47 protein-coding genes (1 of these 47 running past the window's edge) are annotated in these 57,671 nt (G+C 53.0%); 30 read left to right on the plus strand and 17 right to left on the minus strand.

What is annotated here, in order from left to right; translation table 11 throughout:
• The first annotated feature begins 149 nt into the window (after positions 1-149).
• From AC3WT9_RS26875 to AC3WT9_RS26895, 5 genes are all read left to right on the plus strand, one after another.
• Positions 150-1,580, plus strand: coding sequence for a DNA-binding protein (locus AC3WT9_RS26875; RefSeq protein ID WP_341096937.1), 1,431 nt, complete (start codon positions 150-152; stop codon positions 1,578-1,580).
• 243 nt (positions 1,581-1,823) lie between these two features.
• Entirely contained in the window at positions 1,824-2,270 is a 447-nt protein-coding gene (locus AC3WT9_RS26880) for a MarR family winged helix-turn-helix transcriptional regulator (protein ID WP_492408222.1), read from the plus strand.
• Positions 2,263-4,023, plus strand: a complete 1,761-nt coding sequence (locus tag AC3WT9_RS26885; protein WP_341096934.1) for an ABC transporter ATP-binding protein — start codon at positions 2,263-2,265, stop codon at positions 4,021-4,023. Before AC3WT9_RS26880 ends, AC3WT9_RS26885 begins: the two co-directional genes overlap by 8 nt.
• Entirely contained in the window at positions 4,020-5,918 is a 1,899-nt protein-coding gene (locus AC3WT9_RS26890; RefSeq protein WP_341096932.1) for an ABC transporter ATP-binding protein, read from the plus strand. Before AC3WT9_RS26885 ends, AC3WT9_RS26890 begins: the two co-directional genes overlap by 4 nt.
• Before the next feature lie 241 nt (positions 5,919-6,159).
• Entirely contained in the window at positions 6,160-8,379 is a 2,220-nt protein-coding gene (locus AC3WT9_RS26895) for an MMPL family transporter (RefSeq protein WP_341096929.1), read from the plus strand.
• A 161-nt stretch (positions 8,380-8,540) separates the two neighbouring features.
• Here the strand turns inward: AC3WT9_RS26895 and AC3WT9_RS26900 are convergent, their stop codons facing one another.
• The 3 genes from AC3WT9_RS26900 to AC3WT9_RS26910 form a co-directional block, all read right to left on the minus strand.
• Positions 8,541-8,852 carry an antibiotic biosynthesis monooxygenase gene (locus AC3WT9_RS26900; protein ID WP_341380047.1) on the minus strand — a complete coding sequence of 104 codons (312 nt, stop codon included), beginning with the start codon at positions 8,850-8,852 and terminating at the stop codon, positions 8,541-8,543.
• 30 nt (positions 8,853-8,882) lie between these two features.
• Complete coding sequence (locus AC3WT9_RS26905) at positions 8,883-9,602, minus strand: 3-ketoacyl-ACP reductase (protein WP_341096925.1); 720 nt, start codon at positions 9,600-9,602, stop codon at positions 8,883-8,885.
• A 111-nt stretch (positions 9,603-9,713) separates the two neighbouring features.
• The gene (locus tag AC3WT9_RS26910) at positions 9,714-11,270 is read right to left on the minus strand and encodes an FAD-dependent oxidoreductase (protein WP_341380046.1); all 1,557 of its coding nucleotides are present in this window, start codon (positions 11,268-11,270) and stop codon (positions 9,714-9,716) included.
• 199 nt (positions 11,271-11,469) lie between these two features.
• On the opposite strand from AC3WT9_RS26910, the gene AC3WT9_RS26915 reads away from it, so the two are divergent.
• The 18 genes from AC3WT9_RS26915 (at position 11,470) to AC3WT9_RS27000 (ending at position 31,711) form a co-directional block, all read left to right on the plus strand.
• Positions 11,470-11,865 (plus strand): Fur family transcriptional regulator, encoded by a 396-nt coding sequence (locus tag AC3WT9_RS26915; protein WP_341096921.1) that lies wholly within the window; start codon positions 11,470-11,472, stop codon positions 11,863-11,865.
• Positions 11,866-12,314: 449 nt separating this feature from the next.
• The gene (locus AC3WT9_RS26920) at positions 12,315-14,372 is read left to right on the plus strand and encodes a methyl-accepting chemotaxis protein (RefSeq protein ID WP_341380045.1); all 2,058 of its coding nucleotides are present in this window, start codon (positions 12,315-12,317) and stop codon (positions 14,370-14,372) included.
• 77 nt (positions 14,373-14,449) lie between these two features.
• On the plus strand, positions 14,450-15,262 hold the full coding sequence (locus AC3WT9_RS26925; RefSeq protein WP_341096917.1) for a uroporphyrinogen-III synthase: 813 nt from the start codon (positions 14,450-14,452) through the stop codon (positions 15,260-15,262).
• 281 nt (positions 15,263-15,543) lie between these two features.
• Entirely contained in the window at positions 15,544-16,176 is a 633-nt protein-coding gene (locus AC3WT9_RS26930; RefSeq protein WP_038597565.1) for a ThuA domain-containing protein, read from the plus strand.
• Between the two features lie 106 nt (positions 16,177-16,282).
• Positions 16,283-16,630 (plus strand): phasin family protein, encoded by a 348-nt coding sequence (locus AC3WT9_RS26935; protein ID WP_341096914.1) that lies wholly within the window; start codon positions 16,283-16,285, stop codon positions 16,628-16,630.
• The gene (locus AC3WT9_RS26940; protein WP_341380044.1) at positions 16,631-18,301 is read left to right on the plus strand and encodes an ABC1 kinase family protein; all 1,671 of its coding nucleotides are present in this window, start codon (positions 16,631-16,633) and stop codon (positions 18,299-18,301) included. It abuts the gene before it with no gap.
• 159 nt (positions 18,302-18,460) lie between these two features.
• On the plus strand, positions 18,461-18,664 hold the full coding sequence (locus tag AC3WT9_RS26945; RefSeq protein ID WP_341096910.1) for a hypothetical protein: 204 nt from the start codon (positions 18,461-18,463) through the stop codon (positions 18,662-18,664).
• A gap of 54 nt (positions 18,665-18,718) precedes the next feature.
• On the plus strand, positions 18,719-20,599 hold the full coding sequence (locus AC3WT9_RS26950; protein ID WP_445745004.1) for a DEAD/DEAH box helicase: 1,881 nt from the start codon (positions 18,719-18,721) through the stop codon (positions 20,597-20,599).
• A 230-nt stretch (positions 20,600-20,829) separates the two neighbouring features.
• On the plus strand, positions 20,830-21,774 hold the full coding sequence (locus tag AC3WT9_RS26955; RefSeq protein WP_492408228.1) for a M15 family metallopeptidase: 945 nt from the start codon (positions 20,830-20,832) through the stop codon (positions 21,772-21,774).
• Between the two features lie 164 nt (positions 21,775-21,938).
• Entirely contained in the window at positions 21,939-22,277 is a 339-nt protein-coding gene (locus AC3WT9_RS26960) for a DUF3243 domain-containing protein (RefSeq protein ID WP_341096904.1), read from the plus strand.
• A 201-nt stretch (positions 22,278-22,478) separates the two neighbouring features.
• Entirely contained in the window at positions 22,479-23,501 is a 1,023-nt protein-coding gene (locus AC3WT9_RS26965) for an LLM class flavin-dependent oxidoreductase (protein ID WP_341096901.1), read from the plus strand.
• A 129-nt stretch (positions 23,502-23,630) separates the two neighbouring features.
• Positions 23,631-24,107 (plus strand): glutathione peroxidase, encoded by a 477-nt coding sequence (locus AC3WT9_RS26970; protein WP_341096899.1) that lies wholly within the window; start codon positions 23,631-23,633, stop codon positions 24,105-24,107.
• A gap of 309 nt (positions 24,108-24,416) precedes the next feature.
• Positions 24,417-26,051 carry a formate--tetrahydrofolate ligase gene (locus tag AC3WT9_RS26975; RefSeq protein ID WP_341380040.1) on the plus strand — a complete coding sequence of 545 codons (1,635 nt, stop codon included), beginning with the start codon at positions 24,417-24,419 and terminating at the stop codon, positions 26,049-26,051.
• Positions 26,052-26,418: 367 nt separating this feature from the next.
• The gene (locus tag AC3WT9_RS26980; protein ID WP_341380039.1) at positions 26,419-27,783 is read left to right on the plus strand and encodes an FAD-dependent oxidoreductase; all 1,365 of its coding nucleotides are present in this window, start codon (positions 26,419-26,421) and stop codon (positions 27,781-27,783) included.
• A gap of 203 nt (positions 27,784-27,986) precedes the next feature.
• The gene (locus AC3WT9_RS26985) at positions 27,987-28,814 is read left to right on the plus strand and encodes a formate/nitrite transporter family protein (RefSeq protein WP_492408232.1); all 828 of its coding nucleotides are present in this window, start codon (positions 27,987-27,989) and stop codon (positions 28,812-28,814) included.
• A gap of 474 nt (positions 28,815-29,288) precedes the next feature.
• Positions 29,289-30,506, plus strand: coding sequence for an MFS transporter (locus tag AC3WT9_RS26990; protein ID WP_341096892.1), 1,218 nt, complete (start codon positions 29,289-29,291; stop codon positions 30,504-30,506).
• Positions 30,507-30,555: 49 nt separating this feature from the next.
• Positions 30,556-31,086 (plus strand): GNAT family N-acetyltransferase, encoded by a 531-nt coding sequence (locus tag AC3WT9_RS26995; protein WP_341096890.1) that lies wholly within the window; start codon positions 30,556-30,558, stop codon positions 31,084-31,086.
• Positions 31,067-31,711, plus strand: coding sequence for an MOSC domain-containing protein (locus tag AC3WT9_RS27000; protein ID WP_341096889.1), 645 nt, complete (start codon positions 31,067-31,069; stop codon positions 31,709-31,711). The genes AC3WT9_RS26995 and AC3WT9_RS27000 overlap by 20 nt, the downstream gene beginning before the upstream one ends.
• A 133-nt stretch (positions 31,712-31,844) precedes the next feature.
• On the opposite strand, the gene AC3WT9_RS27005 is transcribed toward AC3WT9_RS27000, so the two are convergent.
• Both AC3WT9_RS27005 and AC3WT9_RS27010 read right to left on the minus strand, forming a co-directional pair.
• The gene (locus AC3WT9_RS27005; protein ID WP_341097808.1) at positions 31,845-32,393 is read right to left on the minus strand and encodes a GNAT family N-acetyltransferase; all 549 of its coding nucleotides are present in this window, start codon (positions 32,391-32,393) and stop codon (positions 31,845-31,847) included.
• 41 nt (positions 32,394-32,434) lie between these two features.
• A complete protein-coding gene (locus tag AC3WT9_RS27010) occupies positions 32,435-32,680 on the minus strand; it encodes a DUF2164 domain-containing protein (protein ID WP_038597516.1) in 246 nt (81 codons plus the stop codon).
• Between the two features lie 203 nt (positions 32,681-32,883).
• Here AC3WT9_RS27010 and AC3WT9_RS27015 point away from each other — a divergent pair, with 203 nt between their 5' ends.
• The gene (locus tag AC3WT9_RS27015; protein WP_492408235.1) at positions 32,884-34,590 is read left to right on the plus strand and encodes a glutamine--tRNA ligase/YqeY domain fusion protein; all 1,707 of its coding nucleotides are present in this window, start codon (positions 32,884-32,886) and stop codon (positions 34,588-34,590) included.
• A 117-nt stretch (positions 34,591-34,707) separates the two neighbouring features.
• Here the strand turns inward: AC3WT9_RS27015 and AC3WT9_RS27020 are convergent, their stop codons facing one another.
• From AC3WT9_RS27020 to AC3WT9_RS27050, 7 genes are all read right to left on the minus strand, one after another.
• On the minus strand, positions 34,708-35,928 hold the full coding sequence (locus tag AC3WT9_RS27020) for an MFS transporter (protein WP_492408237.1): 1,221 nt from the start codon (positions 35,926-35,928) through the stop codon (positions 34,708-34,710).
• A 202-nt stretch (positions 35,929-36,130) separates the two neighbouring features.
• On the minus strand, positions 36,131-37,699 hold the full coding sequence (locus tag AC3WT9_RS27025; RefSeq protein ID WP_341380035.1) for a glycoside hydrolase family 43 protein: 1,569 nt from the start codon (positions 37,697-37,699) through the stop codon (positions 36,131-36,133).
• Between the two features lie 27 nt (positions 37,700-37,726).
• Positions 37,727-39,076, minus strand: coding sequence for an ABC transporter substrate-binding protein (locus tag AC3WT9_RS27030; protein ID WP_341096880.1), 1,350 nt, complete (start codon positions 39,074-39,076; stop codon positions 37,727-37,729).
• A 97-nt stretch (positions 39,077-39,173) separates the two neighbouring features.
• The gene (locus AC3WT9_RS27035) at positions 39,174-40,013 is read right to left on the minus strand and encodes a carbohydrate ABC transporter permease (RefSeq protein ID WP_038597501.1); all 840 of its coding nucleotides are present in this window, start codon (positions 40,011-40,013) and stop codon (positions 39,174-39,176) included.
• Entirely contained in the window at positions 40,006-40,950 is a 945-nt protein-coding gene (locus AC3WT9_RS27040) for a carbohydrate ABC transporter permease (RefSeq protein ID WP_341096877.1), read from the minus strand. Before AC3WT9_RS27040 ends, AC3WT9_RS27035 begins: the two co-directional genes overlap by 8 nt.
• A 112-nt stretch (positions 40,951-41,062) precedes the next feature.
• A complete protein-coding gene (locus tag AC3WT9_RS27045) occupies positions 41,063-42,328 on the minus strand; it encodes a response regulator (protein WP_076109680.1) in 1,266 nt (421 codons plus the stop codon).
• A complete protein-coding gene (locus tag AC3WT9_RS27050; RefSeq protein ID WP_492408241.1) occupies positions 42,328-44,124 on the minus strand; it encodes a sensor histidine kinase in 1,797 nt (598 codons plus the stop codon). Before AC3WT9_RS27050 ends, AC3WT9_RS27045 begins: the two co-directional genes overlap by 1 nt.
• A gap of 316 nt (positions 44,125-44,440) precedes the next feature.
• On the opposite strand from AC3WT9_RS27050, the gene mobA reads away from it, so the two are divergent.
• From mobA to AC3WT9_RS27070, 4 genes are all read left to right on the plus strand, one after another.
• Positions 44,441-45,094, plus strand: coding sequence for a molybdenum cofactor guanylyltransferase (mobA, locus tag AC3WT9_RS27055; protein WP_492408243.1), 654 nt, complete (start codon positions 44,441-44,443; stop codon positions 45,092-45,094).
• Between the two features lie 116 nt (positions 45,095-45,210).
• The gene (locus AC3WT9_RS27060) at positions 45,211-47,076 is read left to right on the plus strand and encodes an ABC transporter ATP-binding protein (RefSeq protein ID WP_492408245.1); all 1,866 of its coding nucleotides are present in this window, start codon (positions 45,211-45,213) and stop codon (positions 47,074-47,076) included.
• Positions 47,006-47,686, plus strand: coding sequence for a response regulator transcription factor (locus AC3WT9_RS27065; RefSeq protein ID WP_492408247.1), 681 nt, complete (start codon positions 47,006-47,008; stop codon positions 47,684-47,686). Before AC3WT9_RS27060 ends, AC3WT9_RS27065 begins: the two co-directional genes overlap by 71 nt.
• On the plus strand, positions 47,683-48,741 hold the full coding sequence (locus tag AC3WT9_RS27070) for a sensor histidine kinase (RefSeq protein ID WP_341096867.1): 1,059 nt from the start codon (positions 47,683-47,685) through the stop codon (positions 48,739-48,741). The genes AC3WT9_RS27065 and AC3WT9_RS27070 overlap by 4 nt, the downstream gene beginning before the upstream one ends.
• Here the strand turns inward: AC3WT9_RS27070 and AC3WT9_RS27075 are convergent.
• The 3 genes from AC3WT9_RS27075 to AC3WT9_RS27085 form a co-directional block, all read right to left on the minus strand.
• Positions 48,734-49,477, minus strand: a complete 744-nt coding sequence (locus AC3WT9_RS27075) for an SDR family oxidoreductase (RefSeq protein ID WP_492408249.1) — start codon at positions 49,475-49,477, stop codon at positions 48,734-48,736. The two genes, AC3WT9_RS27070 and AC3WT9_RS27075, sit on opposite strands and share 8 nt — an antisense overlap.
• A gap of 104 nt (positions 49,478-49,581) precedes the next feature.
• Positions 49,582-50,190: a TetR/AcrR family transcriptional regulator gene (locus tag AC3WT9_RS27080; RefSeq protein WP_492408252.1), complete on the minus strand. Its 609-nt coding sequence runs from the start codon at positions 50,188-50,190 to the stop codon at positions 49,582-49,584.
• A gap of 63 nt (positions 50,191-50,253) precedes the next feature.
• Entirely contained in the window at positions 50,254-51,834 is a 1,581-nt protein-coding gene (locus AC3WT9_RS27085) for an aminotransferase-like domain-containing protein (RefSeq protein ID WP_341096862.1), read from the minus strand.
• 227 nt (positions 51,835-52,061) lie between these two features.
• On the opposite strand from AC3WT9_RS27085, the gene AC3WT9_RS27090 reads away from it, so the two are divergent.
• Positions 52,062-52,673, plus strand: coding sequence for a LysE/ArgO family amino acid transporter (locus AC3WT9_RS27090; RefSeq protein ID WP_341096861.1), 612 nt, complete (start codon positions 52,062-52,064; stop codon positions 52,671-52,673).
• Between the two features lie 92 nt (positions 52,674-52,765).
• Here the strand turns inward: AC3WT9_RS27090 and moaA are convergent, their stop codons facing one another.
• On the minus strand, positions 52,766-53,767 hold the full coding sequence (gene moaA / locus AC3WT9_RS27095; RefSeq protein WP_341096860.1) for a GTP 3',8-cyclase MoaA: 1,002 nt from the start codon (positions 53,765-53,767) through the stop codon (positions 52,766-52,768).
• Between the two features lie 327 nt (positions 53,768-54,094).
• Here moaA and AC3WT9_RS27100 point away from each other — a divergent pair, with 327 nt between their 5' ends.
• Positions 54,095-54,772, plus strand: a complete 678-nt coding sequence (locus tag AC3WT9_RS27100) for a TorD/DmsD family molecular chaperone (protein WP_341096858.1) — start codon at positions 54,095-54,097, stop codon at positions 54,770-54,772.
• 133 nt (positions 54,773-54,905) lie between these two features.
• Here AC3WT9_RS27100 and AC3WT9_RS27105 read toward each other — a convergent pair whose 3' ends face one another.
• Positions 54,906-57,671: the 3' portion of an efflux RND transporter permease subunit gene (locus AC3WT9_RS27105; protein ID WP_492408256.1), read on the minus strand. Its footprint extends 456 nt past the window's final position; 2,766 of the gene's 3,222 nt are visible here — the last part of the coding sequence; its start codon lies off the right edge, out of view; its stop codon occupies positions 54,906-54,908.

Here is a 57,671-nt window from a genome sequence, read left to right on the forward strand (position 1 = left end):
CGTCTTTAGGCGCAGTTTGGCAACGAGGGGTTATACCCCTAGAGCAAACCACCCGTTGGACGGGTGGTCCTGATTGTGCTTTCCACAGGCTTCACCTATAATGTCAATTAATAGCAGCACTAGTTCAACATGACCGGGGGAGGTGCCGAGTGGAGGCGAAACTGACAACATTACGCTCTGAAATTGAGGACAATCTGTCCCGCTCGGGTCATAATCTAGCCTCGTTCGCGAAAGTTTCCGGCCTGAACCGCGGCAGTCTCAGTGCCATTCTTCATGGCAATCCGCCTAAGCCGATTTCTTTGAGGCAGCTGGATGCGTTCAACCGAGCCTTTGGATTTCCGGAAGGATGTTTATATTCGCTTTATGTGGATGAATGCTTTAGTGAAGAGAAGGTCTCGCGCCGCAGGGTGGAGCCTTTTTTAATTCGCTGCGCCGAAACTGGCAAGCAGCATTGTATTGATGAAGTGTTAAGCAGAATGATGGAATACCCCAAACCGCTCGATATTGTCTATTCAGTAGCGGAGAAACTGTTCACCGCCGGCAAGATGCAGGAGGCGACGGTTTTTTATAAAATTGTAGTGGACAATGAACAGGATAGTTACTCCGAACGGCTGGCGATCAGTCAGTACCGTATTTTCAAATCGCTGATGTCCGTTGTGAATTGGGAGGAGAAGCTGCGGGCAGTGATCACCTTTGAACCGTTCCGCGGACGCCTTCCCGAGAATCTGCAGCTAGATGGTCTGCTGAAGCTGGCCCAGGTCACCTTTACCCTGCATAAGTACAAAGAAATGGAGAAGTACACTGATGAACTGAGGGCGCTGGCCAGTGCGATGTACCGGGAACAGCTGCAAAAGAAGGCAGGCAGGCGAGGTGAAGAATTGAAACTGGAGCGCCCGCTTGTTTTTTATTATGCCCATGGCTATTTGCTCAAGGCGACCTCTCTTACGAAACAGGGGAGATATGAAGAAGCCAAGAAATATACTGCCGGCTATGCCGATTTAAGCTGGTTTCAATTTCTTGATGATGAGGGCCGGTCTGAGGTTGAAGCCTTTCGTTTATTTGCCATAGCGAACAGCTTTACCCTGGAAATGCTGGTGGGCAATTACGCAGTACTGCCGGCATATACAGCTTTTCTGGTGGAACATCCCGGGGAGATTCTGCCTGGTCTGGTCATTATCATAGAGGCGGCCAACCGGTTCGGATTCGCTGTAGACGATGTGCTGGAACAGTTTTCAGTGGAGATGGCTCATTGTGTGCTGTATCAGGACCCGATGAATATAGACCGTGTATACAGGCTCAGCTATCAGCTGGCCATCTACCATATAGACCGGGAACGGTATATGTCTGGAGTCGACTGCATTCTGCAATGTCTCACGCTCGCTGTTGAGCTGAACAGTGCGAAGGACTTGATTGATTGTGTGACTTTATTCGAGACAAGCAGGGATTACGCTACCGATGACCAGCAGAAGAAGTATAGAGAACTCATACAAGAGTTAAGGAAAAATGATGAAAACGCAGTAAACGTTGATCAGCAATCCGGTATTGCCCAGTTACCTCATCTTACATATCCTATACTATGAATATTCCTCCTCCGCCTTCGGGCGGGGGAGTTTTGGTTTCGCAGCAGTTGCAGCGCTGATGTTCTTCATTCCGTAATAATTGATAACGCCTTCAATGTTTGACAAACAATTACGGTGAAAATATAATTAGGTAGCCTAATTAATATAGTGTTTAATTATTAGCAAACCTAACTAACGACAGAGGTGAACAGCATTGGGATAAACCATGAAGAAAATCCAGTCGCGCACAGGCTGTTTGCCGCATTGCGGCAGCTGCGAAAAGTTCATTGGCAGCAAACTGTGGAAGGCCACAAGCCAAGTGAGATGACTTTATTGATATGTCTTGCCAAGCGGTCCCATCCCCTGGATGAAGGACTTAAGGTTTCGGAGCTGAGCCGGTTCCTGGGGCTGATGCCGCCAACCGTTACCCAGCTGATCAACAGTCTTGAAGCCAAAGACATGGTTCTCAGGGTGGCTGATCCCTCCGACCGGAGAGTTGTCCGTATTAAGCTGACGGAGCAGGGGAAAGTAATCACACGCAAAGCCAAACATCATATGGATGCAGCGCTGAACAAACTGGCGGAACATTTGGGCGAAGAAGAGTGCAACCATCTGGCAGATCTTCTGCTGAAGGTCCACGCATTCGTAGAAGATAATCCGCCGCCTAATCTAGACCTGCTACAAATGAACGGAGATGAGAAACTTGATTAAACTATTAAAAAACCTGAGCCCTTTTAAGCTGGCTGTCGCCGCTGTGTTAATCCTTATCTTTCTGCAGTCTCTGGGCGACTTGTACCTCCCTACGCTGATGTCCGATATCGTGGATAAAGGGATCGTGCAGGGCGACCGCAATTATATATGGAAAATCGGCGGATTTATGCTGCTGGTGGCGGGCGGAGGAGCCATATGCTCTATCGTTGCCAGTTATTTATCGGCAAAGGTTGCTGCCGGATTCGGTAAAAATGTCCGCTCGCGGATGTTCAATCATGTGGAGAACTTTACGCTGCATGAATTCGACAAGCTGGGCACTGCCTCGCTGATTACGCGTACTACTAATGATATTACACAAGTACAAACCGTACTTACTATGATGCTGCGCATGATGGTCGGCGCTCCGATGATGATGATCGGCGGGATTATCATGGCGGTATCAGAAGATGCCAAGCTTTCCCTTATTTTTGTAGTCGTGATCCCTGTGCTTGTAGGAGCAATATTCTTCATCGGAATGAAGGGCCTGCCGCTGTTCAAGGCGATTCAGGTCAAGCTGGACAAATTAAACCGCGTACTGCGTGAGCATTTGACCGGTATCCGTGTCATTCGGTCCTTTAACCGGATTGATCATGAGAACAGAAGGTTTACTGAAGCGAACAAGGATCTTACGGAAACGGCGATCAAAGTCAACAAGGTGATGGCCGGCCTGATGCCGATTATGATGCTCGTGATGAACTTTTCGATGATTGCTATTCTGTATTACGGCGGAATCCGGATTGGCGATGGTGATCTGCAGGTAGGTTCATTGATGGCATTTATTCAATATGCAATGCAGATAATGTTCTCCTTAATCATGGTGTCGATGATGTTCGTGCTTATTCCCCGGGCCTCTGCCTCCGCACTGCGTATCAATGAAGTGCTGGATATGCAGCCTGAGATTACAGATCCTACGGCATCCGAGCTTCAGAACACGGCTGCAGTAACGAAGAAGGATGGCCGGGATGCTATGCATGGGTTTGTTGAATTTGACAATGTTTCCTTCTCCTATCCCGGTGCGGAGCAGCCTGCACTGTCCGGAATCAGCTTCAGCGCGCGGCCCGGTGAGATTACAGCGATCATTGGCGGTACAGGCTCGGGTAAATCGACCCTGCTGAGCCTGATCCCGAGATTCTATGACGCCATTGAAGGCGCTGTGCGTGTGGATGGCGTAGATGTGCGCGAGATGACGCAGGAAGAGCTGCGGAGCAAGATCGGATATATTCCGCAGAAGGCGGTGTTATTCTCCGGCACGATCAACGAGAATATCCGCTACGGTAAAGAAGATGCAACGGATGAGGAGATCATTCATGCGGCCAAGGTAGCACAGGCCTATGATTTCGTCTCTGCGATGAAAGAAGGCTTCAACTCCGAAATTGCCCAGGGCGGGAACAACGTGTCCGGCGGACAGAAGCAGCGGCTGTCGATTGCCCGTGCACTGGTTAGAAGACCGGAAGTGTACCTGTTCGATGACAGCTTCTCGGCGCTTGATTTCAAGACCGATGCCAAGCTGCGCGCTGCGCTCAAAGACGAAACAACGAAATCAACGGTTCTGATCGTCGCCCAGCGGGTCAGCACGGTTATGGATGCTGACCGGATTATTGTGCTGGATGACGGCGTGATTGCCGGCATCGGCAACCATCGTGAGCTGATGGAGAACAGCGAAGTGTACCGCGAGATCGTATCCTCGCAGTTGTCAGAGGAGGAAATAGCATGAGTGAAGCGAATAAAGGAACCCAAATGCCCAAACCACCGCGGGGACATGGCGGTGGACCCGGCGGACCGCCCGGAATGAGCATGCCGGTGGAGAAGGCCAAGGATTTTAAAGGTACGCTCAAACGGCTGATCCGCTACCTGCGTCCGCGGCAGATGCAGTTGCTGATTGTATTTATTATGGCTATTGCCAGCACCGTATTCAGTATTTTCAGCCCGAAGGTGATGGGGAAGGCGACAACCAAGCTGTTCGAGGGCGCATACGGCATACTGAAGGGTGTTCCGGGAGCCGCGATTGATTTTGATTATGTGAACAAAATTCTGCTTATCCTGGCGGGTCTGTACCTGTTCAGCTCCTTGTTCAGCTATGTGCAGCAATATGTAATGGCCGGCGTGGCCCAGAAAGTTGTTTTCGATATGCGCGAGCAGATCAATAACAAGCTGGAGCGTCTGCCGCTGAAATATTTCGACTCCCGGACGCATGGGGAAATTCTTAGCCGTGCGACCAATGATGTAGACAATATCAGTACGACCCTGCAGCAGAGCTTAACTCAATTGATTACGTCCATCGTAACTATCATTGGTGTCATTATCATGATGCTCACCATCAGCCCATGGCTGACCTTAATTACAGTTATCACCCTGCCGCTAAGCTTTGTCGTGATTATTGCGATCTCTAAGCGTTCACAAAGATATTTCATTGGCCAGCAGAAATCACTGGGTCAGCTGAACGGCCATGTAGAGGAGATGTACACGGGTCACCGCATTATCAAGGCCTTTGGCCGCGAGAAGCAATCGCTTAAAGAGTTCAACAGTATTAATGACGATCTGTACAATTCCGGCTGGCGCTCCCAATTTATCTCCGGGATCATTATGCCGCTGATGATGTTCATCGGTAACCTGGGGTATGTGCTGGTCTGTGTGGTCGGCGGGATCTTCGTGACCAAGAAAACGATTGAGGTCGGTGATATTCAGGCGTTTATCCAGTATTCCCGCCAGTTCACCATGCCAATTACACAAACGGCCAATATCGCCAACATCATTCAATCCACCATAGCTTCCGCTGAGCGCGTGTTCGAGCTGCTGGATGAAGAAGAGGAAATTCCGGAAGTTACTGCTGCTCAGGCTAAGCGTGCTGTAGTTGCCGAAGAAGGCTCAGTCGAATTCCGTCATGTGAAATTCGGCTACAAAGAGGATGCTATTCTTATTGAAGATATGAACATTGAAGTCAGCCCGGGTCAGACCATAGCGATTGTAGGACCAACCGGTGCCGGCAAAACCACGCTGATCAACCTTCTGATGCGCTTCTATGAGATCAGCGGCGGCGAGATTGTAATTGACGGAGTCAACATCACCGACATGAAGCGCAGCGAGCTGCGGAGTAAATTCGGTATGGTGCTTCAGGATACCTGGCTCTTTAACGGGACGATCCGCGACAACATTGCTTACGGCCGCGAAGGTGCAACAGAGGCGGATGTGGTACGTGCAGCCAAGGCGGCGCATGCCGATCACTTTATCCGCACGCTTCCGCTTGGCTACGACACAGTCCTGAACGAAGAGGCCTCGAATATCTCGCAGGGGCAGAAGCAGCTGCTGACTATTGCCCGGGCAATTCTGGCCGATCCTTCGATCCTGATTCTTGATGAAGCGACCAGCAGTGTCGATACACGGACCGAAGTGCAGATTCAGAAGGCGATGAATACGCTGATGAACGGCAGAACAAGCTTTGTAATTGCGCACCGCCTGTCAACGATTCGTGACGCAGATCTGATCCTGGTGATGAACCAAGGCAGCGTTATTGAAAAAGGCACCCATGTGGAGCTGCTGGAGCAAGGCGGATTCTATGCCGACCTGTACAACAGCCAATTTTCCGGTGACGATCTGCCGGATGTGGGCTAAACCGCAAGCAGAAGCAGCAAATATCATCTGAATATATCCATCAAATATCACCCCTCTATCTACAGCATACCTACTATTGCTGTGAGCAGAGGGGTGTTTTGCATGAAGGGGATAGCTTATGGCAAAGAATAAAATATAAAAAAGATTTGATTAAAAATTATAGGGTATATATGATAAGGTTAATAAAATGACCCGCGGCTCATTTTTTAGGGAAGCCGGGGTTGAAGAGAGGGTGAAAGGAATGTCAGGTTACGGAAAATGGGTGGCTGGCCGTAAAACAAAGTGGATAACTCTTGCGGTCTGGATCGTAATTGTGGGTGCTCTTACACTTCTTTGGCCTTCCGTAAACTCACAGGTAGTGAATAATGCGCAGAATCTGCCTGATGATTCGCAGTCGGTCCGGGCGGCGGCGGTTGCGGAACAGGAGTTTCCAGCAGGGAGTGGCGTGCCGGCACTGCTTGTATGGCATAGGGAGGGCGGGCTGTCCGATGAGGATTTGATACATATCATTGCTGTATACGGCAAGCTTGAGCAGCAGCCGTTGCCGCATCAGAACTATGTTCCGCCGCTGGGAAAGCTGCCGCCGCAGGCGCTGCAAGCTTCTCTGTCCGAGGACCGCAGCACACTGGTCACACCGGTGCTCTTCGACAAGTCCGCGGACAGTGATCAGCTCGGTGAGGCCGTAACGCAAATGAAGGAATTGATCTCTGCGGAAACCGGCGGTGATCCTGCTGCGGCCAAGGTGGACGGCAGTGAGTTGAGCCTGCGGGTTACCGGTCCTGTGGGTATCTCCATTGATGCGACAGGGCTGTTCAAGGATGCGGACGTTTCCTTGCTCATCGCGACCGTAATTCTTGTGCTGGTATTCCTGCTGCTGATTTACCGTTCGCCGATTCTGGCTTTGATTCCGCTCGTGGCGGTAGGATTTGCTTATGGGGTTACCAGTCCGGTGATTGGGAAGATGGCCCAGGAGGGCTGGATTACAGTGGATTCACAGGCCATCTCCATCATGACCGTGCTGCTGTTCGGCGCAGGCACGGACTACTGCCTGTTCCTGATCTCCCGGTTCCGTCAGATGCTGAAGGTGGAGGAGAGTAAAGGCCGTGCCCTGCTGAGCGCAATTACCCATTCCTCCGGGGCTATTGCAATGAGCGGATTTACAGTAGTGCTGGCGCTGTTCGCGTTGCTGCTGGCGAAATATGGAGCGTACCACCGTTTTGCGGTTCCTTTCAGCGTCTCCATTCTTATTATGGGCATCGCCAGTCTGACTCTGGTGCCGGCGCTGCTGGCCATCTTCGGGCGGACTTCATTCTTCCCGTTTGTTCCACGCACTCCGCTGATGGAGGCGGATCGGGCCAGAGCCAAAGGCAAGCCGGCTCCGCAGCCAAAACCTGCCCGCAACAAAGGAATCGGCAACTTTGTCGTTTCCCGTCCTTGGGCAATTGTAGGAGTAACCGTGGTGCTTCTGGGTGTGCTGGCTTCCTTCTCCGGGGGCATCAAGTTCACTTATGATATCCTATCGTCCTTTCCGGAGGATATGGAGTCGCGCGAAGGTTTTGACCTGATAGGCAATCAGTTCTCCCCCGGGGAGCTGGCTCCCGCCAAGCTGATGATAGATACCGAGGGCAAAGCGGATGGTGAGGATCTTAAGGTAATCCTGGGCGGCCTTTCATACGTGGATGTTGTATCGGACCCCCAGGAAGGTGCGGTCAATAAGAATATTCTCGGTTATGATATCGAATTTAAGAATAACCCGTATTCCCTGGAGGCGATGAGCCACATACCGGCGCTTCAGGATACTGCGGAGCAGGCGCTGATTGATGTAGGAGTGGCTGAGCCCGGCGATAAGGTATGGGTCAGCGGACAGACGGCAATCCAGCATGATACGAAAGAGCTGGGTGAGCGGGATACCGATTTGATTATACCGGTAGTCATTGGGCTTATTACTTTGCTGCTGCTGATCTACTTGCGTTCTGTAGTGGCAACTTTCTATTTGGTGGCTACAGTCATTCTGTCCTTTTTCTCAGCCCTTGGTTTAGGGTGGATTATTATTCATTACGTGCTGGGCGCAGATGCCATTCAGGGCTCGATTCCGCTGTATTCCTTCGTCTTCCTGGTGGCGCTGGGCGAGGACTACAACATCTTTATGATTTCGAACATTTGGAAAAAGCGCAAGCGGATGCCGCTGAAGCAGGCCGTAGCAGAGGGTGTGAACGAGACTGGATCGGTGATTACGTCGGCCGGACTCATTCTGGCCGGAACCTTTGCCGTACTCGCGAGCCTGCCGATACAGGTGCTGGTGCAGTTCGGGATCATTACCGCGATAGGCGTGCTGCTGGATACCTTCATCGTCCGGCCGTTTCTGGTGCCGGCAATCACAGTGCTGCTGGGCCGCTGGTCGTTCTGGCCCGGCAAACATCAGGAGCTGGAGCAGGCATTGCCGGCAGTTGATGAGCATTAAGCCAGAGCTTGCTACAGGCAGATAATAAACAGGGACGCCCTCTAAGCCATGATAGCTTAGTAGGGCGTCCCTTTATTTTGCAGTCATTTGCGCCGCCAGACGGGATTGACACGCCCTAGCGCAGCCGTATGAGCAGTATGGGGCCTGCGCCCTCTACCGGATCATTCCCCCGGTGTACGGCTGATCAGCAGCTCATACTTGTCGAGCGACGCACCCAGGATGGCTTCATTTCCGCCTGACCCCCGGTGCGATTCGCGGAAGGAAGGACTGGCAGTCCACCCTTTAAAGGCCTCTTCGTTCTCCCACACGGTACAGATTTTCAGCTCTTCCACGCCCTCTTTAGCGACGCTGTGCCATACCTCCATACGTACAAAGCCGGGCATATCCTGCACGCCGCCCGCTCCGCCAAAACGCTGGGCAAGGGTTTCTCCATGCCCTTCCTTAACCTTAATGGTGTTTGTTACTACCAGCATGCTGATTCCTCCCTCGAAAGACTCTGCAATTTATTGTGGATTGGTAGTCCAGATTCCCGCAGTCTTCAAGAAGACGCGGTCCGGCAGCTTCAGGGCCGCCAGGGTCAGCTCAGCCACATCCTCCGGCTGCATCATCCGGTCTTCATCGCCGATCTTCAGGCCGGCATTCTCGGCAAGTCCGGTATTGACGGTGCTTGGTGTCAGGGCCACTACGCGGATATTATGCTTGCGCACTTCTTGGGCCAGCGCTTCCGTCATGCCCATCAGGGCGAATTTGGAGGCGCAGTAGGCCGAGCCGGTGGCGAAGCCGCGCTCACCGGCTGTAGAGGAAATATTGATGATATTTCCGCCGCTGCGTTCAATCATTGCCGGCAGTGCTGCCCGGGTTACATAATAGGTGCCGAACAGATTGATCTGCATGTGGCGCTCCCAATCTGCCGGGTCCATTTCCAGGAAGGTGCCGAATTTGGCAATTCCGGCGTTGTTGATCAGCGCGTCGAAGGTGCCGAGATCATTCTGAAGCGCAACAACGGCCCGCTCCGCTTCTTCGCGGACAGCGATATCAGCTACAGCAATGCTGACCTTTACATCATAGACCTCTGTCAAAGCCGATTTCAGTGCCTCCAGATCACCTGAAGTTCTGGAGATCAGGCCCAGATTAGCGCCTTCTTTCGCCACTGCCATTGCTAAGGCTTTGCCGATCCCTTTGCCGGCACCTGTAATCACAATGCTTTTTCCTCTCAAATCCATAACCTGCCGTCACGCTCCTTCTGAATTTATTAATAATAAAAACATTCAGTTCCTATTATACCTGAGCGTGGGCGGACAATCACGCCGGAGCCACTTGGAGATGTCACAGCTTTAATTCGTCTCCGCTTCCAGCCTCGTCAGCGGCACCGTAGCGGGACCCTCCAGTACAGCTCCCTCATAGGAGTAACGTGAGCCATGGCACGGACAGTCCCAGGTGCGTTCCCCATCATTCCATTCACACTCGCAGCCCATATGGGTGCAGGTTCTGTCGACCAGATGCAGCTTGCCCCCAGTGTCACGGTAGGCCCCAACACGTTTGCCGTCATGAAAAACAACCGCGCCTTCATCAGGCTCCAGATCACGGGTTTTTTTGTGGACAATCTCCACCTTGCCGGCAATCAGCTCCTTGGCGACATTGGTATTCTGCACGATGAAATTTTTGATGGATGGGTTGGCTTTAAAGCGCGAGGGATCATAGAGATCACTGTAGGGAGTATGCTTGCGCAAAATCTGATCCGTGATCATACGCGCTGCCAATGTTCCGCTGGTCATGCCCCATTTGCGATAGCCGGTGGCAATATAGATTTCCTCTTCCCCGGAAACCTTGCCGATATAAGGCACTCTGTCCAGGGTAATGAGGTCCTGGGCAGACCAGCGGTACGGGATGCTCTTGATGCCCAGCAATTCACCAGCGAACAGCTCCAGATTCTCATAATGGCCAAAGGTGCAGATGCCCTGGCCTGTCTTATGATTGTCCCCGCCGACAATGACCAGCCTCTGGCCGCCCCATTCGACAGCGCGCAGAGAGCGTGTAGGATCTCCGGCGCTCAAATACATGCCGCCCTCATAATCGGTCTCCGGCTGAATCGCCAGACAGTAGGAACGTTCTGCATGCAGGCGCGAGAAGTAGAGGGCTCCGCCGTCATAGAAAGGAAAGTGGGAGGCCGAGATGGCATGGCGGCACTTAATTTTCAGCTTCTCTCCCTCAGTGTAAAGCGTGAGGCCGCCGTCCTTGTCTACCTTTTCTCCAATCATCGTATGCTCGTAAACAGTTCCGCCCTTGTCCAGAATCACCTGAAGCAAGCCTTGCAGGTATTGAAGCGGGTGGAAGCGGGCCTGTCCCGGCAGCTTGATGGCACCTCCTGCCATCAGCGGCAAGGAGACATTGTCCAGCCATTGCCCGGGGAGTCCCAGTTTTTCGTAAGCATTAAACTCCGCCTCCAGTTGTTTGAGCGTCTTATCGTCGCTGTTATCGGCATAGAGGAAGGCGTCTTCACGTGTTATTCCGCAGGACAGGTTCAGTTCCTCTGCAGTGGAGATAATCCATTCCATCGCCTCAGTGTTTGAACTGTAATAGAGCCTGGCCTGTTCTTCCCCGAAATGCTTCAGCAAATCATCGTAGATCATCCCGTGCTGGGCGGAAATTTTGGCGCTTGTGAATCCAGTGGTGCCGGCAAAAATTTCTCCCGCCTCCAGTAAAGTGACTTTATACCCTGCGTTTGCCAGCAAATAACCTGCAGTAATGCCGGTAATACCGGCCCCGACAATTGCGACATCTGTAACTAGATCCTCCGTTAGCTTCGGAAACGAAGGCAGGTCGATGCTGTCTCTCCATAACGATTGCGGAAATTGCGGAAGACCCTGAGATACATCGTGCGTTGAACTCATCTTAACATCCCTCCATCGGTACCATATTCATCTCATTTATTACCACAGTCCCGCCAAAAGAAACTCCTCAAAGGTCCAGGTGCATGAAATCGGGGATATAATGCCAAAATAAGTTGGATTCGACAGTCAGACGATTAGATTGACGCTGGAGTAATCAAGACTTATACTTGATCTAAAAATAAGTTAAAGGATGATAAAGATGAGGAACCTGAATTTGACCTCCCAGCGTCAAGCCGTTTATGATATCGTCCGCCAGTCACATGATCATCCTACCGCCGCAGAAGTGATGAACCGGCTGGTAGAGCAGGGACATAACCTGGCCTATGGCACCGTGTATAATTCACTGCGTTATCTTGCCGATAAACAAATGATCCGCGAGCTGAAGCTTGGGGAAGCTGCCAGCAGATATGATGCGCGTATGGACGATCACCAGCATATTATTTGTGAGGTGTGCGGTGCGGTGGATGAGGTAATGAGCCATGTGCCCCAGGAGTGGATGGATACGGTGGCTAAGGATACCGGATATTCCATTTCACATGCCCATGTCGTATTCGGCGGAGTATGCCCGGCTTGCAGGAACAAAGTTATGAATTAGCTTAATAAGGGCCTAAATCCCGGCCAAGGTCTCACATATGAATAGATATATAATAAAAGACCGTTTTCAAATAAACGGTCTTTTTGCTGTTTTATCAGCAAATTTATTAAGAAAGTCTTGAAATTCATAGCAAATTTCAGAATAAAAGAGGGATTCCATACCCGGTATATAATTATATACCTATATAGATTGAACTTGAGAATTACATGTAGGGAAAAGTGCGGAGGGGAATTTTGGAACTGTAGGAGCGACAGTGTCCGCCTTTAGATTTTTGATTTCTACCGCGATTCGCGGCTATTTCAGGAAATCCAAACCTAACAGCGGCCGGAAGTCCAAACATTCTCTGTAGTCACGGCCAATCCCAAAATAGAAGAATTATAAGTTCAATCTATATATGCCATAAATGATCATACTTAAGACCTGATAAGAAGGAGAGATGGATTTCACCCATGAATAAAAGCAGTCGCTTAACCATCCGTATGAAGCTTATTCTTACATATCTGCTTGTACTTCTGGCCCCCAGTCTTATCATCGGCTGGCAGACCTATCAATCGGCCAGCCATAAGGTGGAGGAACAGCTGATGACTAACGCCACAGAAAGTGTGATGGCGGCCAACGAGATCATAAATGCAAACATTCAGTCCAAAATCGACGCGGTTAGCTATTTTGCCGGGCAAATTTCCTCCGGGTCAGTGAATGCTGTAGGGGAAAGTGCGGCTGATGTAAAGGCCAGATTGCAGGAATATGCCGCGCTGCATCCCGATATTCTGGATATTTACGTCGGAACCAGCGGGGCAAAGTCTGTTCATGCTTCCGATGGCCAGCAGCCGGACGGCTATGACCCGCGCAAGCAGAGCTTTTATGTGAATGCGCTGAAGCAAGGGAAAGGGACAGTAATCTCCCCTGCTTTTAAAACGGCAAATAATGAAACGGCCATCGCTATTTCGGGAGTGCTTGCAGATGGCAGCGGAGTCTTAGGGCTCGACCTAAACTTGTCTGCCCTGGCTGATCTTACGAACATTAAGCTGGGCAAGGAAGGATACATAATGATTCTGGACAGCAGCAAAAAGTTTCTGGTTCATCCCACGGAGACGATAGCCGAGGAATCCTCGCTGGATTTTGTGAAGCAGATGTTCGAGGGAGAAGCAGGTTCTTTTGATTATGTGTATAAGGATACTCCCAGAAAGCTGACCTTCATGGTCAATGAGCTTACCGGCTGGAGAATCGGGGGCACCATCAGCAAGCAAGAGGTTGCTGATGCTACAGCTGGCATCCGTGATAAAGCGGTTGTAGTGATTGCTGTTTCTGTATTGCTAGCGCTCGTATTGATCTATTTCAATGTCTCCTCCGTCGTCCGTCCGCTGATCCGTCTGCGCAAAGCTACAGCGGCTATAGCGAAAGGCGACCTGTCTGAAGATATCGGGGTGTTCCGCAGGGACGAAATTGGCCTATTGGCCGACAATTTCCGCACGATGGTGGCTGATTTGCGCGGCATGATTCTCGGTGTTCAGCAGATGACGGGTAATCTGTCCGCTTCGGCCAAAGAGCTGACAAGCGGGGCTGAGCAGTCAACTACGGCGATCAGGCATGTAACCGAAGCGATTCAGGAAGTCGCGGCAGGCTCAGAACGGCAGGTAGGCAGTGTGCAAAAAGGGCTGGAGAGCGCCGCGGCAACAACCCATGAAGTCCAGCATATTTCCGGGTTCATGGAGCAGGTGTCAGCCATGATGGACAAGACCTCACTGTCTGCAGCCGAGGGGAATGATTCGGTCATCAGTGTGGTTGACAAAATTAACGGAATTCATGAGACGGTGGAAGAGCTTGGCAACATGATTGACAAGCTGAATGAGCGCACCGGACAAATTCAGGGCATTGTCGGTGTGATCACAGGTATTGCGAGGCAGACCAATCTGCTGGCCCTGAATGCTTCCATTGAAGCAGCCAGAGCGGGCGAGCAGGGGCGCGGCTTTGCCGTTGTCGCCTCGGAGGTCCGCAAGCTGGCCGAGGAATCAGAGAAATCGGCGCGGATGATCTCGGAGCAGATTTCCTCCATCAACGGGGAGATGCAGCAGGCAACAGTGACGATGGAGGATGCCAAAGAGAAGGTGTCGGCAGGCATCCTGGCAGTAGATACTACAGGACGCTCCTTATCGCGGATCCGCAGGGCGGTCAAAGGCGCGGCAGAGAAAATTGAAGCGATGGGCGGAGCCGTACACACCCTGTCGGCAGAAGCTGCCAGTATGGAGAAGGCAATCGGGGAGCTGCAGGGCATTTCCAAGGAGGCTGCAGGCAATACGGAGACGATTTCAGCTGCTGCACAGGAGCAGCTTGCTTCCGTTGAAGAAATCGCCTCTTCCACGGCTGGCTTAAGCCAGCTTGCCGGAGAGCTGCAGAAGCTGGCAGGCCGCTTCAAGCTTCATCCGGGGCAGCAGGTTTCCTTTGAACCTTCTGTTCCGCAGGAAGCGGATCTTCAGAAGGGACCGGAAAATTCCCGATTACGGATTTGATCACGCTACTTTTCTTTTCCAGGGCTTTGCAAGTATACTGATAAGCAATAATGCAGGGCTAACTAGGAGGAATATTTATGGCAGAGCAGTTAAAGGGGATTACCGTAGCCCTTGCCGGTCCGCGAAAATCGGAGGAAATGGCCAAACTGGTGCAGAATATGGGGGGGACGGCGCTGCATCGGCCTGCCCAGGGAACGGTATTTCTCGACGGTGAGGCCCTTCGTGAAGCGCTCGTAGCCTGGACCCAGCATCCGCCGGATATGGCCATTCTGACTACAGGCATGGGGCTTGATGCACTGTTCGAAATGGCCGGGGAAATAGGGCTTGCCGAACGGTTTCAGGAGGTCCTCTCGTCCTCTCCGATTGCTGCCCGGGGCTATAAAACAGTGAACGCCCTGAAGAAGCGGGGACTGGTGCCGGAGGTGCGCGATGACGATGGCAGTACTACAGGACTGATCCGCGGGCTTGCGGATTGGGACTTGCGGGGCAAGGAGGCCGTGCTGCAGCTGCATGGCGATCGCTCCCCCCGTCTCGTTGCCTGGCTTACGGAAGCCGGAGCTGTTGTCCGCGAAGTGCAGCCATACCTTCACACCCCGCCCGAGCCGGGTTCGCTTGCCAGGCTGCTGGCGGAAATCACGGAGGGCTTGGTGGATGCCGTAGCATTTACGAGCGGACCGCAATTCCGCTTCCTGGCAGGGTACGCCCGGGAACAAGGCAAGCTTGGGGAACTGGTGCAAGCCTTTGAAACTAAAGTGCTGGCGGTTTCCGTGGGCAAGATTACCTCTGAGTCCCTGAAGGAGGAAGGCGTCAAGCGGATTGTGATGCCGGAGCATGAACGGATGGGCAGCATGTTTGTTGAGCTTGGGCGTTATGTCGCGGCAAACCGCTGATTTTTCGGCCGGGTTCCGCTGCGGTTTTCTGCGGGGGATCTGTAAAGACGGTTATCCTGCTCCGTTCGTGGGCAGGATTTGTTTTTTTAAAAGATAATTTATATGCTTCACGCTATTAATTATCCTTCTATTTCTTACTTAGCAACGCAGTCCTGAACTAGCCTGATGCAAGGCTCCGGTAACAGACATTTATCCTGCCGGTAATAGACATCTGCTGCACTTTTACTTAGAATAAAAGCAACGTGCCATAATCCAAGATAGAGACAAGGAGGAGGATACCTATGGACAAGAGAAAATGTTTGCTGCTGGGCGATTACACTCATCCCCGGTTCCATCCGCTGCAGGGTGTAGACAAACAAATCAGCGAAATTCTGAATGATCTGCTGATCGTTCAGTGCTCGGAGAATAAAAAGCTGCTGCTTAGCGAGCATCTGGCCGGTTACGATTTGTGCATCGCCTATAATGAACTATGGAACGAAACGGTTTCCCCCCAGCAGACAGCGGGTCTGCTCAGCTATGTGAGCGGAGGGGGAGGACTGATCGTGCTGCATACGGGGGTTTCCCTGGCCAAGCGCTATGAATTAGCCCATCTAATCGGCGGCAGATTCACCGGACATCCGCCCTATGCTCCGCTGAACTTCAAAGTGATGGAGCATGATATTACAGAGGGTATGGAAGACTTCCAGCTCGATGAAGAGCCATACCGGTTTGAATTCGATCCTTTTACCGAGAAGACCATTCTGCTGGAGTATGAATATGAGGGCGAAAGATTGCCGGCAGCCTGGTGCCACAGCTACGGACTGGGACGGGTTGTCTATATTATGCCCGGACATCATGAGCCTTCGTTCCGGCATCCGGCGGTCCGTGAATTGATTCTGCGGGCGGCGACCTGGGCGGCACGTATTCCCAGATAATTTGAGATTGCAATAAAATGATACCCCTTGCGGCTGCTTCCTTTGTGAAATGCTCTGACAAGGGGTATACTTTATCCATAACTGGAATCTTGGGGAGGAAAGTACTATGAGTGATTTGTTCAAAAAAGCAATCTCTTTAGGAGTGGGCCTCACCATTGTCAGCAAGGAAAAGGTGGAAAAGGTAGTTGAGGAGCTGGTAAAACGGGGAGAGCTTGCGCCCTCGGAATCCAAAGCGCTTGTCGACCGGCTCGTGGAGCGGGGCGACGAGGAACGCGGGGCCTTCAAGAATGCCGTACAGGAGCAGGTTCAGCGTGTGCTGAAGGATCTTAAAGTTCCCGTACAAAGCGATATCGCTACACTGGAAACTCGAATTGCCGTTTTGGAGCGCCGTGTGGCTGAGCTGGAGGGTGCCTCTGCCCAGAAGGAAGCTCTGCCGGAAACGCGTACGGAATAAATGGCTGTACGCATCAGACATGCCGGACGGTACCGGACCATTGCCATGGCGCTAATGCGCCATGGCTTCGGTTATATGGTGGAGGAACTGGGTCTCTACCATATTCTTTCCCTTCCGCGCCGGATGTTGACACAGGAGACTCACGCAAGCCTTACACTCGGGGAACGGATTCGCCAGGTACTGGAGGATTTGGGGCCAACCTTTGTCAAATTGGGTCAGCTGGCCAGTACCCGTTCCGATCTGCTGCCTGATTCGATCATTCAGGAACTGGTGAAGCTGCAGGATAGTGTGCCGCCATTCTCGGCGGAAACTGCACGCAATATTGTCGAGCAGGAGCTTGACCAGCATCTGGGTGAAACCTTCGAATATTTCGAGAATACACCGCTTGCTGCGGCTTCGATCGGCCAAGTGCACCGCGCTGTACTGCATGGAGGCAAGCAGGTTGCGGTTAAGATACAGCGTCCCGGTGTCATGCGGACCATGACCCGTGATTTGGAAATTCTTCAGGACCTAAGCGCGCTTGCCGAAAGAAGATTGGACTGGGCAAAGCAATACGGGCTGATCCGGATGGTGGAGGAGTTCTCCCGGGCGCTGCTGGCTGAACTGGACTACGGCCAGGAAGGCCGCAACGCCGAGCGTATTGCCAGCCAGCAGACGGCACATGATAAAGTATATATTCCGGCGATCTATTGGGACTACAGCTCGGCGCGTGTGCTGACGATGGAATATGTGGAGGGCATTACACTCAACCACCGGGATGAGCTTCTGGAGCGGGGCGTCAAGCTAAAAACTGTAGCCCAGCAGCTTGTGGAGATGATGCTGGATCAGATCTTTATCCACGGCTTCTTTCATGCCGATCCCCATCCGGGCAATGTGATGCTGCTGGACAACAACAAGCTGGCGCTGATTGATTTTGGCATGGTCGGGCGGCTCAGTGAGGAGATGAAGGACAGTCTGTCCGCGCTCGTCATCGCGCTGATGCGCAGAAATACCGATTCTATGGTGCGGGCAATTCTGCGGTTGGGAGTAATTCCCGAAGAAGCTGACCGTGCTGCGCTTCATGATGATATGGACCGGCTCCGGGAGTCCTATTATGATATCCCGTTCCATCAGATCAGCATCGGTAAGGCGCTGAACGATCTGTTCGGCATCGCCCGTAAGCACCGGCTGGTCATTCCGCCGGATCTGGCGATGCTGGGCAAAACGATGCTGACGCTGGAGGGGGTTGTTGCCAACCTTGACCCTTCCTTTAGCATTGTGCAGATGGCCGAGCCCTTCGGCAGGCAGCTGGTGAAGCAGCGCTTCAGCGGCACCCGCATGCGGCGCAAGCTTATCGGGGGAGTCGCCGATCTGGCGGAAAGTCTGTTCGAGCTTCCCTCTCAGGCCCGGCAGCTGTCGGCGCTAATCAGCAGAGGCAAGCTTAAGGTGGAGGTCGGGCTGCCCGAACTGAAAAATTTAGAGCATAAGTTTAGCCGCGTCGGCAACCGCCTTTCCTTCAGCATTGTACTGCTGGCCTTCAGCATTATTATGGCAGGGCTGATTATCGGCTCATCGCTGCGCGGCGAACCTTCACTGCTGTGGGATTTTCCTACGGTGGAGATTGGCTCGGTGATTGCGCTGCTGATGATTCTGTGGCTGCTCTTCTCGATTTTTAAATCGGGCCGCTTCTAGCCTTGCAGGGAACACAATAATTATTCTTCGCCACTTGCACACAAACGCCCCAGGATCAAGTACAATATAAAGATAACTTTCTTAGGTCACTGTTCGGCCCTTAAGGCAGGACAGGCTATCGTATAGTATGTAATGGAACGCAAATGGAGTGCCGTCTGAATGTCCGGTGGAACGCTGCTGCCCCTGAAACCGACTTGGACCGCACGTCTGCAGGGCCAGAATCGGCAAGTGGGACGGAAGGACTCCGGTGACGGGGTTCTTCCGCTTTTGTTTGATAATATGCCGTTTTCGCCTGAAATAAGCTTGTGCCGCCGCTTCAGCGAAGGCTGTATGGATGCGTACATTACTCCCGAAAATGGATGACTATAAGTTATGCTGCACAGTAAGGCAAATTAGAGAATTAGTGAGGTGGAGAAATTGCCGGGTTTTAAGGAATTAGGAGTTTCTGAATTATTGAATGATCTGCTCAAAGGACAAGGCATTGTAAAACCAACGCCGGTGCAGGAGGAAGCCATTCCGCCGGTGGTGCAGGGTCTGGATGTTATCGCCAGAGCGAAGACGGGAACGGGGAAGACGCTCGCTTTCCTGCTGCCGATTATGGACAAGATCCGCGTGGAGGCGGCTTATCCGCAGGCGCTGGTCCTCGCGCCGACGCGTGAGCTGGCCCTGCAAATTACGGAAGAGGCACGCAAGCTGGCACGGCATACGGGTGTGAAGATTCTGGCTGTCTACGGAGGCCAGGATGTAGAGAAGCAGCTTCGCAAGCTGGAGGGCGGAAGACATCTCATTATCGGAACCCCGGGCAGACTGCTTGACCACCTGCGGCGGGAAACGCTGGATCTTGGGGGCGTGAAGATGCTCGTCCTGGATGAAGCCGACCAGATGCTGCATATGGGCTTCCTGGAGGATGTGGAGACGATTATTACGGCTGTTCCTTACCGCCGTCAGACGATGCTCTTCTCCGCCACAATGCCTGATCCCATTAAACGTCTCGCCGCCAACTACATGAAGGAACCGCTGGACATCGTGATTAAGAGCGGCTCGCCGATTCCGTTGGACAATATCCGCCAGCAGGTCGTAGAGTGCTCCGACCGCAACAAAGAAGAAGCGCTGCAGGCACTGATTGAACGCGACCGTCCGTATTTGGCAATTATCTTCTGCCGGACCAAACGGCGGGTATCGAAGCTGAACGAAGCGCTGCAGGCAGCGGGTTATGACTGCGACGAGCTGCACGGCGATTTGTCCCAGGGCAAGCGCGAAGCAGTGATGAAGCGGTTCCGCGAAGCGAAGCTGCAGCTGCTGGTAGCTACGGATGTTGCCGCGCGCGGTCTGGACGTTGAAGGGATTACCCATGTCTTCAACTACGACCTGCCGCTGGATGCGGACAGCTACATTCACCGGATCGGCCGGACCGGGCGTGCCGGAGGCAAAGGCCTGGCGATCACTTTCTCCTCGCCGCGCGAACGTAACGGGCTCGAGCTGATTGAGCACGGTATTTCCCAGCGGCTGGACCGCCGCCGCTACGAGAAGGATGAATTCGGCGTAGGCGAATTCACCTCCGTGCAAGGCGGCGGCTCTCCGCGCGGCGGACGCCAGAACGCAGCGCCTGAAGCGGCGCGTGCCAGCCGCGGCGGGCGCGGGCAAGGGCGCAGCGGCGGAGCACCACGCGCCGAAGCCGGAGCACGGCCGGGCGGGCGCGGCCGCGGCGGCAACAAGGAAGCAGGCAGCTGGGGCGCGCCTGCCGAGAAGACCAGCCGCAGTGCAGCGGCTGGGGGCAAGCGCAGCGCCTACGAGGCGGCAGCGCCCAGAGGCGGCGATTCCGCCGGCAAGAGCGCGGCGAAGCCAAGACCGGGCGGCGGCTACGGCGCCTTTGACCCTAGAAGCGCCAGCCCGGCTGCAGCTTACGGGGCAGGCGGCAATGCCGCCGGCGGGCGTGGCGGCAGCAGAACGGCCGCCCCATCCAAAGGCGGCCCGAGCAGCGGCTACAGCTCCAACGTCACCAGAGGAATGGAAGCTGGCGGCTTCAGCTATGGCGCTTCCAAAGGCGCAGGCTCGGGAAGCGGATATAATCCGGGCGGTGCGCAAGCCAGCCCTAAACACAGAGCCAATGTAGCCCGCAGCAGTGAATCAGGCGGCTACAATGCGGCAGCTCCCAAAGGTGCGCGCGGCAGCTCCAAGGGCGGCAAAGGCGGGTACAGCTCCGGCGGACGGAACAGCGGCGGCGGCGGTGCATCACGTGGCGGGCGTGGTAAGAGCTCCGGCGGCGGTTCCCGCGGCGGACGCGGCTCATCCAGATAAAGGCGATAGACAGCTATAGATGAAACTTGTTACCATAGGGCAGTTGGTGTATCCGCCAACCACCTGTGGTAACATTTGTTTTATACGACTGAAACTTTTTTGCCCTTTAGCCTGTCTAATAGATAAATAGAGTACCAGCTGCAGGAGTGCAGAGAATGAGGCAACTGTTGGTTTCGTACAGACGGATCGGAAGCAGGTTGCCAACAAGTATAGGAGGAAACATACATCATATGTCCAAGACCGCCAAAATAGTTATTTTATTCGTTGTCGTGATTGCGATCGGTTGGGGAATCGGAAAATATACGTCGGCTCCATCTGCTTCAGAGGAAGAAGGAACGGTAGTAAGCGACGGCAGTGCCCTTCAGGGTCAGCCGGATGCAAGTGCAGAACCTTCGCCCGTTGCCAGTTTAAACCCGGACGAGCAGGACCAGGGCACTTCTGGAAACAACACGGGAGCCGAAGGGTCTCCGGCTGCTACGGCTGATCCGGAAGAGAACGATGGTGAGAATACGCCTCCCAATCCAACTTCTGTTGCTACAAATAAGCCGGGCACGCCGGATTCAGGCAATAATGCAGCCGAACTGACTGCCGCAGAGCCCGAAAGCATGTCAGTCATGGTCAACAAGCAGTACAAGCTGCCGGATAAGTATAAGCCTTCGGATCTGGTATATCCGAATGTACGGTTCCTCTTCTCGGAGAAGATTGAGAAGCGAATGATGCGCCGCACTGCAGCTGGTGCGCTCGAGGAAATGTTCGCTGGGGCGAATAAGGATGGCATACAGCTGGCCGGTGTTTCGGCCTACCGTTCCGAGAAAACCCAGACAAGGCTATTTAACAACTATGTAGACAGAGACGGGGAAGAGAAAGCCCGCACCTACAGCGCGGTTCCCGGCCATAGTGAGCATCAGACGGGCCTGGCGATTGACATTTCCGGCAGTGACGGCAAATGCGCCGCCGAGAGCTGCTTTGCGGGTACGCTTGAAGCCGATTGGCTCGCAAGCCATGCTGCGGAGTACGGCTTCATTATCCGTTATCCGGAAGGTAAGGAGTCGATTACGGGTTATAAGTACGAGCCTTGGCATGTCCGCTATGTAGGCAAGGAGATCGCCGCCTCCATTGCAGAGAAAGGCATTACGTTGGAAGAGTACTTTGATGCTGTTCCCGTATCGAATTAACCGGCACGTTTAGCAACAGCTCCACCAGCGGTCCCTGGATAACGGGACCGCTTTTTTTGATTGGCCAATGCGTAACGTCTGCTTCCTTCAATGCTATGGTTCAGCTATGCGGCCGATGGTTAAGTAGTGGGAAACTAATTAGTTTTCATAAGGAGGCGCATCACGTGTCCGAACATAACCATGTGGTAAGCAAGGATGGAAGTGTAACCATGAACCGTGTCAATGACGCCCTGGACCGGATTGAACCTGAGCAGAAAGAGGTTATTCTGAACAATTTTCAGGAGTTTAAAAGCTATTTAAGTAAGCGGATTCAACTTGCCCAAAAAATCGGGCTCAGCGATGAGCAGCTGGTCCTAGCAGCCGAGAAAATCGCTGATTATCTGGCGGCTTATGAAGAGCCCCGCAACAGCGAGGAGAAACTGCTGCTGGAGCTGTGGAAGGTTGGCAGCAAGGAAGAGCGGCATCGTCTGGCGCACATGCTGGTCAAGCTGGTTCAGGAGTAATTCAAAGCTTGCCCGCAGGCTGGTTAAGCGGGTATGCAGGCTCTACCGGTGCATGCGCTGGTATATAGCGAGGTAAAGTCCTTCTCCGGTTCACAGGAGAAGGACTTTTGCTGTTGGGGAATAGGTACACAGGGAACGTTCAGGATATAATGGAGGCAGTATCTGGATATCTCAAATCTTATCATTGGGGTGGCTTAGAATATGAAATTAAGCATATTGGATCAGTCTCCGGTCTCCGAGGGCTGCTCCCCTGCCGAGGCCTTGGCTCAAACGTCCATGCTCGCCCGGGAGGCGGAGAGACTGGGGTATCACCGTTTCTGGGTATCGGAGCATCATGCGGCTCCCGGACTGGCCGGATCCAGCCCGGAAGTACTCATGGCCCACCTGGCTGCTGTGACCTCCTCTATTAGGATTGGCTCCGGTGCCGTTCTGCTTCCGCATTACAGTGCCTTTAAAGTGGCTGAGAATTTCCGCGTGCTGGAAGGGCTGTATCCCGGACGGATTGACCTTGGGCTGGGCAAGGCAGCGGGAGGTGCGGCTTTGGCTGTGCGCGCCCTGCAAGAGAACCGGTTGGACGACATAAGCCGTTATGAGGAGCAGGTTAAGGATCTCATTGCCTATTTGCACGGCACAGTGGATTCCGGGCACCGTTTTGCGGGACTGCAGGCCACTCCGGCCGTCCGTACAGCGCCGGAGATCTGGCTGCTCGGCTCAAGCAGAGACAGTGCCGAACTCTCCTCGAAGCTTGGGACCGGCTTCGCCTTTGCCCAATTTATTAACGGCAACGGAGGATATGAAGCGGTAAGGGCCTACCGGCACAACTTCAGACCGTCTCCCGCTGCCGCGAAGCCGCGGGCGCTGGTTTCCGTATTTGCTGTGTGTGCAGAAACCGCTGAAGAGGCAGACCGGCTGGCAACCAGCATGGATCTTTCGCTTGTACTGCTGGAGAAAGGCCATGTCTCCACCGGCACGCCTTCCGTAGAAGCCGCGCTGCGCTATAATTATGCTCCGTATGACCGGTTTCGTATTGAGGAGAACCGCAGGCGGATGGTTGTGGGGACGCCGGAGGATATCCGGCGCCAGTTTCAGGCTCTTGCCGAACAATATCAATGTGAAGAGATTATGTTTGCAAGTTTTATACATAGCTTTGAGGGCCGGCTGAAATCCCTCCGGCTTATCGCTGAGGCTTGCGGGTTATCCCGGCGGGGCTCAGACGCTGGATAATAATCTGCTGAGTTTTGTTTTCCGTTTCCGATAAGGTAAGATGGGAAATGAAATGCAAAGTCCCAGTCTGGGCATTTCGCTGCAATACCGGTCATTTATTAACATACACCCGAAAGGAAGGGATGCAGGATGTCTATTTACAGTTTTGCCGGAGTAACGCCTTCCGGTAAAGAAGTGCCGCTTAAGGATTATGAAGGCAAAGTGCTGCTGATCGCGAACACGGCCAGCAAATGCGGACTTACACCGCAATACGGAGATCTACAGAATCTTTATGAGCAATATGGTGACCAAGGTCTTGTTGTGATGGGTTTTCCCTGCAACCAATTTGCCGGCCAGGAGCCGGGAACGAGTGAAGAAGCGGAGGAGTTCTGCCAGATTAATTATGGCGTCAAATTCCCGGTCTTCGCCAAAGTGGATGTCAATGGACCGGATGCAAGCCTGCTCTTTCAATATCTGAAGGGCCAGCAGCCGGGTGCAGCCGAGAGCAGTGACATCCAGTGGAACTTCACCAAGTTCCTGGTTGACCGCAGCGGCAAGGTTGTGGCCCGCGTGGAGCCGAAGGAATCCCCTGAAACGATGAAGGGACTCATAGAATCTTTGCTGTAAACAGCATTTGCAAACCCGGGCCATGCCTGTCTTAGTGCAAATTCAGTGTCCTCCCGAAACCCGGTGCAAACCGCATTTTGGGAGGGCTTTTATTTGATTAGCCATAGCTGATCTCCGGTGAAAGCAGCCACAGAATCCATTGCCACGGCTTGTGCTGTGAAATATACTATGAAAATAATCCTTGACGCCTTTCAGAGACGCTGTATCCTTTGAAGAGACAACATCATCGTTGATCATACATAAAACACACTAAGCGCATAATGCGCAGTACGAAGCAGGATAATAACGGCAGGAGGGTTTTATAAGGGCATGAGGTTAATAACAGAGGTAGCATCGGCAGCAGGGATTAGTGAAGAGCATCTGGAGCTGTACGGCAAATATAAAAGCAAGCTGGCGCCAACGCTATGGGATGAGCTGAAGCACAAGCCCGATGGCAAGCTGGTTTTGGTTACTGCGGTTAATCCTACGCCGGCAGGCGAAGGCAAGACTTTAACAACCATCGGGCTAACCCAGGCGCTGAATGCAGCGGGGGTGAAGACGGTAGCGGCACTGCGCGAGCCTTCGCTGGGGCCATGCCTTGGCATGAAAGGCGGGGCAACCGGCGGAGGCAAGGCACAGATCGTTCCGGCTGATGAGATTAATCTGCACTTTACAGGGGATATTCATGCAGTCACTTCAGCGCATAATCTGCTGTCGGCGATGATCGACAATCATATGTTCCAAGGGAATGTGCTGGGCCTCGATCCGCAGCGCATCGTCTGGAAGCGGGTCATGGATATGAATGACCGCAGTCTGCGCAGCATTGTGACCGGGCTGGGCGACGGCAATGGAACAGTGAGGGAGAGCGGTTTCCAGATTACAACAGCATCGGAGATTATGGCTGTGCTGTGCCTTTGCGATAACCTTGCTGACCTTAAGCTGCGTTTAGGCCGCATGCTGGTCGGATATGACCAGTTAGGGCAGCCGGTAACGGCCAAGGATCTCGGGGCGGTGGAAGCGATGACTGCGCTGCTTAAGGAAGCTGTGAAGCCTAACCTTGTGCAGACACTGGAGGGGACGCCGGTCATTGTGCACGGTGGACCTTTTGCGAATATTGCCCACGGCTGCAGCAGTGTCATCGGGACCCGTTATGCGCTGAAGCTGGGTGACGTGGTTGTAACCGAAGCGGGGTTTGGCGCTGATCTCGGCGCGGAGAAGTTTATGGATATCAAATGCCGTCAGGCCGGGCTTGCCCCTTCTGCGGCTGTGCTGGTCGTGACGGTGAAATCACTGAAATATAACGGCGGTGTCCGCAAAGAAGAGCTGTATGCCGGCAACCGGGAGGCACTGCTCTCGGGACTGTCCAATATGGAACGCCATATTGAGAATTTGGGAAAATTCGGCGTCCCTGTGCTAGTTGCGCTCAATCACTTTGAAGGTGATGTGCCATCGGAGATAGAAGAGGTGCTGAACGCCTGCAGCCGCCTTGGCGTGCCTGCGGCCGTTTCCAAGGTATGGGCAGAAGGCAGTGCAGGTGGACTCGAGCTGGCAGCGGAGCTGAAGAAACTGCTGGATCGTGAAGATGCAGGGAGTTACGCCCCACTGTATGAAGACAGCTTGGATATTCCGTCCAAAATCAATAAAATCGTCACCGAAATTTACCGTGGTGCGGAAGTCGCGTTCTCCCCTGCGGCCAAACGCAGTTTGGCCATCATCGAACGGCTGGGCTTACAGCAGCTTCAGGTGTGCATGGCCAAAACACCGTATTCCTTCTCAGATCAGCCAAGACTGCTTGGTGCGCCTGAAGGTTTCACGATGGGGGTGCGTGATATTACATTGTCGCTGGGCGCAGGCTTCGCTGTTGTGATTACCGGCAATATTGTGACCATGCCGGGGCTCCCGGCCAAGCCGGCCGCCGAAGGGCTTTCCGTTGACGAAGACGGTGTAATTAACGGCTTGGAGTAGTTTTTATATCTTTTAGTATGGCCGAAACCCCGGACCCGCTGCGTAATTTGCGCGGGCTCCGGTTTTTTTTGCGTGACGGGTTTCCTCCATTGATATTATCCTGCTGCACTGCTGCTGTGATCCTAGGCTGGCTGCTGCTTCCTGCATTTTTAAGACATAATGTCTTGCCGCCGGGGAAAAGCTAAAGGAAGCCGCAGAGTACCTAAAAAAAGGCGAAGTTCATACATTTCAAATGTGAACAATATGAGAAGATGTACCAAAAGGCTTGCAATGTGATATTAATCACAATATAATCAGTATATAAAGTGAAATATATCACAAACAAACAGACAAAAATATGCTTGCCAATTTGGAGGAGGAAGAAATCATGAAAGTAGCAGTCATTGGATGTACCCATGCCGGAACCGCCGCAATTGTTAATACCGCCCAGCTTTACCCGGATGCCGAAATTACGGTGTACGAACGCAATGATAATATTTCCTTCCTGTCGTGCGGCATTGCTCTATATGTCGGCGGAGTGGTTAAAGATCCGCAAGGCCTGTTTTATTCTTCGCCTGAGAAGCTTGCTGAACTGGGTGTTAATACAAAGATGCGCCATGAAGTGATCAATGTGGATACAGCCCGCAAAACCTTAATAGCCCGTAATCTGGCTAACGGCCAGGAATTTGAAGATACGTATGACAAACTTATTATGACTACCGGCTCGTGGCCGATTGTGCCGAAGCTGGAAGGCATGGAGCTGGATGGCATCCTACTGTCGAAGAACTACAATCATTCCAACACCATTATCGAAAAAGCACAGCAGGTGGACAGAATCACCGTTGTCGGAGCCGGTTATATCGGAGTCGAGCTGGTGGAGGCTTTTCAAATGAACGGCAAGCAGGTTACGCTGATCGACGGCGAGGACCGGATCCTGAGCAAATATCTGGATGAAGAATTCACTACACCGATCCAGCAGACACTGGAGGATCACGGCATCAAGCTGGCGCTCGGGGAGAAGGTCAGCTCGTTTGCCGGAGAGAACGGTAAAGTGACCAAGGTGATCACAAGCAAAGGGGAGCATGAGACCGATCTGGTTATCCTCTGCATTGGCTTCCGTCCGAATACAGAGCTGCTGAAAGGTCAAGTGGATATGCTGCCTAACGGGGCGATTATCGTCAATGATTATATGCAGACCAGCCTCCCGGATGTCTATGCCGCCGGCGACAGCTGTGCGATTCATTATAACCCAACCGGCAAACATGCGTATATTCCGCTGGCTACGAATGCTGTACGTATGGGAACACTGGTAGCGCGCAACCTGGTGACGAACACGATCCCATACATGGGTACGCAGGGAACATCGGGGATTAAGATTTATGAGGATAACATCGCTGGAACGGGACTGACGGAAGACGCGGCCAAAGCCGAAGGCATGGATATCGAGAGCGTGCTGCTGATCGACAACTACCGTCCGGAGTTTATGCCGACCTTTGAGCAGGTTCAGTTAAAAGTAGTATTTGACCGCGCCACCCGCCGGGTTCTCGGAGCGCAGATTATGTCCAAGATGGATCTGACACAGTCGATCAATACCGTGTCTGTCTGCATCCAGAACAAAATGACGGTGGATCAGCTGGCCTTCATTGATTTCTTCTTCCAGCCGCATTACAACAAGCCATGGAACTTCCTGAACACTGCTGGCCTTCAGGCATTGCCAAAGATGTCTGCAGTCAAAGAAATTGTAACTGTATAAAACAAACCCAAGAGACCGGATCCAGCCCATGGATCTGGTCTTTTTTTGTTTCTGCATCCAATACAGTAATGGTAAATTTGACATGTCAGTGAAAACTTTCACTTAGTTTTCCTAGACGTGACTTTTATCACGTAAATGTGATTGCGATCACGCTACAATGGCATAAAGGAACAAATTTTAAGTATTAAAAGGGGATAGGAATCATGGCTTATAACAAACCGCAGCAGATCGCCGAGGTAACGGTAGAGAACGGAATCAAGAAGGCTCACAACCCGCTTGCCACCGTACTTATTCTCGGTTTTCTGGGGGGAGCGTTTATTGCGCTCGGATTTTTACTGGATATTCGTGTCATTGCCGGTGCTCCGGCGGAATGGGGCTCCATCGCAAACTTTATCGGGGCGTCGGTGTTCCCGGTAGGACTGGTCCTGGTGCTGCTGGCCGGCGGGGAACTGCTGACAGGCAATATGATGGCCGTGCCGCTGGCATTTATGGCGAAGAAGATTTCCTTCTGGGAAGTCATCAAGAACCTTGTGCTAATCACGCTCAGCAACCTGGCAGGCGCGTTGTTCGTTGCTTATTTCTTCGGCCACGTTGTCGGCCTCACCGCAGACGGAGTTTATCTCGATAAACTGGTCGATATGGCTGAACATAAGATTGACGCAACCTTCCTGCAGGCCTTTGTCTCCGGGATCGGCTGTAACTGGCTGGTAGCTCTGGCCGTGTGGCTCTCTTACGGGGCGGATAATTTTAGCGGCAAAATCCTCGGTATCTGGTTCCCGACCATGGCATTTGTGGCCATCGGATTCCAGCACGTTGTAGCCAACATGTTTCTTATCCCTGCTGCTATATTTGAGGGGCATTTTACCTGGGCACAATATTTCGGAAACTTTGCCCCGGTATGGCTGGGCAACCTTACAGGCGGAGCCATCTTCGTAGCCGCAGCCTATTATATGGCTTACCTTCGTAAAGGGCCGGCGGCTGTGCAATCCGTAGAGGGTGTATCCTCTGTCGGAGTGAAGAAACACGCTTAATCCTTACTAATTAAATGCCGTCTTAAACGGCAATAGACACTCCTTGTAACTTTTCCTCTTCCAGCCTATAACGGCTCAAGAGGAAAGGTTCTCGGGGTGTTTTTTTGTGAGGTGAAATAGGGGTGCACAACACAAAATTCGCCGTGCATACCGACTCGGGGGAACGAAATCGGGCTCACGGCGAATAATAGGGAGTGTTTCATATGCTCTATTACCCGGGCAAACGAAGAACGAATCAGTCTCGTTCAGCAAATTTCTTTACGCATGGCGGCAGCAGTTATAAAATACAAAGATCCGATTCGACAGGCTTTTTACTGCTAGGGCTGTCCATAGGTTTTGGTCAAAAATCATGGGGGATGTTGTGTTTAAGTGACGCGATAATGCGTCAGTGTGGATGCTTGCTCTTCGTCCTGTTTTGGGATGATACTGGATGAAATTAATGACACATATATTACAGGGGTTGAAAGACAAGTCATGAGGTTTCTACAAGCTTATCCAAAGGAAGTCAAAGTTTTTCTGATTGCCAGTCTTATTAATGCAACGGGTAGCGCGCTGATGTGGCCGCTTGTCACGATGTATGTATTTGATGAACTGGGCCGCAGTATGACAGATGCCGCACTCGTTATTGTTATTCAATCCCTCGGAGGCATATTCGGACAACTGCTGGGTGGATCACTCTATCATAAAGTTGGTGTCAAACGCCTGATTGTCGGTGCGCTGGCCATGAATGCCCTAGCCTTGTTTACCTTGCCGGCGGCAAGCGTGAACTGGAATATGTTCATGCTGGTGATGGGGCTGGTGGGTCTGTTCAATTCGTTGTCATTGCCGGCCATTCAGGCCTTTATAGGTTTCCGCTTCGCAGAACAGCGCGGAGAGCTTTTTAATGTAATTTATGTCGCCAATAATATTGGGGTAGCGCTGGGCACGATGCTGGCCGGTTTTCTGGCCGATATTTCCTATCTGTTGAGCTTTGTGCTTAATGGGCTGACCTCAGCCGTGTTTGCCGCATTTTTCTTTGTGTATTTGCGGAAGGTTGGCACAGAGCCGGCCCATGCCGAGCCGCATAGGAGAAACGGCCCCGGAGAGCTGTCGAACTGGAAGCTTATAGGCCACACCCGAATCTATCTGTATATGGCCTTAGGTTCGTTGTTTTTATTGATCGGTAACTCAATCTGGAATACGGGAGTTTCTCCGTTTATTATTTCGGAAGGCTGGGCTAAGAGCACCTACAGCCTTCTTTGGACGCTCAACGGGATTCTGATCTTTGCCGCACAGCCGCTGGTAAGCTTGATCAAACGCTGGTTCGCAGAGACCTCGACGGCGCAGATGACGGCAAGCGCTGTTTTTTACCTGAGTGGATATGCAGTGATCTTGTTAACCCCAAGCTATCCCGGCCTGGTGCTGGCGATGCTGCTGACCACGCTGGGGGAGATGCTTATTTCTCCGGCAATGCCTTCATTTATTTCCGATCATGCGGACCGCAGTGCGCCCTTCTATCTCGGGCTTAGCGGTGGGATCGGTGCGGTCGGCAGAGTTCTCGGCCCCTATATGATGGGCAGCCTGTATGACCGGGGAGGCCTTGCGCCGACAGGCTGGCTGGCTTGCGGAATGGCGTTGCTGGCGGTGGGGTTCTTCGCGGTCCATGCCTTCATCAACCGTTCTGGCCGTGCACTGGAACAAAATGGGGTATAATGGTCTGTAGAAGAATCATTTAAAGGTAAGTCAAGGAGTGCAAAGAGCTATGCAACAAATTATTAGAGGCTCGCTCACGATTCGTCCCTCGGAGTTCAAGGATACCCGTGAGCTGATTATTCTCGATAACATGATTTGGACGGAGGAGACCACACCGGGTCCATTAATGTGGTGTTCCCGTGAGGATTATCTGCTCCATACCCCTCCCGGTTCCCAGCTTGTAGCTTTGCAGGAAGGAGAACTATGCGGGTATGTCGGTTTCGGCTGTCCCAGCGGGATGGAGAGCAACCGCCATGTGTGCGAGGTGAACATCGCTGTCCATCCGAAGTTCCAGCGGCTTGGCATCGGCGGACAGCTGATCGAGGCGATCAAGCAGCATGCCGGAGAGAACGGGATACGTAAACTCCGCTTGCGGGTGCTGTCCAGCAACACTCCTGCGCTCTCGTTCTACCGGAAATGCGGATTTGAGGAAGAGGGCCGGCTCAGGGAAGAGTTTTATCTTGGCGGACATTATGTAGATGAGGTATTTATGAGCTGCATGCTGACTGGAGGGAAGGGAAATGGAAGTCATTTCGCTTAATGTAGGCAAACCTGTAACGGTAGATTACCGTGGTAAGCCGCTGGAAACGGGGATTTATAAAATGCCGGCGGCTGGGCCGGTACAGCTTCATCTTGAGGGATTCGCCGGTGACGGGCAAGCGGACCTGGTGAACCATGGGGGGCCGGACAAAGCGGTCTGTGTGTATCCGATTGAGCATTATGCCTTTTGGGAGGAGCAGCTCGGCAAGAAACTGGAGTTCTCCGCCTTCGGCGAGAATATCACAGTCAGCGGACTGCTGGAGACCGAGGTCTGCATCGGTGATGTGTATGAGATCGGTTCGACTCTGCTGCAGGTTAGCCAGCCGCGGTTTCCTTGCTTTAAGCTCTCGCAGAAGCATGGCCCGGCTGATATGCCGGCCAAAGTACTGGCTACCGGATACAGCGGATTTTATTTCCGTGTACTGCGTGAAGGTCAGATTACAGCTGGTGATGTAATCGTCAAGAAGGAATCCGGTGCGGGAGGCTACCCTGTAAAGCGGGTGCTCTACCTGATGGAACATGGCCGAAAGGACAAGAACGGTTTGGCTGAGCTATCGGAACTGGACAGCCTGGCGCCGGGAACCCGGATGAAGTTCCGGAGCTGGCTTGAGGCTGCGGAGAGCTAACAACTGCTGATATCCAAATCGGTGAATTTGATGGTATGCCAAGTCCCCCCGGATGCCTGTTACGGGGGGCTTGGTTTGTTATAAAAGATCGACAATTCCGTTACATTCTGCCGGTTTGTATATGTCCCTCTGTTTAGCTCAGCAGCTTCCATTCACTGCGCAGCAGGCCGTATACCGCATGGTTCACATAGCCCGTAGGCAGCTTCTCCGCCTGGCGCAGAACTCCTTCGAATACGAAACCCAGCCGCTCGGGAATCGCCCGGCTGGGCTTGTTGCCCGTGGCGCAGCGGATTTCAATGCGGTTCAGCTCCATTTCCAGCAGCGCATAATCTACGAAAACCCGGCAGGCGCTGGTCATGTAGCCTTTGCCTTCATATCCTTCTCCAAGCCAATAGCCGATTCCGACGGAGCGGCTCTGCCAATCTATCTCATGGTAGCCGATAATGCCGGCCAGTTCTCCCCGGACCCACAGTCCGGCGGTGAAGCCGCCGTTGTCGCTGCCCTGCTTGGCGGCATTTTTGATAAATGTGGCGATGTGGTCCTGCTCGGTGACTCCGTCAACCCAAGGCAGCCACTGCCTGAGCCTGCTCCGCGAGCGCTCTACCAGCGCGAACATGTGGCGGGCCTGCTCCGGCATCAACAGCTTCAGCACAAGCTCTTCATCAATGACATAATTAAACAAGCGGCTGCCTCCCTCTGTGCCACTAGGGCCGGATGTACTGATTAACGCTTCTTCCATTCCAGAGCGTAAATATCTTCTTCCAGCGACTGCATCCGCTGTCCGACAAGGGCGCGGCAATCGCTCAGCGCTCCATTGTATAGGGCAGGTCCCAGTTCCTTAAGGAAGAAATCCAGCAAATTGTCGGCTGCGAGATGGCCGATGGTCTCTCCGCGTTCGGCTTCGAAGTAAGTGCGGATGTTCTCTGTAATAATGTCGCGCTGCTCTTTAGGCAGTTTCATCGGTTTCATGAGAATGAGTCCCCCTTGTTAAGTTATGGTTAATCATGCCTTATAATTTCCATGCTACTCTATCGCCGGGAGAGAAGTCAAAGCATTCGGCAAGGCTGAGTGAGTCACCCATTTTATTGAACATTCTACGGTTAACGGGTATATTAGTAGGAAACATGTTCATACAAGGAAGTAGAACAATACAGAACGAGAGGTTGATAGCTGTGGAGAACCGTGGAACACCCTCCAATTTTATTAAGAATGTTATTACTGAAGATCTGAGCTCGGGGAAGGTTAAGGAGGTCGTCACCCGTTTTCCGCCGGAGCCGAACGGTTACTTACATATCGGACATGCCAAGGCGATCTGGATTAACTTTACGCTGGCTGATGAATTCGGCGGAAAGACCAATCTGAGATTTGACGACACCAATCCGCTTAAAGAGGATACAGAATATGTGAATTCCATTCAAGAGGATGTAAAGTGGCTCGGCTATGAATGGGATGAACTGCGTTTTGCCTCCGATTATTTCGGAGAAATGTACGAGCGGGCAGAACTGCTTATTCAAAAGGGTAAAGCCTATGTCGATGACCTCAGCGCTGACGAAATCCGCCAGCTGCGCGGTACGCTGACCCAGCCGGGGCAGAACAGCCCGCACCGTGAGCGCGGAATCGAAGAGAACCTGGATCTGTTCCGCCGCATGCGGGCTGGGGAATTCAAGGACGGCGAAAAGGTGCTCCGTGCCAAAATTGACATGTCCTCACCGAATATCAACCTGCGCGATCCGGTCATTTACCGTATTTCCCACTCGCATCATCATAACACCGGCGATGCATGGTGCATCTATCCGATGTATACCTTTGCACATCCGCTGGAAGATGCTATTGAGAGTGTAACCCACTCCCTCTGCTCATTGGAATTTGAAGATCAACGCCCGTTCTATGATTGGGTGGTCGCAGAATGCGAGATGCCGGCCGTGCCGCATCAGTATGAATTCGGCCGGCTCAACCTGGCCCAGACGGTAACGAGTAAGCGCAAGCTGAAACTGCTGGTGGACGAAGGCCATGTGGACGGCTGGGATGATCCCCGTATGCCGACGATTTCCGGGCTGCGCCGCCGCGGGTACACTCCGGAAGCGATCCGCAGCTTTGTGCACGAAACAGGCATTTCCAAAAGCCAGGGTCTGGTGGACCTGCAAATGCTGGAGCATTTCATCCGTGAGGACCTGAAGCTGACCGTTCCCCGGACGATGGCCGTACTGCGGCCGCTGAAGGTGGTCATTACCAATTATCCGGAAGGTCAGACCGAATACTTCGAGATTGAGAACAATGTGGAGAATCCGGAAATGGGTAACCGGCAGATTCCATTTTCCCGTGAAATCTACATTGAGCGCGATGACTTCATGGAGATTCCGCCGAACAAATATTTCCGTCTCTTTCCCGGCAACGAAGTGCGCTTGAAGAACGCCTATTTCATTAAGTGCAACGAGTTCATCAAGGATGAGAACGGCGAGGTTGTGGAGCTGCACTGCACGTATGATCCCGAGACGAAGAGCGGCAGCGGATTTACCGGCCGCAAGGTCAAGGGAACACTGCACTGGGTGGATGCCAGCCAGGCGGTACCGGCGGAATTCCGCCTCTATGAGCCGCTGATTTCCGCTGAAGAAGCGGATGCAGAGGCTGAGATCGAAGGAATGGAGCCTGTGGCCGACAAACCGGAGCCGAGTTTCCTTGATCAGCTGAACCCGCAATCCATTGAGATTCTGCAGGGCTTTGTGGAGCCGGGTCTGAAGGGCAGTGTGCCGCAGGACAAGTTCCAATTCTTCCGCCATGGCTATTTTAACGTGGACAGCAAATACTCCGCGCCGGGACATCTCGTGTTCAATCTTGTGGTATCCCTCAAAAGCTCATTCCAGCCGCCTAAGCAGGGCTAATTCGTAGCATTGTAATCTGGCAGGCTAACATAAAAGCAGGCTTGGCTTCCTTATCGGGAAGTCCAAGCCTGCTTTTGTGTTATGTTCTATGGGGTGTATCCGCTGCTTATGAGGTTATTATTCGTAGCCCGCCAGCTCTTCGTCCTGCTCCGCCGGGTTCAGGTAGTCACCACGGCTGACGAACAGCCACATTAAGCCGAAGCCAAGCGTTCCAATGAACGAGAGGAATACACCGGACTGGTACATGCTCTGGGCCCCGAGGGTCTGATAGAGCCAACCGCCGAGAACGCCGCCGAGAATGCCGGAAATGCCGCTCCAGGTCAGAGTGTAGAGGGCTTGTCCAGAGGAACGGTAGGGGCGTGGAACCAGCAGCATGGTCAGCTGCGTTCCCACATAGAAGAAGCCGCCAAACGTAATGCAGTGCAGAATTTGAATAAAAGCCACCTGAAGCGGTGTTGTCGCACCGGCCATCAGCCACCAGCGCAGGACAAATAAGACGCTTACGAGTGCCAGCCAGCCCAGCAGCACAGAGACCTTGCGTTTCAGGAAAAGGTTGCACAGCAGCAGCACTCCCACCTCCAGGATAGAGGAGAGGAATACGGCAAGGCCGATCATTGTTTTGCTGCCCCCAAGCTCTGTAATGTAGAGCGACACGAAGGTGTTGTTCATCGTATTGGGGATGGAGACCAGAATGCCGAAGAAGATAAAACATAGAAAAAACGGATTATAAAAGATTTTTTGGAAGCCCTTGAACGGCAATGGCGCAACGCCTATGGAATGATCGAGCCTCGGCAGGGCAACCAGCGAAAGCATAGCAGCGCAGAGCAGTGCAGCAAAGAGATAAGACAAGATAGATACGCCGGCCCACTCAATAACGGGCCCGGCCAGGATCGCGGTCAGCGCCCATCCGAGCGAGCCCCAGAGCCGGAAAGAGCCGAACTTGTGATTCGTGCCGTCAATATAGCTAAGAATCATCGTGTTGCTCTGGGCGAACAGCGGCCCCTGGAAAAAGTAGAAGAAAAGGATGGAAACATAAATCATTTCATATGTATGCGCCTGAAATACAAGCTGAGACAATACTAATGTTCCCGTCAGCATGACGAGGACAATCCGCCGTATATTCTGATAACGGTCACTCCATATGCCCCAGAAAGGATTGGCAATAATTGAAACGAGTGCTCCTACCGACATTAAGCTCCCGATCTCCAACTTATTCATCCCTACATCCTGCAGATATAGTGGGAAGAAGCTGGTGAAGAGGACCACGGTTCCATATACGAAGAAATTGAACCATTTCAGAGAGCTGAAGGATGGATGCTTATTAAGGTACTCCCGCAAATTGGGCACTCCTTTCCCGCCAGATGTCTTGCATTCCTTGCTTCAGCCTTAAAATAGGCCGTTTCTAACACTGTAACACTTGTTGAAAAGGGATACAAACCAAGTTTTGAATGATTTTCCAGCCAGCTGTCTAATTTCTGCTCCCGTCAGCTTTTTAAGTGGAAAAAAGCCGATATCCTGGGATATCGGCAAGGAGTTTAACTTAGATATGGAAATGGTCAAAGTCCGCAAAGCCCCCGGACTCGACCGGGGCAAAGGAGACTGCGAACAGGCCAACTTTGGCTCCGACCCACCGTCCTTCGGCAATCGTGAACGGCTCACCGAAATCGGTGTATTGTGAACCGTCCTGGCTGAAGCTGAACCGGCAAAGGCAATCTTCCCCCAAGCTGAACCTTAAGTGCAGGCTGTCTGCACCGGTGAGTATCTCAGCCTTTTTAATATCCCCGGCTTCCGTGAGGTTCTCTGTAACACCACTGCTCTCATACTGGGTCAGCCGGAGCGCTCCGTCCTGGTCCATAGACAAGGCCAGATAGAAGGCCCGCTGTCCCAAGACCACAAGGCCCGCCCGTTCTTCGGAGGTGGCAAAGCTGGGCGTAATCTGTGCGGCTGCCGAAATAACGGGAGCGGCGAACTTCTGCATGAGCAGCTGCGGGGCGTCATAAAGAGTGCGGCAGCCCTCTGGAAGTGCCGCGGCATACAGTCTCAAGCCGCCCCAGGGATTCAGGCTGTACCAGCCGGTAGCCGGATTGGCCTGCCACTGCCATTGCAGGCCGAGCGACGGTCCACGGAAGTCATCTGCAGTTTGGGGAACGGCAATTTCTCCGGCCGCACGGATATTGGGCTTTCTCCAGAGCTCTACCGGCTCTCCGATGTCCTGCCCGGGTGCAAGCCGGCCCATCAGCGGCCAATCCTCCTGCCATTCCATGGGCTGCAAATGGACGATCCGGCCGTGGGCGCCTTTATCCTGGAAATGAATAAACCAGGACTCGCCGGACGCAAGCTCAACCCATCCTCCCTGATGCGGGCCGTTCACCGGGGTATCCCCTTGATACAGCACGATTTTATCCTCATAAGGCCCATCGATGGCGGTGGAGCGGAAGACCGCCTGCCAGCCTGTGGGCACTCCGCCGGCGGGGGCAAAGATATAATAATAGCCATTTCTTTTGTACAGCTTCGGACCTTCCAGTGTAGGATGCTTTACTGTGCCGTCGATGATAATCCGGCCTTCATCCAGCAGGCTTCTGCCGTCCGGGGACATCCTGCAGAGGCTCAGAATATGCTTCAGGCCGGAACGGCTATGGGCAAAGGCATGGACCAGATAGGCCTGCCCGTCTTCATCCCAGAAAGGGCAAGGATCGATCCAGCCTTTGGCGGCCTTCACCAGATGCGGTGGTTCCCAGGCACCAAACGGGTTATCTGTCTTGGTCATGAAGATGCCTTCGTCGGGTGTTGCGTAGAAGATCCAGAACTGCCCGTCATGAAAGCGCAGGCTGGGCGCCCACACGCCTTTGCCGTGCTGCACCCGCTCATAGCCGGGAAGCTCCAGCTGCGGCAGCGCATGATTGACGATGCTCCAGTTGACCAGATCACGGGAATGTAGGATCGGCAGACCCGGCGTATGCGCAAAGCTGGAGGCGGTCATAAAGAAATCATCGCCTGCACGGATAACATCGGGATCAGAGTAATCGGCATAGATGATCGGATTTCTGTAAGTTCCGTCTCCCTGATCGGGAATCCAGCGTCCGGAACCTGTAGCAGCATGAGTATTCATTCCAGCCCTCCCATTCGCGGTGGCGTATTATTTTTGAGTCTGATCATAGGACTGTTTCTCTGCCTCAAGCAGTTTAGCCCATTCGTCCAGCATTTCCGTTCCGGTCATTTTTTTGGCCATCACCTTTTGAATCATAGGCTCAATCTTTTTCTGGATATTGCTGTAGCCCGGTAGATAATACGGAGTGCCGGCAAAATGCGTGTCGGCCGAATTGAGCAGCTCCGAAGCGGATTTCATATAAGGAATGTCCTGAATCCAGGCATCGGCGGCCGCCTCCTGATTAGCAGGGATTTCACCATATAGCTTGGCGTACTGGCTGTTGATGTCATGGGACAGGTAGAAGGTCATGAATTTCCATACCGCGTCTTTGTTTTCGGCGGTTTTGGTCATGGTCAGACCCAGCGGCATGAGGCCGGGATGTTCACGATAGCCGTTGACACCCTTCGGAAACGGTACGGCTTCAAACTTGGTATAGTCTCCGTTGAATGCTTTCTCATGGGAGCTTGCCGAGCCGAGGTTATGCACAACAACAGCCGCTTTGTCCGATTGGAAGGTGGCGGCGAGCTCGCTCCAGCCCTTGTTGAGATCATCCTCTGGAGTATAGACATTATACGCGCCTAAATATTTCTCCAGAAACTCTGCGTGAAGGGGATCATTAATCGTTGCTTTTCCTTCAGGCGTAAAATAATCGGCAATTCCGGAGTAGGAGTACATCAGCATTTCCAGCGTATTGGCACTTCCGGCACCCCCGCGGATACTAAGCCCGTAGCGGTCTTTGGATTTATCGGTAAGCTTGGCAACATCCTCGAAGAATTGATCCCAGGTATCGGGGAGCGCAAGGCCTGCTTCTTTGAACCAGTCAGGGCGCAGCCAGAGATTCCAGGTCTGGGAGCTGTATGGTAGCGCATACAATTTTCCTTCTTTGGTATCCAGCTTGCGGTTGCTGGCAATCAGCTCAGCGGAAATCAGATCCTTGTCGGCCCAGCTGTCATAATAGGCATCGAGGGGCTCCAGCACATCTCTGGCGAGCAGGTCGGCCTTGAAATCATTCATGATATCCGGTGCCTGTTCTGCGGAGATCGCGACATTTACCTTTTGCTCGTAAGCGGACAAATCGCCGGGAACCCCGAGATAATCCACCTTGATGTCCGGGTTCTCTTCCTCAAACTGCTTGATAATTTTCTCGAAAAAAGCGTTGCGCTCCGTAGTCACCGCAGCTGCCCAGAAGCTGATGGTCGTCTGCTTAGCCTTATCCCCGTTCTTGCTGGCTTCGCCTGATGAGGCGGAGTTCGTTGTCTTGTTCGAGCCGCAGCCGGTCAATGCCAGCAGAAGCGAGGCGCCTACCAATACGGAACTCCGTAATTTTCTTGTCTTCATAAATCTTTAGACCTCCCTGAAAGTTATATTGTAGTATATATTAAGGACGTTTCCGGGAAAAGCCAGCCCGGCCCCGTCCTTAATGACTGGAGCCGGATTAGCCCTTGACGGCACCGCCGAGGCCTTCCACCAAATAACGCTGGATGTACATGAACAGCAGCACAGGAGGAATCAGCCCGATAATGCTTCCCGCTGCCAGTGAGGCATACTGCACACTGAATTCGCCGATCATAAATTTCAGCCCGATAGGAATGGTGAAGCGGTCAGGCGTTGTGATAAACGAGAACGCGACCAGGAATTCATTCCAGACGCCGATGAATGCGAAGGCGCTGGTTGCCACGATGCCCGGAAGCACGATCGGCGCAATGATGGCGAAGATAATGCGGAATCTTCCCGCACCGTCGACCATGGCCGCTTCGTCAATCTCCTTCGGGGTGGAGGCAATGAAGCCGCGCATCAATATCGTATTGAACGGGACCTGCAGCACAATATAGAACAGGACGAGCGAGTAAGGCGTGTTGATTAGCCCGAGGTTCTTGAAAATCAGGAACAGCGGAATTACAAACAGGATGACAGGCATCATCTGTGTAGCCAGCAGGATCAGCATAAAGGCGCTTTTTCCCTTGAACTTGAACCGGCTCATCGCATAACCGTTCATCACCGACAGCAGTGTAATGACGATCACCGACAGGATGGAGACCAGCACACTGTTGAGGAAATATTGCGAGAAATTATTATCGTTCCACACATTGATATAATTCTCGAAGGTCAGCGGAGACGGAAGATATTGAATCGTCGAGCTCATAATGTCCGTTTCTTTTTTTAGAGAGGTGGAGATAGCCCATAGAAAAGGAACGAGTACAAAGATCAGCGTTAAGGCCAGCGGAATGTAAAAGAGCAGCCTGCTGCCTATTTTGCGGCCGGTAGTCTTATTCATCCTGCATTCCTCCCCGGTTGAGTCTCAGGTACAGAATGACAAAGAGCATCAGGAACAGGAAGGTGACGACACCAAGCGCCGAGCCGTATCCGTAATTGCCCTCAAGGATCGAGGTCTTCATCATATAAATCGGCAGCGTTGTCGTCATATCCATCGGGCCGCCGTTCGTCATCGTAAAGATCATGTCGATGGAGTTGAATTCCCAGATGGCTCTGAGCAGGGTGGCGAAAATAATGCTCTCCTTCAGATAAGGAAGAGTGATATGAAACAGCTTCTTCAGGGGCCCGGCACCGTCCACCTCACAGGATTCGTACACTTCGTGCGGAATGGTCTGCAGTGCGGCGAGCAGTGTGATCGCAAAGAACGGAATACCCCGCCACAGCTCGGCGAAGACTACGGAGCCGAACACAGTGCTCGGATTAGCCAGCCAGGCGATGGCTTCATCAATGATGCCAAGCTTCATCAGGATATCGTTGATGATCCCGATATGCTGGTTGAACATGAGCGACCACAGCATGGTCGTTAGCACGCCGGATACGGCCCAGGGAACCAGCACCAGCGAGCGGACCAGGCCGCGCAGCCGGAAGGACTGGTTCAGCAGCAGGGCAACAATCAGCCCGAAGACCAGCTGAAGGGCCACCTCTGAAAACACCCATTTTAGCGTAGTGACGAGTGTGGAGTAGAATAAATCGTCTTCCGTGAAGATATGGCGGAAGTTCTCCAGTCCGATATAGCCTGCTTCCTGCAGACGGGTGAAATCGTAGCTTTGAACACTCAGGTCGAATACCCGGAATATCGGAAAGATCAGGATGCCCGCAATGAGCAGGACTGTGGGGGCGATAAGCAAATAGGGAAGCCACCCGTCCCCTTTGATGCGTTTTCTTTTTCCCGGTTTGGATAAGGCAAGCTTGCCCCCGGTTTGTCGCGTAATATCCATAACTGCACCTCCAAAACAATCGTAATTCAGATAGCGGATCAGCTGAATAAGATATATTTCAAAGGTTGTTTGTTTTCTTTAACAGTTTGCGTATAAGTTAGCGGCTGCCCGCTTAACCCTGCTGAGCCTTACGGTAGTCCGAAGGGGACATGCCGAAGTGCTTTTTGAACAGCACGCTGAAGTATTGAGGATTAGGGTAGCCTACCTTTTCGCTAATTTCATAGGATTTGTAATCTGTCTGCTTCAGCAGCTCCGCCGCCTTTTCCATCCGGATGCCGGCGATATATTCGATTACGTTGATCTCTCTGTATTTTTTGAAGAGAGTACTTACGTACGATGGTGAGATATGAACTTCACCGGCAATTGCCGCGAGACTCAGCTTCTCATCAGCGTAATGTTTGATAATATACTGCTCCATTTGCTTCAGCAGCATGTGATGCGAATGCTGTGAATGGCGCATTTCATCGCAGAAGAACAGGCCGGGTTCGCCGGCAACATCCTTCATATGCGCAGCCGTCAGGGCTTTATTGTAAGAGTAGGGGATCTGGGCGAAACCTTCGCACACGCTGCCTACACCGATGCTTACCGGAATTTTAAGACAGGCCTCAATCGTATTCCTCATCTCCTCCAGCAATTGGGCAAAGGAACCGTCCGGTTGATCCGCCTCGCCCGGTTTCTCCAGGTTAAAGAGAATATTGATTCTGTGGTTGTAATGGACGAAAAAAGGCTTTGGGGCCCGGCCGCTGAACTGTTCAACGCCTATATTGCGGATGGAGAACAGCAGCAGCTCGGCGTTCTCCTCAATGCCGGGCCGGGAGAAGCGCCGCAGATCTTCGGGCTGGATCACCGCGACCCGGAAGTAGTTCCCCTCCCAGCGGATGCCGAGGAGATCCATTTCGCGGCGTGCCCAGTCGATGCTGGGAACACCGGACAGCAGATCGGAGAAGAACTTATTTTCAATCAGGGTTTGGCTTTTTTGAGCCTTCTCCGATTCCCGCAGCTCCTGCAGCAGACTGCGTCCGGCAGCCGCTACGGACTTCAGGATGGTATCATTGTCCTCGTATTTCAGAATGTAGTCGGAAGCCTGGAGGTGGAGAGCTTTCTTGGCATAGGAGAAATCATCATAGCCGGTCAGAAAAATAATCCGGGTCAGCGGATACGCCCTGTTCACCATCTCCGCGAGCTGGAGCCCGTCCAGCAGGGGCATCTGAATATCGGTCAGCAGGATATCCGGACGGAGCTGCTGAACAAGCAGCCAGCCCTCTTCTCCGTTCGCGGCGGTTCCAGTCACCTCAATGTCTTCAGTACTCCATTTCACATTGGCCCGTATGCCTTCCCGGATCCATTTATCATCATCCACAATCAGCAGTTTCAGCATTATAATCGTTCTCCTTTCGTATCGCCTGTATAAGGGAGGTACACCTTTATTTGTGTATACAAACCCTCTTCGCTGTCAAGCTTTAACCCATATCGGCTGCCGAAATGCAGGATAATCCTACGGTGGGCGTTCCACAGCCCGTAGGTGATGGCTTCATGTCCTACCGTCTCTGATTCCAGCGAGGCGCGGAGCTGTAAAAGCTTGTCCGGGCTGATCCCGTGCCCGTTGTCATACACTTCAAAGACAGCATAATCCCCCTCACGGCGGCCGGAAATGGAGAGGAAGCCGTGGCCGTGCTTGTTTTTGATTCCATGGTAAATGGCATTCTCCACCAGCGGCTGTAGCGTAAGCTTGAGAATGGGAAGCTCAAGCAGCTCGTCTTCGACTTTAATTTCGAAGTCAAATTCCTGGCTGTACCGGATGTTGAGTATCATCAGATAGCTGCGCACATGCTCCATCTCCTCACGGACCGGAATAATCTCACGGCCTTTGCTGATGCTGATCCGGAAATAGGAGGTCAATGCGCTGACCATGGTGGAAGCGCGCTGCCGCTCATTCATATCAATCAGATGTTTGATGGAGCTTAGCGTGTTGTAGAGAAAATGGGGCTGGATCTGGGCCTGCATCGCCTGCAGCTCGATCTGGCGTTTCTTCTCCTGCTCACTGCGCACTGTCTCGAGCAGCTGGGCTACCGAAGCCACCAGGCCGGAGAGCCCGCGGGCCAACACGCCGATTTCATTATGCTGGTCCAGCTCAAAGCTGACGCCGAGGTCTCCCCGCTCGAAACGTTTGACCTGCTTGGACAGGTAGCGGAGCGGGTTGCTGAGATTGCGGGCGACAACCGCGGCAGCCACGATGAACACAATTAGGATAAACAGGATCAGAACCAGGGAGATGTATTTAATGCGGATTGCTCCCTCGAGAATATCCTTCTCCGGCACAACCGCTGCAAGCACCCAATGATTGAGCGGCAGGGTATTGTAGGCGATGGCCATTTTCCGGCCTGCCTTGCTGTCGGCTGTCAGGCTGCCGCTGTCCTGTGATCCGTTTCTTAGTGCGTTAATGGTTTCCCCGCTGAGTTCATATTCGGCATCCAAGGTCTTGGAGTACAGCTCACCCTCCGGGCTGATCAGCATCAGTGTCCCGCCCGGACTGATCTTTACATTCTCCATAATCTCGAGAAAATAGCTTTCGCGTAAATTGATAAGGACAATGCCGCTGGCCGGGGAATGTTCGGTACCGATCATTTTGAAGCTGCTCATAACTCTCCGCTGCTCCACCGTCTCAAAGATCCTATCCTTATGGCTGTTCAGCCAATAGTAGCCTTTCTGCGAGGTATTGTAGCGCCTAAGCCAATCGTTCAGATCAATATGGACCTGCCGGGGGACATATTCCTGCTGCAGATTGAAGGATCTTCCGTTATTGAACGCGACAAAGATGGAATCGATCATCTGAAAATAGGAATGGTATACATCGTCAAGCTGGTCGTGCAGCTTAATGAGATCGTCATACCGGTTCTGGTCGGCCGCCTGGCCTTCTCCCGAGAGAATGCTCTGCAGGGCATCATTATCCTCCAGGCGCACCAGCTGTTCGAAAATTGTGAGAAATTTGTCGTTCATGAACAGGGCTGTCTGATGAGTGGTGTCGGCGAGGGCGTAGAAAGCGTTTTCTTTTAATTGCCGACTGGACGAAAGATAAGAGAAGAATCCGGTCAGTACGACGGATAAGACCAAAATGGGCAAAAAGCAGATTAACAGCTTCGATTGGATAGGCCTGTCTACGAGGTAACGTTTCATGGGATAACTCCTTTTTGCAGCTAAGTTTTCTATAATGTTTACGTAAACATTTATGGAATGAGCCTCGCTTATCCTTAGGCAGCTGCCGGAACCGGCGCTTAGGAGGCCTTGAATTTAGAGTCTAGCACAGACCTCCGCAAAATCAACCAGTGTCTATATTTTTTCGAATTTTGAAAAAGTTCGCCCGCGTAATAAATTTCATTTCTTTCCTGCAGCAAAGGATTTTGAAGTGATATCCCGTCAGACTTGCTGTTTTCGCGCTGTAAAGTTTGATACGATACGCATAGAGAACAGGAGATTTCAGCGGGAGGAAATCATGATACAATACACGGGAATTATTCTGACAGGGGGGGCTTCGAGGCGGATGGGCAGCGATAAAGCGCTGCTTACACTTGCCGGAGAACCTGTGATTGCCCGGCTGGCGGACGAGTTGGCCAAGCTAGCCGAAAGTACGGTCATTGCCTGCGGTCCCCTGGAGCGCAGGGAGTATGACTTCTTGCAGCTCCCCCAGATCACGGACCATTATCAAGGCTGCGGCCCTCTGGCAGGTCTTCATGCGGCGCTCAGCCATTCACCAACGGAATGGAATCTGGTAGCGGCTTGTGATCTGCCGTTTGCTTCGGCGTTATTTCTGCAGTACATACTCAGCTGCCATGCGGCAGCGTATCCCGAGACAGTGAGGCATAGAGCCGGTTTCGGCGCGTCTGCCGCTGTTCCGGTGTCCGCCTCCGGCCGGACGCAGCCCCTGCTCGGGCTGTATCATAAGCGGACACTTCCGGCGCTGGAAGCAGCGCTGAGCGGTGGAAGGTTCAAAGTCATGGAGTGCCTGGAGAAGCTGGACGTTCTATATGTTCCAGAATCCGGCTTTACGCCTATCCGGCCTACGCCCTCCCCTTTGTACAATATGAATACAACGGATGATTATTTGGCTGCCGTCAAGCTGCTGTCACAGCTCGAGGATCCTTGCTGAGAGCACTAATTTTTCCTTCGTTTAACTTCAGTTTACAAAGCAGCGTTAATGTGGAGGGGAAGACGGACAGGAGCGGAACAGCTCCGAGATCTATCCGTCAGAAAAGAGGAAGTTCTATGAATAAATCCAAATCTTCACGGAAGCAGGGAGCGGCCTTGAAGCCGTTCCTGAAACTGCTGCATGAGACGAAACCCTCCTACGGGCTGCTTGCTCTGGCGGTAGGGCTTAGTATGATATCGACACTGGTGGGCCTGGTCATTCCTATGTTCACTAAGAATCTGGTGGACGGCTTCTCGCTGGCCTCCATCAGCAAGCTGCAGATTGCGGGAATTGCCGGAGCTTTTGTAGCCCAGACAATTGCCGGAGGCGTCTCCATTTATTTGCTGAACTATGTAGGGCAGAAGATTGTCGCGGGACTGCGCGACCGGCTGTGGCGCAAATTTCTTGTGCTGCCGGTGGCTTACTACAATGATAACCGTACAGGTGAAAGCGTCAGCCGGATGACAAACGATACCGGAATTCTCAAGACGCTGATCTCCGAGCATTTGGCCAGTTTATTTACCGGGGTAATCTCTATCGTCGGTTCGATATCAGTACTGCTCTATCTGAACTGGAAAATGACGCTGGTGCTGTTCACGGTGCTTCCGCTGTCCGCACTCATTCTGGTGCCGCTGGGCCGGCAGATGTACAAAATCTCCAAGGGCACTCAGGATGAAACAGCGTCCTTTACCGCTACACTGAGCGGTGTGCTGTCCGAAATCCGGCTGGTGAAATCATCGGGCGCGGAGCAAAGGGAATATGAAGCCGGACGGACCGGAATTATGAATCTGCTGTCCTTCGGCATCCGGGAGGGCAAAATCAGTGCGATGATCAGTCCGCTAGTCTCGTTTGTGTTCATGATGCTGCTTGTCGTCATTATCGGCTATGGCGGCATGCAGGTGTCCTCGGGTGCCTTGACTGCAGGTGAATTGGTAGCCTTTATTCTGTATTTGATCCAGATCGTGATGCCGCTCACCCAGCTGACCCAATTCTTCACCCAGGTGCAGAAGGCCAAAGGTGCCTCGGAACGGATCATTGAAACACTGGCTGCGGAAGAGGAGATTTATGAAGGGTCAGAGGAAGCGGATGGATTGCAGGGACCGATTGCTATAGAGGATTTAAGCTTTGGCTATAAAACAGGTGAACAGGTGCTGGACAAGGTCAGCTTCTCCATGCTGCCGGGTCAGGTTACGGCGATTGTCGGACCAAGCGGAGGCGGCAAAACGACGTTATTCTCAATGCTGGAACGGTTCTATGAACCGCAGCATGGCGTCATCAAGGCGGGTGGTAAGCCGTTGTCGGCATTTTCCCTGCGTTCCTGGCGCAAGCTGATCGGGTATGTCTCGCAGGAAAGCCCGCTGCTCTCCGGCACGATTGCCGACAATCTCGGCTATGGTCTGGACCGGAAGATCAGCGAGGAGGAGATGCGCCGTGCTGCGGCCATGGCCTATGCCGACGGCTTTATCCGTGAGCTTCCGGACGGCTATCAGACGGATGTGGGGGAACGGGGCGTGAAGCTGTCCGGCGGACAGCGCCAGCGGATTGCCATCGCGAGGGCGCTGCTGCGTGATCCGAAGATTCTGATGCTGGACGAAGCTACCTCCAGTCTCGACAGCCAGTCCGAAGCAGTGGTGCAGAGTGCGTTATCGAACCTTATGCAAGGCCGGACCACGATTGTGATCGCCCACAGACTGGCAACTGTGGTGAATGCGGATCAGATTATCTTTATAGAGAAAGGCCGGATCACCGGCAAAGGAACGCACGAAGAGCTGCTGCGCAGTCACGAGTTGTACCGGGAATTCGCGGAACAGCAGCTGCAGATAAACACACCGCAGCTTTTGGAGGGTGGTAAAGAGGAGGCTACAGCAGAATATGGCCAAAATACTGGTAGTGGACGACGATCCGCACATCCGCGAATTGGTGGAGCTGTTTCTGAGAGCTGAGGGGATGGATGAGGTCTACGGCGCTTCCGATGGGGTGGAGGCGCTGAGGCTGCTTGAGGACAACAGCGTGGATCTGGCGATCATCGATGTGATGATGCCGAAGATGGATGGCTGGGAGCTGTGCCGCGCGCTGCGGAAAAGCTATGATTTTCCCATTCTGATGTTGACAGCCAAAGGGGAAACCTCACAAATTGTTAAAGGCTTCGAGCTGGGCACGGACGATTATCTGGTGAAGCCGTTTGAACCGCTGGTGCTGATCGCCAGAGTTAAAGCGTTGCTGAAGCGGTACCAGATTTCCTCCGCACAGAGTGTAAACGTCGGAAATTTGCGGATGAACCGCAAGACTTATGAAGTCTCCTCGGAGTTTGGGGAAATCACGCTGCCGCTGAAGGAATTCGAGCTGCTGTTCAAGCTGGCAAGCTATCCCGGGCAGACATTGACGCGCGACAGGCTGATTGAAGAAATCTGGGGTTATGATTTTGGGGGCAATGAACGGACGCTGGATGTGCATGTGGGCCGTCTGCGCGAACGTTTCCCCTGGGAAAAATATGGCTTCAATATCCGCACCATCCGTGGGCTGGGCTACCGTCTGGAGGTGGTTAATGGATGAGAAGACTTGGCAGGATTATGAGAGAAATCCTTGGAATGGGGATATTGATCGCTGCCCTCTATGCTTCCTGGAATGGGGGATATTACGGTGTAAAGCTGCTGTCGGGACATTTTGAATGGTCTCTGTCCCCTTATGGATCGGGGCTGCTTGTTATGGCGCTGCAGTTTCTTATTCTTTTGGTTGTGGGCGGTACCACGGCTCTTATCGGACATGCCAGGGGGGATGAGAGAGCATTCTATATTCCCATCCTGACAGCAATGCGGCAAATTTCCAAAGGCAATTTCAAGGTGGAGCTGGAAAACAGCAAGCGTTATGGGCAGTTTGGCGGAATCGTGGAGGGGATTAATGAAATGGCCAGCGAGCTGGGCCGGATGGAGATTATGCGCCAGGATTTCATCTCCAACGTCTCACATGAGATCCAGTCGCCGCTCACCTCGATTCGCGGGTTCGCCCGTGCGCTGCGGGAAGAGGGCCTTAGTGCAGACAACCGGAGACATTATCTGGACATCATCGAAGCAGAGGGCAGCCGCCTCTCCGGGCTCAGTGACAATTTGCTGAAGCTGTCGGCATTGGAGGCGGGCAGCTTTCCGTTTGAAGTGAAGTCATACCGGCTGGACAAACAGCTTCAAGATATGATTCTGGCCTCGGAGCCGCAGTGGCTGGATAAAGAGATCGAGTTGGAAGCCGAGCTGGAGGAGATTTCGGTGGACGCTGTGCAGGATCTGATGAGCCAGGTATGGACCAACCTGCTGCATAACAGTATCAAGTTTACCCCTGAGGGCGGGCTTATCACCATACGCGTGCATCATGCAGAGGGTCAAGCCATTGTGGAAATCAGGGACAGCGGCATAGGCATCGCCGAGGAGGAGCTGCCCCGCATCTTTGAACGATTCTACAAGGCCGATAAAGCAAGAAGCGCCAGCGGAGGCGGGAGCGGACTGGGATTGTCACTGGTGAAGAAAATCGTAGATTTGCATAACGGGACGATAAACGTAACAAGCCGTCCCGGTGAGGGGACGGCTTGTACGGTGAGCCTGCCATTGCGGCTTAAATAAATCCGCCGTTTATGCGCAGCGTTTGTCCGGTAATCCACTGGGACTCTTCCCCGGCGAGGAAGCTGACGGCTCCGGCAATATCCTCAGGCTGGCCCAGGCGGCCAAAAGCATTGGCTTTCTTCAGCCCTTCAAGCTGTGCCTCGGATTTGCCTTCGAGGAATAAATCCGTGGCAACCGGCCCCGGCGCAACTGCGTTGATTGTAATGCCTTTGGCCCCGAATTCCTTGGCGAGCTGGCGGGTGAATTGTTCTACTGCACCTTTCGTTCCGGCATAGATACTGTAAGCCGGGAACATTTGGCCATTGACCGAGGTGGAGAAATTAATGACCCGGCCGCCCTCTTCCAGATGGAAGAAGGCCTGCTGGCAGGAGAAGTAGGTCCCTTTGACATTGATGGCAAACTGCTTGTCGAATTCCTCCTCGGTAGCTGTGCCAATGAGGCTGTTTATCATAATTCCGGCGTTGTTGACCACGATATCAATCCTGCCGAACAGCTCCTTGGTATCCTTGAACAACTGCTCAATCTGCGCGGGTTTACTGATGTCGGCCTGAAGGGCGGCTGCCTTTCCGCCTTTCCCCTGAATACCCTGCACCACAGCCTCAGCTTGTTTAGGACTGCTGGAATAGTTAATGATTACAGCGGCCCCTTGCTCCGCCAGTCTCTCCGCAACGCTCCGTCCGATCCCTCTAGAGGACCCCGTAATGATAGCTACCTTACCCTCCAGGTTTTGATTCATGAATTGTTCCTCCTTAAAGTTTTGTTAGCGTTACTTCATAAGAATCTGCTTCGGACAAAACTGGCTTCGGAAGTGTTCGCTTAGTTTTGTATAAGATAGCGGGTTTAACTGGTGACAGCCGCGAGGCCTCTGGCAAGTATTGCCCAGAGCTGTGCGAATTCCTGTCCGATGCTTCCGCTATGCCATTCATAGGCATGGGAGGGATGGTGGAACCGGGCCGTCGCGTAAAAAAGTGAACGGGCAATCGTCTCCGTACCGGCGATTGGCGTAATTGTGCCTTCCTGAACGCCTTTGTCGATTACACTGCCCATCTGGCTGATAATCCGCTGAATATGGGTGTCAATGAGCTCGGAGGCTTCTTCCGTAACAGATGCATACATCTTGAACATTTCGCTGTCCTGCTCGGCGTAGTGATGTTTAAGCTCGATCAGCTTTGCGATATATTTCCTTAGCTGCTCCAGAGCATTTCCGGCTGCCGCAGCTGCCGCGATCTCTGTCAGAGGGCCAAGAATCAACTCTTCCAGCCATCTTTCCGTTACAGCCTCCCGCAATGCCGCTTTGCTGGGAAAATGCCGGTACAAGGTACCATGGCTGACGCCCAGCAGCTTGGCTACGTCCGTCACTGAGGTTTTGTCGGGCCCGAACCTGCGCAAGGTCTGTTCAGCGGCGTCCAATATTTCCGTCTTACTTAAAAAAGCGCTTGGTTTGTTCACGGGTGGATTCTCCCTTCGGTAGGTACAGCTTAACATGGTGGATGACAAATGACAAATTTAAATTTATGTCATTTGATTATTTATGATATTTGCCAAGGCGGCTATTCCATGCTCCATCTCATCCTCAGAGGCATAGGCGAAGGACAGGCGGAGATGTCTGCTGTCGCTGCGGTCATACAGATCCCCTGTATTTAGGAGTACTCCGGCCTGTAGTGCAGCCTTGAAGAGCCGGCGCAGCGAAAGAGCTCCGTTCAGGGAGAGCCAGATGTAGAAACCTCCGGCCGGAATGCTCCAGGAAGCCAGCCCGGCAAAATGGATATCTAGCAGCTGCAGCATGAAATCGCGCCGCCGCCGCAATTTTCCGCGCAGCAAGACGAGATGCTGCGCATGATAACCGCCTTCCAGCCAGCGCGCGGCGGCGAGCTGCGACAGGGAGCTTGCGCCGTAATCGGTCTGCATCTTGATATCGGCCAGCCGGCGGACTACCGGCTCCGGGCCGACAATCCAGCCGATGCGCAGGCCTGGGCTTGCCGCCTTTGACAGCGTGCCCAGGTGGAGCACTCTTCCCTCGCGGTCCCGGGCTTTCAGGGGGTTGGGCGGGCGGCCATCCAGCCATAGATCCTGATAAGCGCCATCCTCGAGAATGGGCAGTCCAAGTCCGCCTGCAATGTCCATTAAGGCGTCCCGCCGTCCCGCACCCATCAGAATTCCGGTGGGATTATGGAAGCTGGGGATGGTGTAGAGCATGGCCGCCTTGCTCCGGATGGCTGCGGCTGCCAGCTGATCTGTTAAGAGGCCGTCTTTGTCCATCGGCAGGCCGCTGAATTTCACTCCCGCCGACTGGAAGGCGTGGATGGAATACAGGTAGGAGGGCTTCTCCAGCAGCACCGTCGAGCCGCGCGGCAGCAGGCCCAGCGCAATGAGCTGCAGACCCTGCAGTGCGCCCGAGGTAATGAGGATGGAAGACGGATCGGCCGCTATTCCGTTCTTCGACAGCTCATGGCTGACCGCTCTGCGAAGACTAAGGCTGCCAAGCGGCTCCTCGTAGGAGAGCGGCGGAAGCAGGTTCTGTGCCAGCCCGAGCAGCACCTGCCGCATCGACTCGCCGGGCAGCAGCCCGGGCGCAGGCTCACCAGTACCGAGACGGATCAGCCCCGCTTCATATTCAAGCCTGTTGATGGCTTGTACCGCAGGCAGGTTAGGGTAGTGGATGCCTTCCTCCACGTAGTCATTCCAGTTGCCGCCAAGTTGGCCCGCAGCTCCAGTGGAGCGGGCCGCTGCATCCGGCCCGGAGGCTCCAGCCCTGCTTGAAGCGGCAACCCGGGTTCCTCCGCCCCGACTGCCTTCGATCAGGCCGAGTGCAGCGAGCTGCCCGAGTGCGGTGACAACCGTGCTGCGGTTGACGCCAAGCTGACGGCATAGCTCGCGCTGCGGGATCAGCCGCATGCCGGGAGGCCAGGCGCCGCTGGAGATTTTGCTGATGAAATAGGCTGAGATTTGTCTGTGCAGCGGCAGCGGTGAAGAGGGGTCCGGCTTCCAATGGCCGCTTATGCTTGCAGAATCATCAAGGGAAGCGGATGGAACTGGAGGAACTGCCGAGGGTGAGGCTGTAAGTGGATGAACTGATTGGCGTTGGCACGTCAAAGGACTAGCTCCTTTATATAGGGTGTAAATGCTGTTGGAACAAGTGTTTTGTTACTTGGAGTATATCACGCTTCGTCCGGCTACTATATTTGGTTGGGTAGTATCCTTAGGATTTGGAGGGTTACCTGAGCCGTTAGGGGGAGTAGGATCAATAGTGCAGCGACGGACGTGTATGTTGTTGCCATAGGTTGATTTGCAATAGACGGCAGGCTGGAAGGAGCCGGATGATGACGGATGCAATAGTGCATGGAATAATATTGGCTTTTGGGCTTATTTTACCGCTGGGGGTACAAAATATATTCGTCTTTAACCAAGGGGCGCTGCATCCGCAGTTTCACGGTGCCCTGCCCGTTATTCTGACGGCTGCCCTGTGCGATAGTCTGCTTATTGCTGCTGCTGTCGGCGGGGTGTCGCTGGTTCTGCTCTCACTGGATTGGCTGACGCCGGCCGTCTTGGGGGCGGGCACCTTATTTCTTTGTTTTATGGGCTGGAAAATATGGGCCGCCGCTCCGGCAAAAGGAGAAGCAAAACGGCTATCGCTGAAAGGGCAGGTGGGTTATGCCTTGTCGGTGTCCCTGCTGAATCCGCATGCTCTGATGGACACGGTAGGTGTTATCGGCACCAATGCACTGCAATATGCCGGAAGTGAACGCTGGGTGTTCGCGGCAGCTGCTGCAGGGGTATCCTGGGTATGGTTCATCGGACTGGCGGCAGCAGGGAGAATGCTCGGGAAAGCCGACTCCTCCGGCAAGGCGGTCAGGCTGATGAACAAGGCTTCGGCGGTGCTGATCTGGGGAATTGCCCTCTATATGGGCTTTCAATTGTGGGTAAGCTTTTAGCTCCAAATCTGCTGCCGTAAGTTGTTTTCCCGAAAAAACGGATACCCTGCTGCTGGCAGCAGGGTATCCGTTTTGACTTGCAATCATAAAGGCTAGCCGCCGATTTGCGACATGCGACGAACCGTCGGAGTATGGCTCTGCGCCTTTTTCTCCAGCGCCAGCGCCATCTCATGGTTATGCGGCTTGTTGCCGAGCGCCTGGCGGAACAGGGCTTGCACCGCCGCCGGATCAGCGGTCAGAGGCCGTACGTTGTACTCATCCGCCCAATACAGGCAGGCTTTGATATGACCGTCCGCAGTGAGCCGCAGCCGGTTGCAGTTATCGCAGAAATGCTCGCTGACCGGGTGGATCAGCCCGAAGGTTCCCTGCGCTCCGACCACCCGCCGGTTCTGCGAAGGGCCGTTACCCGAGGGCATCTCTGCTTCCTCAGTTGCCCAGCCTGCTTCGGTACAGGCTTCGACGACCGTTTCCAGCGGCAAATAAGTCTGGCGCCAGGAATCGCTTGCGCTGCCGATCGGCATATATTCGATGAACCGCACATTCAGCGGGCTGTGCAGGGTCAGCGAGATGAAATCCTTAATTTCATCATCATTGATGCCTTTCATCAGCACAACATTCAGCTTGATCGGGGAGAGCCCTGCCGCTTCAGCGGCTTCTATGCCTTTCAGCACCTTGGCAACATCTCCGCCGCGGGTAATCATCGCAAAGCGCTCCTGTTTGAGCGAATCGAGGCTGATGTTCACCCGTGACAAGCCAGCCTGCTTCAGCAGGGCGGCTTTAGCCGGCAGCATGAGACCGTTCGTGGTTAATGATATATCTTTAATACCCGGTATAGCGGAAATCATGGATACAAGCTTCTCTAAATCCTTACGGACCAGCGGTTCTCCCCCGGTCAGCCGGACTTTGCTCAGTCCCAGGGGCGCCAGCGCCTCCACCACAGCAGTAATTTCTTCATAGCTCATAATCTCTTCCTGCGGTTGGAATTGCATTCCTTCCGCCGGCATACAATAAATGCAGCGCAGGTTGCAGCGGTCTGTAACCGAAATGCGGATATAGTCATGTAAACGTCCAAAAGGGTCCGTCAGCGGTTCCATATCGTTGCTCCCTTCATTTGTGTATCTTATTTAAATTTTAAAGATTGCTTCCGCTGCCGTCAATGGTACCGTGCATTGTTAGCTTTTAATAGGGGACAAAAGAGGAATGGCAAAGTCTAAATTTGACAATAGTACGACAATTACGGGGAATGGTCATAAAATGCTCACTGAAAGCGCTTTACAATTTCGATATAATTTAAGTGTGAAAGATTCATCTCTATTCTATGTTCACTTTTGATGCAGCTCACAGCTATGATACCGGGGCATGCACGCGGCAATAACGGCGGGTGCAGCATCCGGTCAAACCAAGTAGGGAGGATTTGCAAAATGACGATAACAACAGTTCCATCACTTGTCGTGCCGGAGGCATTTAGCCGCTGGCTGGAGAGCCGGGGATTAATATATCAGATTTTAGTTGACTTTTACGGGAGAAAACCAACGCTTTCGCTGGTTGCCCAGTGGAGCCGCAACCGCCAAATGAGCGTAGCGGCGGAAATGACGGAGGGCGGAAGGGAGCTGAAGCGTTATCTGTGCAGCCAGGAGCCTGCCCAGCTTCCGCTGATCTGCGAGAAGGAGAACCGCGAATACAAGCGGCTGATGAACGAACTGCCGCGTGAAGCCGCCCAGTTGGGCCGTGAGCAAGAATTCTGCAATGTGCTCTCCGATGTATACGCTTCGGCGGGGATTGTGTTCAAGAAATGCGGCGGCGAAGCCGATGACCATATCGCTATTGAGCTGGAATTCATGGCCGTGCTCCATGAACGGATGCTGTACAACAGCTTCTCGGTGAGAAGCGCCATGGAATTGCTGGAAATCCAGGAGAACTTCCTGGAAGAGCACTTACTGAAATGGACACCACAATTCTGCGAAAGACTGAATGCAGCTACAGACAGTCCTTTATATCTGGGGCTGAGCCATATGCTGGAGGAATTTCTGCCGCAGGATCTGCAGATGCTGCGCGCCTGGAAGTCTTCGCTGGAGAGCAGCGCGGCAGCCATGGTTTAACCTGGACCAAGTAACGGTAACCGGCCGCTATCTATAGACTATGTATGCTTTCATATTAAGCACAAACAAAAGGCGCCTCTCCAAATTGTGGAAAGGCGCCTTGTTTATGAACTTTTGGTTAGTGTCCTTAGCTCTATTCAATAACCTTTTTGCTGCGGAATTTCATTAGGAATTCATAGACTACAGGTACAACGACCAGTGTCAGCAGGGTGGAGCTGATCAGACCGCCAATAACGGTCACGCCAAGTCCTTTAGAGATAATGCCGGCGCTGTTCTCAAGTCCTGTAACCAGCGGCAGCAGAGCGCCGATCGTGGCGAGAGCCGTCATTAGAATTGGACGCAAGCGGGTGCCTCCGGCTTCAAGCAGTGCCTGACGGGTAGACATCCCTTCTTTTTCCTTGTGAATAACCCGGTCGATCAGTACGATCGCATTCGTTACGACGATACCGATCAGCATCAGTGCCCCCATCAGCGAGGAGACGTTTAGGGTTTCTCCTGCCAGCAATAGAGCGACGAGTGCTCCGATTACAGTGAATGGCAGTGAGAACAGGATCGCGAATGGTGCCAGACCGCCACCGAAAGTAACCACAAGCACAAAATATACAATGGCAATAGCGGCCGCCATCGCAAGTCCGAGCTGGCCGAAGGTTTCATTGATTTGTTCGGTAACGCCGCCGAAGGAGATGGTAACTCCGTCAGGCAGCTTCAGGGCGTCGATCTTTTCCTTCACGTCATTTGAAGCGCTGTTTACATCGGCAGCAATGATTTCAGCGGTCACATTAACGCTCATTTTGCCGTCAATGCGGGTAATTGAGTCCGGAGATGTGCCGTTCTCAATCTTTGCCACTTCGCCGATCGGCACTGTAAAGCCCAGCGGTGAGGTCAGCGTAGCCTCCTCCATTTCCTGAATACTGCTGTACGTATGGGTGTCGGCTTCAATATAGACATTATAGTTTTTGCCATCCACTTCCACCTCTGTCATTACAGGGCGGGCATTAACCGGACTCAGCTTCATGGCAATCTGTCCGGCAGTGAGGCCAAGCGAACTTAGCTTCGCTTGATCGGCAACCACGGTGTATTGTTCGTAACCTTCAGCAAGGCTGGTTTCCCCATCCTTGAAATTAGCGGTATCGGCATTCACGATGCCTGCTATCTCATCGGCTACCGGTTTCAACTGATCCAAGGTGTCACCAAAAATATTCACGGTCAGCGTATTGCCGCCAAGGCCTCCGCCCATCATGCCGGACATATCGCCCCACACGCCTTCAGGAACCTCCTTGGTCAGCCCTTCAATCAGATTTTCCTTAACTGTATCGAAATCTGGAGTATCACTGTCATAGGTAATATAGAAGAGACCTGAATTGCTGGAGCCCATTCCCATAAATCCACCGCCACCGATGGAGTATTGCATGTTCTCGATATGCTCTTGGGCCAGAATGTACTTCTCAGCCTTCAGTCCTTGTTCCTGGACATCTTCAGCGGTTTGCCCGGCTTTTGGCGCATAGGTCATGATGACACTTTTATCTTCCTGTGAAGGCATGAAGCTTACCCCGATCGGTTTGATCAGGAACAAGCTGCCAACCAGCAACAGAACCGCGACCCCGAAAGTAACCAGCTTATGGGAAAGGCACCAGTTCAGAATCTTTTGATAACCCAGAGCCATTTTGCCCGGTTTCTCTTCATGGTTTTTCTTGCCTTTCTTCAGTCCGTTACGGAACAGCGTATGCGCCAGTGCCGGCACAAGTGTGATCGCCACAACCAGAGAAGCGAGCAGGGAGAATACCATGGTCAGTGCAAACGGCAGAAACAGTTCCCCCACCATGCCGCTGACAAAAGCAAGCGGAAGGAATACGGCGATCGTTACAATTGTAGAAGACATAATCGGCACGAACATTTCGCTTGTAGCCGCGCTGATCAGCTCCCGGCCGCGCAGCTTCTCACCCGACAACGTCATACGCCGGTATATATTCTCAATGACGACAATCGAGTCATCGACAACCCGCCCGATAGCTACGGTCATCGCGCCGAGCGTCATCATATTGAGCGTGATATCCATTTGACGCAGGCATAGAACAGCGATAAGCAGCGACAAGGGAATAGAAATGATCGAGATGATAGTTGAACGGATATTCCGCAGGAACAGCAGAATGATCAGTACGGCGAACAAAGCGCCAAAGACTGCCTTGGACAGCATAGTGTTTACGGAATCCTCAATCGGCTTGCCTTGGTCGAGCAGAACCGTAAGATCCATAGATTTATACTGCTGCTTCAATTCTTTCGTTGTATCTTTAACGCTGTTTACAACTTCAACGGTATTGGCGTCATTGGACTTAACAATTTGAATCCCGATAGATTCTTTGCCGTTGGTACGGGAGATAGATTCGGACTTGCCGATAACCTCAATGGAGGCAAGTTCACCCAGCTTCACCGTCGGCAGGCCAGTTGGTACTCCCGCGCCCGCGCCTGTTCCGGCGGAACCACTACCAGCAGTACCAGTACCGGCTGCACCGGCACCACCGGCAACAGCACCACCACCACCAGCAACAGCACCACCACCGGCACTAGCAGCACCACCAGCACCTGAACCTGCTTGTGCGCCCGCAGCTGAAGGCACAAGCGGAATCGTCAAATTCTTAAGATCGTCTACTGTAGTAATATTGCCGTCTACAACAACGGCCTTTTGTGATTTCTCCATTTCGAACAGTCCCAGCGGAACACGCAGAGAGGAGGCTTGAACGAGGCCTTTAATGGTATCCTCTGTCAGCCCGTATTGCTTCAGTTTGTCCTGGTTGAATTTCAGGGAGACCTCCTTGACGTATTGCCCGGAAATCTGCACGGAAGCAACACCTTCGATATCCTCCAGGGCAGGACGGATATCATTCTCCGCGATGCGGGTCAG

The sequence above is a fragment of the Paenibacillus sp. EB106-06-01-XG199 genome, from assembly GCF_058791575.1.

Bases quoted from the DNA above. Each gene is read 5' to 3' on its own strand.
- AC3WT9_RS26895 (WP_341096929.1), top strand. From the start codon at position 6,160: ATGTCAGGTTACGGAAAATGGGTGGCTGGCCGTAAAACAAAGTGGATA.
- AC3WT9_RS27070 (WP_341096867.1), top strand. From the start codon at position 47,683: ATGAGAAGACTTGGCAGGATTATGAGAGAAATCCTTGGAATGGGGATA.
- AC3WT9_RS26990 (WP_341096892.1), top strand. From the start codon at position 29,289: ATGAGGTTTCTACAAGCTTATCCAAAGGAAGTCAAAGTTTTTCTGATT.
- AC3WT9_RS26910 (WP_341380046.1), bottom strand. From the start codon at position 11,270: ATGAGTTCAACGCACGATGTATCTCAGGGTCTTCCGCAATTTCCGCAA.
- AC3WT9_RS26970 (WP_341096899.1), top strand. From the start codon at position 23,631: ATGTCTATTTACAGTTTTGCCGGAGTAACGCCTTCCGGTAAAGAAGTG.
- AC3WT9_RS26905 (WP_341096925.1), bottom strand. From the start codon at position 9,602: ATGGATTTGAGAGGAAAAAGCATTGTGATTACAGGTGCCGGCAAAGGG.
- AC3WT9_RS27050 (WP_492408241.1), bottom strand. From the start codon at position 44,124: ATGAAACGTTACCTCGTAGACAGGCCTATCCAATCGAAGCTGTTAATC.
- AC3WT9_RS26935 (WP_341096914.1), top strand. From the start codon at position 16,283: ATGAGTGATTTGTTCAAAAAAGCAATCTCTTTAGGAGTGGGCCTCACC.
- AC3WT9_RS26930 (WP_038597565.1), top strand. From the start codon at position 15,544: ATGGACAAGAGAAAATGTTTGCTGCTGGGCGATTACACTCATCCCCGG.
- AC3WT9_RS26955 (WP_492408228.1), top strand. From the start codon at position 20,830: ATGTCCAAGACCGCCAAAATAGTTATTTTATTCGTTGTCGTGATTGCG.
- AC3WT9_RS26890 (WP_341096932.1), top strand. From the start codon at position 4,020: ATGAGTGAAGCGAATAAAGGAACCCAAATGCCCAAACCACCGCGGGGA.
- AC3WT9_RS26925 (WP_341096917.1), top strand. From the start codon at position 14,450: ATGGCAGAGCAGTTAAAGGGGATTACCGTAGCCCTTGCCGGTCCGCGA.
- AC3WT9_RS26915 (WP_341096921.1), top strand. From the start codon at position 11,470: ATGAGGAACCTGAATTTGACCTCCCAGCGTCAAGCCGTTTATGATATC.
- AC3WT9_RS27060 (WP_492408245.1), top strand. From the start codon at position 45,211: ATGAATAAATCCAAATCTTCACGGAAGCAGGGAGCGGCCTTGAAGCCG.
- AC3WT9_RS27100 (WP_341096858.1), top strand. From the start codon at position 54,095: ATGACGATAACAACAGTTCCATCACTTGTCGTGCCGGAGGCATTTAGC.
- AC3WT9_RS27065 (WP_492408247.1), top strand. From the start codon at position 47,006: ATGGCCAAAATACTGGTAGTGGACGACGATCCGCACATCCGCGAATTG.
- AC3WT9_RS26940 (WP_341380044.1), top strand. From the start codon at position 16,631: ATGGCTGTACGCATCAGACATGCCGGACGGTACCGGACCATTGCCATG.
- AC3WT9_RS27035 (WP_038597501.1), bottom strand. From the start codon at position 40,013: ATGAATAAGACTACCGGCCGCAAAATAGGCAGCAGGCTGCTCTTTTAC.
- AC3WT9_RS27090 (WP_341096861.1), top strand. From the start codon at position 52,062: ATGACGGATGCAATAGTGCATGGAATAATATTGGCTTTTGGGCTTATT.
- AC3WT9_RS26900 (WP_341380047.1), bottom strand. From the start codon at position 8,852: ATGCTGGTAGTAACAAACACCATTAAGGTTAAGGAAGGGCATGGAGAA.
- AC3WT9_RS27025 (WP_341380035.1), bottom strand. From the start codon at position 37,699: ATGAATACTCATGCTGCTACAGGTTCCGGACGCTGGATTCCCGATCAG.
- mobA (WP_492408243.1), top strand. From the start codon at position 44,441: ATGATACAATACACGGGAATTATTCTGACAGGGGGGGCTTCGAGGCGG.
- AC3WT9_RS26985 (WP_492408232.1), top strand. From the start codon at position 27,987: ATGGCTTATAACAAACCGCAGCAGATCGCCGAGGTAACGGTAGAGAAC.
- AC3WT9_RS27000 (WP_341096889.1), top strand. From the start codon at position 31,067: ATGGAAGTCATTTCGCTTAATGTAGGCAAACCTGTAACGGTAGATTAC.
- AC3WT9_RS26945 (WP_341096910.1), top strand. From the start codon at position 18,461: ATGTCCGGTGGAACGCTGCTGCCCCTGAAACCGACTTGGACCGCACGT.
- AC3WT9_RS27045 (WP_076109680.1), bottom strand. From the start codon at position 42,328: ATGCTGAAACTGCTGATTGTGGATGATGATAAATGGATCCGGGAAGGC.
- AC3WT9_RS27030 (WP_341096880.1), bottom strand. From the start codon at position 39,076: ATGAAGACAAGAAAATTACGGAGTTCCGTATTGGTAGGCGCCTCGCTT.
- moaA (WP_341096860.1), bottom strand. From the start codon at position 53,767: ATGGAACCGCTGACGGACCCTTTTGGACGTTTACATGACTATATCCGC.
- AC3WT9_RS27040 (WP_341096877.1), bottom strand. From the start codon at position 40,950: ATGGATATTACGCGACAAACCGGGGGCAAGCTTGCCTTATCCAAACCG.
- AC3WT9_RS26975 (WP_341380040.1), top strand. From the start codon at position 24,417: ATGAGGTTAATAACAGAGGTAGCATCGGCAGCAGGGATTAGTGAAGAG.
- AC3WT9_RS26920 (WP_341380045.1), top strand. From the start codon at position 12,315: ATGAATAAAAGCAGTCGCTTAACCATCCGTATGAAGCTTATTCTTACA.
- AC3WT9_RS27075 (WP_492408249.1), bottom strand. From the start codon at position 49,477: ATGAATCAAAACCTGGAGGGTAAGGTAGCTATCATTACGGGGTCCTCT.
- AC3WT9_RS27010 (WP_038597516.1), bottom strand. From the start codon at position 32,680: ATGAAACCGATGAAACTGCCTAAAGAGCAGCGCGACATTATTACAGAG.
- AC3WT9_RS26995 (WP_341096890.1), top strand. From the start codon at position 30,556: ATGCAACAAATTATTAGAGGCTCGCTCACGATTCGTCCCTCGGAGTTC.
- AC3WT9_RS26965 (WP_341096901.1), top strand. From the start codon at position 22,479: ATGAAATTAAGCATATTGGATCAGTCTCCGGTCTCCGAGGGCTGCTCC.
- AC3WT9_RS26980 (WP_341380039.1), top strand. From the start codon at position 26,419: ATGAAAGTAGCAGTCATTGGATGTACCCATGCCGGAACCGCCGCAATT.